The following is a 56481-nucleotide window of genomic DNA, read 5'->3' on the forward strand; positions in this document are numbered from 1 at the left end:
CGTCGGCGTAGTCCGCCGGGTCGGTCGAGTGCGGGGCCGTGCCGTGTCCCGGCAGGTCGACGGCGATGACGTCCCGTCCCGTCTCCCGCAGCAGGTCGATCCAGCCAGCGGGCCGCCAGCCGTGCTCGCTCGAGGACGCAAAGCCGTGTACCAGGACGACCGGCGCGGAATCAGCCACTCCGGCACGCTAACGCGATCCCCCCGCACCCGCTCGAACTGCCACCTGGGGCCCGAAAGGCCCTCGCTCCCCGGGGCATAGGTCAGCTCGGCACGGGTAACACTACACAGGTGTGTAGCCAACTGCTTCGACGTATAGTCCCGGTCAGGAGGGGGAGAGGACGATGCGGATGGAGCGAGCGGACGAGGATCTGACCGCCAAGGCGCGGATCCGAGACGCGGCGCTGCGGCTGTTCGCCGAGCAGGGCTTCGAGGCGACGACGATCCGGGGGATCGCCGCGGCGGCCGGGGTGTCGTCGGGCCTGGTGCGCCACCACTTCGGGTCGAAGGAGGCGCTGCGCGAAGCGTGTGACGCGCATGCGCTCGACCACACGATGGCGATCAAGGAGGAAGCCGTCCTCGCCGGCAGGCTGGCCGACTCCGCGTACATGGCCGCCGTCTACCCGTCGGTACTGCTGATGCAGCGCTACCTGGCGCGATCGCTGGTCGACGGCTCCCCGTCGGCCGCCGCGCTGTTCGACCGCATGGTCGATCTCGCCGAGCAGTGGGCGCGGGACGAGCGGCTGCCGGCGAAGCCGGAAGACCCGCGGGCGTTCGCCGCCGCGCTGGTCGCCATGCAGACCGGGCTGCTCATGCTGCACGACCAGGTCTCGCGCGCGCTCGGCGCCGACGTCCTCGACGCGAGCGGGCACATCCGCCTCGGCAGGGCAATCGTCGACCTCTACACGCACCCCCTGCTCACCGAGGACCAGGCCGCCCAGGCGCGGGCCGCCTATGACCAGCTTCAGGCACGCCCGCCGTTCTCGTCGGCCCTCGCCGGCGACGGTGGCGGGCACGGTGGCGAAGGGCCACGACCATGAGTGAGGCAATCCGGGCGGAAGGGCTGGTCAAGACGTTCGGGGTGACCCGGGCGCTCGACGGGCTGGACCTGGTCGTACGCCCCGGTGAGGTGCACGGCTTCCTGGGGCCCAACGGCGCGGGCAAGAGCACGACGCTGCGCATTCTGCTCGGGCTGATGCGGGCCGACGCCGGGATTGCGACCGTGCTGGGCGAGGACGCCTGGCGGGACGCGACGGGGTTGCACCGCCGGCTCGCGTACGTGCCCGGCGACGTGACGCTGTGGCCGAACCTGTCCGGTGGCGAGGCCATCGACCTGCTCGGCCGGCTGCGCGGCGGGCTGGACCCGCGACGGCGCGCCGAGCTGCTGGAGCGGTTCGATCTCGACCCGCGCAAGAAGGGCCGGTCCTACTCGAAAGGCAACCGGCAGAAGGTCGCGCTCGTGGCCGCGTTCGCCTCGAACGTCGAGCTGCTGCTGCTCGACGAGCCGACGAGCGGCCTCGACCCGCTGATGGAGGACCAGTTCCGTGAGCTGGTCCGCGAGGAGCAGCGCCGTGACGGGCGCACGGTGCTGCTGTCCAGTCACCTCCTCGACGAGGTCGAGGCGCTGTGCGAACGGGTCACGATCATTCGTGACGGGCGGACGGTCGAGGCCGGCACGCTCGCCGAGATGCGCCACCTCACCCGGACCGTCGTGGCGGCGGACCTCGTCGCCTCGGCCGACCCGGCGGTGACCGCCGCCGGTCTCGCCGCCCTGCCCGGCGTCCACGCCCTGGTGACCGACGGCGACCGGGTCAGCTTCGAGGCGGACGCCAACGCGCTCACCCCCGCGCTGTCGCGGCTGGCCTCGGCCGGGGTTCGCGGCCTGGTGAGCAAGCCGCCCACGCTGGAGGAGCTGTTCCTGCGTCACTACGACCGGACAGGCCGGGAGAACGCGGTGGAGTCCGGCGGCGCGACCGCGGACGCGACCAGCGGTGCGAAGCAGGCGGGTGCGGACGCCGAGGCGACCCCCGCCGCCGACGGGCGTGCGGAGGCGCGGCGATGACCAGCCTGCGGGGGACCGGCGCGCTGGCACGGCTGGTGCTGCGACGCGACCGGGTGCTGCTGCCGATCTGGGTCTACATCGTCGGGATCCTCCCGGTCAGCTTCGCCGTGGCGTTCGCCGACCTGTACCCGACGCCCGCGGACCGGGCGCGCTTCGCGGCGACCGGCGCGCACAACGGCACCTTCACGGCGCTCTACGGCCGGCTTTCCGGCTCCAGCCTGGGCGAGCTGGTCACCTGGCGCGGTGGGTTCATCCCGGTCGTCGTCGGCCTGATCAGCCTGCTCGTCGTCATCCGGCACACCAGGACAGAGGAGGAGGCTGGCCGGCGTGAGCTGATTGGTTCGACGGTCGTCGGCCGCCAGGCGGGCCTGGCGGCCGCACTCATGGTCACGTTCGCGGCGAACCTGTGCGTCGCGCTGGTGACGGCGGTCGCGCTGAGTCTGCGCGGCCTGCCCGTGGCTGGGTCGGTCGCCGTCGGCCTGGAATGGGCGGCGGCCGGCTGGATCTTCGCCGGTGTCGGGGCGGTGGCCGCGCAGCTCACGACCGGCGCCGGCGCCGCGCGCGGGATCGGCGCCGCCGCGCTCGCGGCCGCCTACGCCGCGCGGATCCTTGGCGATCGCGGCGGTTCCACCACCCCAGGCGGCTCCGGGGGCACGCTGGAATGGCTGTCGTGGGTCTCGCCGATCGGGCTGCTCCAGCGCGTCTACCCGTTCGCGGGACCGTCCGGCGCCCGGCACTGGTGGGTGTTCGCGGTGGCCGCGGCCATCGTCGCGGTTCTCGTCACGGTCGCCGTGACGCTGTCGGCGCGGCGCGATCTCGGCGCCGGGCTGCTGCCCGACCGGCTCGGCTCGGCGGCGGCTCGGCCCGCGTTCGGCTCACCGCTGGCACTGGCCTGGCGGCTGCACCGAGGGCTGCTTGCCGGCTGGGTGGCCGGGTTCGCGCTGCTCGGCGTCGTCTTCGGCGGCGTCGCGAGCGGCGTGACGGACCTGGTCAGTGACAACCCCGGCCTGCGTGACGTGTTCACCCGCCTCGGCGGCCGTGCCGAGCTCGTGAACTCCTACCTGGCCTCGATCATGTCCATCCTCGGGATGATCGCCGCCGGCTACGCCATCCAGGCGGTGCTGCGCCTGCGCGCGGAGGAGGCGAGCGGCCGGGCGGAGCCCGTCCTGGCCACGGCCGTCGGCCGGCTGCGCTGGGCCACGAGCCACCTCGTCTTCGCCGTCCTCGGCCCCACGTTCGCGATGCTGGTCGCCGGCACTGTCACGGGACTCGTCTACGGGGCCAGCTCCGGCGGCATCGGCCACGAGACGGCCAGAGGGCTCAGCTCCGCCGCGGTGCAACTGCCCGCCGTCGCGGTGCTCGCCGCCCTCGCGTTCGCCCTGTTCGGCCTGGTCCCGCGTCTGTGGCCGGTCAGCTGGGCGGCACTCGCCGCCTGCCTGCTCATCGGCCTGGTCGGCTCCGGCCTGAATCTCAGCCACTGGCTCCTCGACGTCTCGCCCTTCACCCACGCCACCCGCCCTCCCGGCGGCTCCGTCACCGCCGCGCCGCTGGCGATCCTGTGCGTCCTGGCCCTGGCCCTGGCCGCCGCTGGTCTGGCTGGCCTGCGTCGCCGCGACATCCCCATCGCCTGAACCGGCCGGTCGGCTGTCGTGGGCGTCGTCCAATCTCAACTGGGCATGCACACGGAAAGAGAGTGGACAAACTCAGGGGGTGAGCAGTCATGGTCACGTCGACGGACTTGGTCAGGTCGACATCGACGTCCATGCTGGTACGTGGCACGGTCGCGGTGATTCTGGGGATCTTCGCCATCGCGTGGCCCCACATCACCATCGCCGCGCTGGTGGTGGTGTTCGCGGTCTACGTGTTCTGCGATGCGTTCGGCCAGTTCCACCGCGCGTTCGCCAGCGACCGGGCCGGCCCGGTCGCCGGCCACGTTCTGCTCGGACTGCTGGACATCACAGCCGGCATCGTGGCGCTCGTGTGGCCCGGCATCACCGCGTTCGTGCTGGCCATCTGGATCGCGGCCTGGGCGGTGGTCACCGGGGTGGTCGAGATCGGGTCGGCCGTCGCCTCCCACGGGACCGGCGGTCTTCGCCTCAGCCTTGGGCTGCTCGGCGTCGCCAGCATCCTGTTCGGGATCGTCGTGTTCGCCCACCCCTACGCCGGTGCACTAACTCTGGCGCTGCTGTTCGGCCTGTTCCTGCTCGTCTACGGTGTGAATCTGCTGGTGACGGGCAGCCGGATGCACCGTGGCGACCTGGCCGGCGGACGTCCTGCCGTCGGCGCCGCGGGCTGGAGTGGGGCCGGCCGGCGCGCGGACGCGACGCAGCGGGCGGACCGTCCGACGTCGAGCCCGCGCTGAGAGACAACACACACGGATCGGTCGCCTGGGCGCCGCCACGACATTTCCCCTTAACGAGGAGCCGGTGCCTGGATGAAGATGGCGGGCATGGTCGCTGCCGCGCAGACCCACGCCACCCAGCCTCGTCCGCCGACGCACACCTACTCGGTCACCTGCTCGTGGTCCGGATCCACCGGCGCCGGGTACGAGCGGTACTCGCGGGCCCACGTGGGGCACGCGAGTACCGCCGCGGCGGCCCTGCGGCTGTCCTCGGACCCGGCGTTCCGCGGTGACCCGGCCCTGCTGAACCCCGAGCAGCTCCTGGTCCTGTCGGCGGCGTCCTGCCAGCTGCTGTCGTTTCTCGCGGTCGCCGCCCGTGCCCGGATCGACGTGCGCGACTACCAGGAGGCCGGTCACGCCGTCCTGACCGAGGACGGCAGGGGCGGCGGCCGGATCACCGAGATCGTGCTGCGGCCACGGATCACGGCCGTCACGGACACGACCGAGGACCGGCTGGGCCGACTCGTCCAGCTGGCGCACCGGCAGTGCTACATCGCCGCGTCGCTCGCCTGCCCGGTCACCGTCGAGCCGACGTTCGAGATCCTCACCCCGTATGCCTTCCGGGACACCGAGGCGGCGGTACGCCGGCTCGCCCTCGTCTCCGAGGTCTTCGATCCGGGGTCGCGGGCGTTCGTCGCCGCGCGGGTGCCCGCGGGGACCCGGCCGGCGCTCGCGGTCGACCTCGGCTGCGGGCCCGGCCACACGACCCGTCTGCTCGCGGCCGCCACGGGCGCGCGGCGCACCGTCGGGCTGGACGCTTCAGGGGCGTTCCTCGCCGTCGCCGGCTCCACCCACGTCGACGACCAGGCGGGTCAGGCCGGCCAGGCGGGCGTCGAGGGTGGAACCGGCGGCGGTACCGGTGAGGCGGGCGAGATCGAGTTCGTTCGGCACGACGTCCGACGTGTCCCGTTCCCAGCTCAGGCTCGCGGCGCCGACGTGGTCTATGCGCGGCTCCTGCTGGCACACCTGGCCGACGTCACGACCGCCGTCGACGGCTGGATCACCCAGCTCGCGCCGCACGGTGTGCTGCTGCTTGACGAGATCGAGTCCATCAACACCGACCAGCCTGTCCTCGCCGCCTACCTTGACCATGCCAGGCGTCTGCTCGCCGCCCGTGGTACGACGCTGCACACGGGCCGGCTGCTCAACACCGCGCTGCACGACCTGGCCGCTCGCCAGTCGACGCCGGACTTCGAGGTCGAGTACAACGCCACCGAGCGGCTCAGCCCGCCGGTCGCCGCCGCGGCGGCGATGTTCGCCATGAACCTCGGCGTCTGGCGGGTAGACCCGTTGTTCGGTGATCGTGAGGCCGAGCTCGACCGGCTCGCCACCGACCTGGCGGCACTGGCGTCCGCGCCGCCGGAGACCGGCGTCATCACCTGGACCCTGCGTCGCGTCGCGGTTCGGCGCCTCGGCACTGATGCCCACGCCGCCGCCGCCGCTGGCGCCCGCGCGGACCCGGTGCCTTAGCGGGAAAATCCTGTGGTCGTTGATCGGGACGGTGCCGACGACTCCACCGGATCATCGTTTCACCGGATCATGGCCCGGTTCATGATCTGGTGGGATCCTCGGAGCTCGGGGTCCGAGGATCCCACCAGATCACCAGTAGCCTCCCGCGCCGGTCGCCTCGACGGCGACGCGGGCGAGGGTTTGCAGCAGCGACTGCCACCATTCGGCGAAGCGCAGCTGGAAGACCGCCAGCGGGAAGCCATGCCGGGCCACGTGCTCGGGTGGCAGCCGGTCCCAGCCGAAGTGCTCCACGGTGACGCGCGTCTGGACGGGCTGGCCGGCGGCGTCGTCACGGATCTCGTCGAACCGGACGTGCAGCTCGGTTTCCTGGTCTGGGGCGAAGCTGGCGTGGCGCCAGCTGAGCACGAGCCGGCTGGGCGGCTCCCAGACGCGGATGTGGCCGACGACGAACGAGCCGCCGTCGTCATACGTCTCGACCAGCCGGCCGCCCGGGCCCGGTTCGAAGGCGAGGGTTCCCGTTCGGTCGCTGAACGAGAAGAGGCCGTTGGGCCGCCACCAGTCGGCGATCTGCGCCGTGAACACGGTGAACGCCCGCGCCGCGGGAGCCGGTACCCGCAGCGCGACCAGGACGCGTGATCCCTCGGTCATGGCTGCGACCTCTCGGCCGCGTCGCCCGCGCCGGGAGCATCGGCGGCATCAGGCGCGCCGTCCGGATCGAGCGCCCGGGGCGTGACGTCCGCGTCGTGTTCCAGGTGGGCGGCGAAGGAGCTGAGCTGCTCCGCCCAGGCCTGCTCGGCGCCGACCAGCCAGCGCCGCAGCTCCGCCATCGGCGCCGAGGTGAGCGCGTAGATCCGCACCCGGGTGTCGAACTCGGGGCTCGTCTCGGTCACCAGGCCGGACTGGCGCAGCACCCGCAGGTGCTTGCTCATCGTCGACGGCGCGGTGCCGAGCTCCTTCGCCAGCTCACCGGCCCGGCGCGGCCGCTCGGCGAGCAGCTCCACGGCGCGGCGCCGGACCGGGTCGGCCAGCGCGGCAAGCGTGCCGTCCAGCCCCGCGAGCGCGGGCTCGCTCATGCCCAGCCGGTGGCCATGATCGGCTGTCCCAGCTCGGCCTCGGCCTCCGCGCGCGTGACGTCGCGGATGTGCGCGGAGAACGTCCAGGAGTGCCCCTCGGGGTCGACGGCCCGGTAGGTCCGGTCGCCGTAGAACTGGTCCGCCGGCTCGGCCTGGATCTGGGCGCCGGCGGCCCTGGCCCGCTCGCAGTGTTCGTCGAGACCGTCGGGCAGCTGGACGTGTACCCGCTGTGTGTTGGCTCCGCCGACGCTCGCCGGACTGCGCGCCCACTCGGCCCACTCGCCGCCGATCATGATCCGCCCGCGGCCGGCGCAGCTCATCTCGTAGTGGCACATCTCCGGGGCGTCCGGCGGCCCGTCGATCGCCATCGTGACCTCGAACCCGAACGTCTCGGCCAGCCAGGACAGCGCCGCCTTCGGGTCCCGGTAGTGCAGGCTCGACGTGAACACGTTGTCATCCATGTTGGAAACAGTTTCCCAATCTGGAAACATTGTCAAGCGGCTGGCTCGACGGGCTGTCCAGAGGTCCAGCGTCGGCCGCCTGTCGGGGGCACACCTCCGAGTCGTTGGCCCGCTGCCTCCACAGCCCCGCGGCCAGGAGGACGAGTAGAAACACGGCCCCATCAGGCGCGCGGCGCCGGGGTACACCCACCCACGGCCAGCGATCGGTCCCGCCCTGCCCCGGCCCGTCATCTTCACGGACGTCGGCGCCCGCGCCGTCCGAGCCCATGGTGAACGCGGCTTCGCCACCACTTGGTACCTGGCACCCCCTGACCGCTATCGCGCCCGCCCGCCCGCGCCGCGTCAGCGCCACCGACCGGGCCATCTTCCGCTCGGCCAAGGACATCCGGGAAAACCTGGACAGGAGAACATCGCTGTCGATCACGGCGACATGCGGCCCGTCCTTGTGATGACCGCATACGACCGAACAATCCATTTTCAGGGAGGAACGCATGCAATTTGACGTCGCTCCGGTGAGCCTGACAAGCGATGAGCCTGGACCTTTCGTGGTCTGGGCTGGCGACGACGGCTACGACACCCAGGCGGGATATTTCTCCCTGCTCGCCTCCAACGGGATCAAGGGAACATTATTCCTGTCGGTTGACTGGGTGGACCAGGCCGGGACGTCTCCGGTATACGGGGACTCGTACATCACCACCGCACAGGTTGCGGCAATCGTCTCCGCCGGCCACGAGATCGCCACGCACGGCAAGAATCATGAAGATCTTGGGACCTACTACCTGACATACGGTGCGGTGGCGCTCGATCTCCTGCTAGGTGCCGCCATCGGCGACATTCAATCGAAATTCGGCTTCTCGGTCAAGACGGGTTCCTACCCAGGCGGGTCGGCGAACGACCGGGTGAAAGAAATAGTCAGCCGGCGGCACGAGTTCTTCCGCTGTAGCCGGGGTGTGGTCAGCCGAAACGCGCCGGATCCCTTCGACGTCCCGGGAATAGACATCCTCGCCCCGTCCCAGGCGACCATCGAGGGGTACATCGACGAGGCCGTGGCGAACCGCAGCATCGTCGTCCTCTTCCATCATGGATCCATTGATTCGACGCAGCTGACCAAGGTGTCGAACCTGATTTCCTACGCGGCTGGCGTGGGATGCGACCAGGGGACTTTCTACCGGGCGATGAGCCAGCGGAGCAAATGGCTGTCGACGCGTGCGCTGATCGATGCCCAGGGCAACGCCTTCCATCCGGTCGTCCACACCAACGAGCTGATCGTCGACCGCAACGACAATATCGGTGACCACTACGTTCTGGATCTGGACGAATCGACCAACGCACCATTCATGGACGCGACGAGTGGAACGCCATTTGAGTTCAGAAAGGACCTCCTCGCGCTCGGCACATTTTATGTGGGGCGCCGTCGGGTGTTCGAGGACTTCACGACGACCAACAGTTCGACGACCGTCTCGTCGGGGAGCGCGGGATTCCGGGCCGATGACGTGGGTCTCTCCATCAGCGGTGCCGGCATCCCGGGCGCCACGACGATCGCGTCCATCGTGTCCCCCACCGCGGCCACCATGTCGGCTGCTGCGACGGCCACTGCCACAAACGTGACGGTCACGGTCAACCGGCCCGTGTCGGGTGGCGTCACGTCCGCGGGAGAAATGCGTCTGTACAACGGGTTGGCCATTTACGGGACCACGTCGCAGGCGGTGTCCTTCGGGCGCCTCGAATCGACGTTGGAAGGGTCCATCAGCGCGAACCAGTGGCTCAACAACGGTACGGCCGGCTCCGGTGGGGAGATGACCGTCGACTCGGGTACCGGCGGATCATACGTGAACATCAAGGCGTTCGCGACCAGAATCCGAAGCGAGGCCAACACGATACATCTGCGTCTGGGTGCCGCCAAGGATGGAATCGATTTCGGCGCGGCCGAGGACGTGACACTCGAACGGGACGGGAGCGGAAACCTCCTCGCCAATGTGACTCTCCAGACGGGTGGCGACCTGATCGTAGGCAACGCCGGAAACGGGCTCCTGGTCAAGGAGGGGACCAACGCGCGCCTCGGTGCCGCCACGTTGTCCAGCGGCGCGGCCACGGTCACCACAAGCGCCGTCACCGCGAACAGCCGGATCTTCCTGACCCCGCAGAACCTGTCCGGGGTCGGCACACCTCAGCCGATAGGTGTGTCCGCGAGAGTCGCGGGAACGAGCTTCACGATCACGTCGGCTTCCTCGAGCGACACTTCGACCATCGGCTGGATGATCGTGGAGCCCGCCTGAAACTCCACGGTCCCGCCGGAATACTGCTCCGGATTCTTGCCATGTCCTGAGGGGACGGGGGCCCGGGGCGGAAGGAACCGAGACGGTCCTGGCGGAGAAGCCCGCGGTCGGGCTGCGTCCACGCCACACCACGGGATCATTCCGCCAATCGGGCATAACCTCATGGCCTACGCGCCGAGGACGTCTGGAGAAAAACCCGCCCCGCGCCGCCGCCGTACCTTACCTCGGGCTTGTCCGGCGGAGTCGGACTCCCGCCTTCAGCGTGTCCTCCGCGATGTCGCGATGGATATCCGCCAGACTTGACGGGCCAAGGGGAGGACGCGACACCCGCCGGTTTGGCGCGCCATGAGGCCGACTGGTTCCGCTGATATCGGCGTCTCGACGGACGATACGGACTAGGAGCAGTAATGGAACTTTCGCATGTCGATTCCGCCGAATTGGCGGGCCGTTATCTGGACCTGCTGCGAGAAACCCTCACTTTTTCACTCTGGGAGGGGCGGGACGGCAGGATCTGGCGGCCCCGCCGCGCGGCGCACCGCGTCCTTTTCCGACTTCTCGAGGCGCGCGGACTGGAACTGGTCCGATACAGCGCCGCCGGCGCGCGTGACGTGGGTGGGGACTGGCCTCGGCTTGCGCACACCATGACGGGAAGCCGTCGCCTGAAGCAGCTTCAGGAGGCGGTCGAGCAGGTACTCGCCGATGATGTTCCCGGGGACCTTATCGAGACGGGTGTCTGGCGGGGTGGGTCCGCCATCATGATGCGCGGCGTCCTGGCGGCACACGGTGTACGCGACCGTACGGTATGGGTCGCCGACTCGTTCGCCGGTCTGCCGGCGCCCAATCCTGAGCGGTGGCCGGATGATGCCGGAGATCCCCACCACAAATGGACCGAGCTCGTGGTGTCCGAGGCCGAGGTGCGGGAGAACTTCCGGCGATACGGCCTGCTCGACGACCAGGTGCGTTTCCTGCCCGGCTGGTTCCGCGACACGCTGCCGACGGCGCCGGTCGAGCGGCTCGCCGTGCTCCGGCTCGACGGTGACATGTACGAGAGCACGAGCGAGGCGCTGGACGCTCTCTACCCGCGGCTGTCAGACGGAGGCTTCTGCATCATCGACGACTACGGCGCCGTAGAGGGATGCCGGCGGGCGGTCGAGGACTACCGCAACGCGCACCAGATCGACGATCCGCTGGTCAAGATCGACTGGACCGGCGTGTACTGGCGCAAGAACACGAAGGACCCGCTGCGCTGACCATGGCCTCAGCACGTCGGGTCCGAGGGGGTGCCCCAGCCGCGGGCGTAGCCGGGGCGAGCCCCCAAGCCGGCTGACAAACCTGGTCGAGGCTGCTCGCCGTGCCGCCCGCGGTGCGGTGAGCGCTCATCCTGATGATCAGAAATCGCCGTCGCCGTCGCCGTCGCGACGTCATCGGTGCCGGACGTCGCTTCCCGCGGGGCGGGCGGACCGCGATGCGGTAGGAGTCGGCTGCGCTGGGATCGCGGGGATGGACAGTGGGGACGGCACAGGGGCTTGGCTGGCAGGGCTTCCCGCCTGCCCCGACTGCCCCGACTGTGTCGACTGCGTCGACTGCGTCGACTGCGTCGGTCGAGGGTGCGGCGTGGGTGGAGGAGTACCGAGGATGGCTCTGAACACGTTTCGGATGTGTTCCGCCGGCTCGGTGGTCATCCGCGACCACTCGGCGCAACGTTGCCGCATCTGGGTGAGCCGAGCCCGGTCTGAGAGCAGATCCACCAGCACCGCGGCGAGCGCCGCCGGGGACTCGTCGGCGGGGGTGGCGCCGGTGAGGCCGTCCACGTACGCGTCACGCGCACCGTACGCCGGTCCGACGACCGGGCATCCGGCGAGTTGCGCCTCGGTCAGGACCAGTCCGTAGCCCTCGCCGCTGCGCGGCGGCTGCACCCGGGTCCGGGTGCACAGCACGAACAGGTCCGCCGCCGCATACAGTTCGGCCAGCGTCGCGTCGTCCGGCGATTCGACCAGGTCGACGTCCTCATGCCCCGCGACCGCTCGGCGCACCGCGTCGAGAACCGGGCCCTGGCCGGCCACGACGAGACGCACGGGGCCGATGTGAGTGCGGACCGTCGGCAGCGCCGCGAGCAGTTCGCACAGTCCCTTGCCCACCCAGTCGGCGTCGTTGAGCCGGAAGACGCTGAGCAGCGTGGGGACGGCGCCCGGCGTGGACCGTCGGTCACCGGCGGCGATCAGGGCCGCGCGCCACGAGGTCGCGATGCCGGGTCGCAGCACCGGTGCCATGCCGATGCGGGCGAGCGCGCCGGAGCTGTAGGAGCTCACGGTCATGGGGCGCAGAACCGGGTGGTGGGTGAGTATCACCCGGTCCACGTCTCTCATCGCCCAGATGTCCGTTCCGTGGAACAGGACCAGGCCACGCCGCGCCCTGGCGAGGGGCGTGGCCACCGCGGCCACCGGGATGAGATTGGGGAGGCCGGCGAAGACCGTGTCGAACGGGCCGGACCGCAGGGCGGTACGCAGCGCCGCGGCCGTGAACCGCAACCGGGTCCGCAGACTGAGAGAGTTCGCCGGGCCGAGCAGGTCCACCCGATGAACGTCGGCGCCGCCGGCGCGCAGCCGTTCCTCGACGGCGCCAAGGTAGCGCTCGATGCCGCCACCGAGCCCTCCGGACGGCGCCAGCAGCAGGACGCGAGGGCGGCGGGCCCTGGTCTCGGCCTCGGTATTGATGCGATGCGTAGCGAGCACAGCGGTGACTGTAAGTGTCCAAACATCGGGATGGTGGAGCGCGGCCACGGCACGCCGACACCGCCTGACCGAATCAGGCGGAGCGGACGCAACTGACAGGTCCCACCTAGGGTTCGCCATGTGGATCTTCTGACGACCTCGTCGCCGGCCCCGGCCTCGGCCCTTCACTGTGCGTCATCGAACGGCGAGAACAGCGACAAGGAAAGGGCGCGGCGGTGACCGACCGACGGCCCGATCTGACATCGCGGCGGCCCGGCCAAGGACACGGACGGGGCCCGTTGCGCTGGCGCCTCGCCGGCCGGCTGGCCGCCAACCTTCCCGAGGTGCGTGGTCGCGACCGCGTCGTCGGGTGGGCCCAGGGGTCGACCGATGAGTACGCCGGCCCGCTTCGCGGCCGGTTCGTCAACGGCATGCTCTTCGACGTCGACAGCTCCCGGGACGGGTCGGCGCGAGAGCTGTCCGCGCTGCGTTACCGTCCGCCAGCGCTGGCCCCGGTGTTCGCCGCCGTGCTCGGGCCCGGTGACTGCTGCTACGACGTCGGCGCGAACATCGGCGTGTACACCCTGTGGGCCGCGGGTCTCGTGGGGTCGTCCGGGCAGGTGCATGCCTTCGAGCCGGTGCCGGACACGATGGCGGTCCTGGAAGCGATGGTCCGGCGCAACGGGCTGTCGCAGGTGCGGCTCGAGTCCTGCGCCGTCGGCGCGACGGTCGGCGAGATCGGCATGCGGGTCTACCGTGACGCCTCTGGCCTCGCTCATCCTGTCACCGACATCGGATCCGCCGACCGCGTCGCGTCTCTCACCACCCTCGACGCCCATACGGAGCGGCACCGGCCCCCTGATCTCGTCAAGATCGATGTCGAGGGCTTCGAGATCGACGTACTGCGTGGCGCCGAGAACCTGCTCCTCGCCCGGTCGCCGGCGCTACTGCTGGAGATGCTGCCCGGGCACCTGGCCCGCCAGGGCCGAAGCCAGGCGGAACTGGTCGCCTGGCTCGCCGAGCTCGGCTACATGATCTTCAACCTGACCCCGCAGGGCCTCGCCACGCATGGCCAGTTCACGTCGAATGTGCTGGCGCTCGCGCCTCGGTGGGAGCGGTTCGACCGTGTCGTCGCGACCCTGGAACGCATGCCGTTCCCGCGGAACCAGACGACGTGACCCGGGCCAAGCACCGCGTACCCAAAGCCCAACGACGCGGCGGATATCTGGCCTCCGTCGGAGTGACGGCAGTGACGAGTGTCGCCGTCAGTGGGCTGGGCGCGGCAGGCGGCCTGATCCTCGCTCGTTACCTGGGGCCGTCCGGGCGGGGCACCTACGCCGTCATCACGTCTTACATGCTGGCCGCCACGACGGTCGGCGAGTGCGGCCTGACCTACGCAATCTGCTACGTGGTGGCACGGAACCGCCCCGGCGCCCGGGACGCCGTCCGCACCGGCGGGGCAATGCTGTTGGGGCTGGGGATCCTCGTCGGCGCGGCGGGTATAGCGGCTGCGCCTCTGGTGGTCGATGACCCCACGGTGACAGCGTTTCGGGTGGCCTTCGCCGCCCAGCCTGTGGTGTTCGGCGCCTCCGCCTGGATATTCGCGCTGCAGGCAACCCGGATCAGCAGTTGGAACGTGACCCGTACGCTCCAACCGGTCTGCTATTCCGCCGCCGTGGTCGCGTTGGCCGTCACCGACCTGCTGACCGTCGAGCGCGCGGTGCTATGTCTCATCGGCTCGATCGGCCTGCAGGCCGTCGCGGCCGCGGTGCTGTGTCGTCAGGCGCTTCCCGGGCGGGGTCGGCTGCGTCGCTCCATGGGCGGGAGTCTGGCCGACTATGGCGGCAAGACGATGCTCTCGTCGATCTCGTATCTGCTCAACACGACTCTGGATCTGCTCCTGCTGGCGGTGATCGTCCAGCCAGCGCAGGTCGGGCACTACGCCGTCGCGGTCTCGATGGCGATGCTTCCTCAGCCCGTGTGCTCCGCTTTCGGCAACGTCGCGATGCCCCGCCTCGCGGCCGGGAGAGCGAACCTCGCGCACGGCCCGGCCTCCGGGGTCGACCGTCGGATGGTGCTGGCCACCGTGGGTGCGAGCTTCGCCGTTGGCGCGTTGTGCATCGGCGTGCTCAGCGTCGCCGCGCCCTTGGCGGTGCACGTGATGCTCGGACCCGACTACGGGCCGAGCATCTGGCTGTTCTGGCTGCTCGCGCCGGGCGCGGCGGTACTCGGCTGCAACCGGGCGATGGATGACGTGTTGCGTGGGCTTGGGCGGACGCTCGCGGTGGCCCGCTGTGAGTGGACCGGCTCGGCCCTGACGGTGGCGCTGCTCGCCACGCTGGTGCCGACGATCGGCGTCGCCGGAGCCGCGATCGCCTCCAGCATCGCCTACCTGGTCACCTTCGTCCTCCTGCTCCGGGTGGCGTTGCGCGCCGTCGACATCACGGCCAGGTCCGTGCCGGCCAGGCTGCATCGGGTCACCGGACGGGGTCGCAAGGACTGGCTCGCCGTCCCCTCCGAATCGGGAAGAGGTAACGCATGAAAGACGACGGCCCGGCTCCGGTCAGTGGCTCGGTTCGGGTGGGCGTGATCGGGCCGATCGGTGGCGACAGCTTCGCGGAGAACATCCTGCAGTGCCTGCCGGACGTCGGCGCTCACCCGGTAGCGCTCGGCCCGGCCTTCCCACAGCCCGCCAGCCGCGCCGTCGCGGCCACCCTCGAGTTCGTCCGGCGTGCCTCCGACCACGCCGTCCTCGCGTACCAGCGCGGTCTGGTGGCGGCGGCCGAGCGTGCGGGGATCAACCTGGTGGTCTCGGTCGACCTCAACCTGTTGCCGGCGACGGTGCGCGAGCTGCGCCGACGAGGGGTCCGGGTCTGCCTGTGGTTCCCGGACGCCGTGGCCAACCTCGAACGGCAGCGGATGCTGCTCGGCGACTACGACGCGCTGTTCTTCAAGGACCCGCTCCTCGCCCGCCGGCTGTCCGACCTGCTTGACCTGCCGGCGTACTACCTGCCGGAGGCGTGCAACCCGGTCCGCCACCGGCCACCGGACACCGCGCCGGAACTGCCGCAGGTGGTGTTCGTGGGCAACATGTACAGCGCCCGTGCCCGGCTGATCGGGCAGCTCCTCGACCACGGCGTCGACGTGCGGATCTACGGGCCGGCGATAACCCGCTGGCTTCGGGAGCCTCGGCTGGTCCGGCAGCACACCGGGCGCTACGTGGCCGGTGAGGAGAAAGCGGCCGTGTTCCGCGGGGCCTGTGCCGTCGTCAACGCCCTGCACCCGACGGAGATGCAGAGCGTGAACTGCAGACTGTTCGAGGCGACGGGTTGTGGAGGCACGGTTCTGTGTGAGCGGCGGGAGGCGCTGCCCGGGCTGTTCGACGAGGAGCGCGAGGTTCTCGCGTTCAGCACCTTCGGCGAGCTGCTCGATCGGATCAAATGGTGCGTGGACGACCGGGCGGCGGCGCGCGCCGTCGGCGATGCCGCGTCACGACGGAGCCACGCCGAACACACGTACCAGCATCGGCTCACCGAGTTGCTCGAGGCCGTCCTGTGACCACGGTCGACACCCGTAGGGCCGCGCTGGCTCAGCCCGTGCCTTCTGGGGCGAAGAATCCTTCCAAGCCGGGAGACAACGCGGCCCGTGTGGGTATGCCGGCGGCGTGGACCGTGCTGGCCGCGGTGGCGATCGTCTTGTGGCTGGTCGACCTCGCCATCGTGCCGGCTGTTCCCGATCGGGTGGTTCTGCGTTCCCTCGCCGTCACGGTTGAGTACCTGGCCGTCGCGGCGCTGGTCGGCGGCGGCCGCGGCCGCCGCCGCCGAGGGCGCGGTCTGCGCCAGTTCCGACTCGGACCATGGTCCCTGTTGGTCTCCGCCGTGACCACCGGGCTCGCGTCCATCGCGTGGCGGAACCCGCAGTCCGGATTTCTGGCGACCATCGACCGGTCGAGCGTCGCGCACGCGCTGGCCATCATCGGCCTGACCGCGCCGCTCTGGGCGATCGGCTATCTCGTCGGTCCCGGCCTGCTCGCGCTTCGTATGGGACAGCGGCTGGCCGCGGTCGCGACCTCGGAACGCGACGGCGACGGCGGTGGAAGGTACCGACCGAGGGCCGTGTGGGTTCTCGCGGGTGTGTCCATCGTGGCGCGGGTCGCCCAGATCGCCCTCGGGCAGTTCGGCTACCTGGCCGACCCGTCCAAGGCTGTGAGTGGCTCGTCGTGGTATGCGCAGATCCTGGTACAGGCCGGCGGCCTCGGGCTCGCCGCGCTCGCCATCGCGTCGGTCGAGCTGGCCCGGTTCGGCGGCGTCCGTCGGCGGACGGCCTTCCTGGTCCTGCTCGGGACCGAGGTCGGCTTCGGGCTGATCAGCGGGATGAAAGGACAGTTCGTCTTCACCCTGCTCGCTGTGTGCGTCAGTTTCACCGTCGCCCGCGGACGGCTGCCGCTGCGCGCACTGCTGGGCGCCGCGGCCGTCTTCGTGCTTGTCGTGGTGCCGTTCAACGCCGCTTATCGGGACCTGGTCCGGACGCACGGAAGAGAGAACATGTCGGCACCGGCGGCGGTCGCCATCGCACCGCAGGTCGTCGTCCAGACGGTGGAGGGCGGCGGCGGCGGCGACGGCGACGACGACGGTAAGGATCAGCCACCCCTGACGACCCTGGTCGGCTCGACCGTAACGGAGCGCAGTCGGTCTGTAGACAGCCTCGCCGCCGTCGTCCAGAAGACCCCGAACCTGGTGCCCTACCAGAGCATCTTCGAGCTGATCACCGACCCGGTGCTGGGTCTGGTCCCACGCGCGCTCTGGCCGGACAAGCCGGTGCGGACCGCCGGCTACACCTTCAACCAGCAGTACTACGACACGCCCGCGAACCTGTACAGCGCGGCCGCGATCTCGCCGCAGGCGGACCTGTTCCGGCACGGCGGGCTGCTCGTGGTTCTCGTCGGTTCCGCCATCATCGGCGCGGGCTACCGGCTCGTGGACGAGACTCTGCACCCGGCGCGCGACCTGCGGCTGACCGCGCTGTATGTGTCGCTGTTCACCCTGCTGCTGACCTCGGAGTGGACCGTGACAGACCTTCTGGTGTCGCTGCCCATCAAAATCGGAATCATGGTCGCGGCCTGCCGGTTCGTGTATGGCGGGCAGGCGGCGAGGGACCGGGTCCGTGTCGGTCGCGATGGTGCACCGGCCGACAATCGTGGACAAGGCGCCTGGCGTGTTTCCGGCTATCCAGGGGTTCCTGGCGCGTCCGGACGTGGCAGGGACAGCCGACCGGCTCCGCGGCGGACGCCCTTGACGACGACCGGGTCTCGGCGGGACTACTGACCGGGAATCGTGCAGCGCGTGGGCCCAGTGCCTCAACGACAGCCAGGTCACGGGCGGTAACCACGATGCCGAGGGCCTCCAGGACCGTGAAGCGTGAAGGGGGCCGTACCCGGGCCGGTTAGGCCCGGGTACGGGGCCCCCTTCATGACCTGGCCCAGTAGGCCCGGGTGCGTCTGGTCAGCGCCCTCGGAGCAGCGGCCAACGCCGAGGGCCGGGCCTCGAGCGGTACCGCCGCGAGACCTTCTTCTCTGCCTACCGCAGCAGGTCGAGGTGGTCGGTCGACGGATGCTCGCCTGGCCCGCCTGCCTCGGCGGCCGGGTGAGCCACGGGGCCGGCGCCGGTCCGCTGGTCGGGCACCACGCTCGGGCCGAGCGAGCCCGTGGCCGGTGTGGGCAGCGGCGGTAGCAGGTTGTTGCGCCGCAGCAGGGCCGTGGTCTCGGCCAGCCCGACGACGTTGTCCGCCGAGCTGTACTCACCGGCCAGTTCGCTGGCCAGCGACGGCTCGCTGATCTCGGGCAGCATCGGCGAGATCACGTAGTACTGCCCGTCGCGGCGGGTCCGGTGGCACTCCTCCTCGGAGACCATGACCTCGTGCATCTTCTCGCCGGGGCGCACCCCGACGACCTCCACCGACACGTCCCGGTCACCGATGAGCGCGTGTGCGATGTCGATGACGGTCGCGGCGGGCGTCCGCGGTACGAGGATCTCCCCGGGCCTTCCACGCTGGATTGAATGGAAGATCATGTCGACGGCTTCGTCCAGGGTGACCAGGAACCGGGTCATGCTGGTGACCGTGACCGTGACCGGCCCGCCGCGGGCGATCTGGTCGAGGAACAGCGGGATCACCGAGCCGCGCGAGGCCAGCACGTTGCCGTAACGCACGCCGACGAATCGGGAGCGCCCGGACCGCTCGCGCACGCCGACGTTCGCGGCGGTGAAGATCCGCTCCTGCAGCGCCTTGGTCATGCCCATGACGTTGACCGGTTTGCAGCACTTGTCCGTGCCGACGCCGACGACGCAGTCCACCTGGTAGCCATGCTCGGCGACCGCGCGCACGATGTTCGACGCGCCCGAACAGTTCGTCAGGATGGCCTGCTCGGGGAAGTACTCACACGCGGGCACCTGCTTGAGCGCGGCCGCGTTCACGATGACGTCCGCGTCGCGCACGCACGCGGCGACATCCCAGTAATTCCGGACGTCGCCGAGGCGGAATTCCAGGATCCGGTCGAAGTTCCGGTAGATCGTCTCGTCGGTCGTGACCCGCTGACGCAGGTAGGCCAGCCGCATCGCATGCTGTTTGGCTTCGTCCCGGGACAGCACGATCACCTTGGCCGGTATCCCAACCTCGCCGGACAGGATCCGCCGGACCAGCACCTGTCCCAGCGACCCGGTGCCACCGGTCACCAGAACGCGCCGGCCGGTAAGCATTCCGGCGCTGTCCATCGCGCTCGCTGTGCTCTCAGTCATCGCTGCGTCCTCCGTGGTCCCTCAGCATGATCCGTTCGGCGAGCTCGTCGAGCATCGAGTCCCAGCCGGGGGCGGTGTAACCGGTCGCGGCCGCGAACCGGTCGGCAAGCAGGCTGCGGTCACACGGCGGGCCGTCGATGGCCACCACCTCGGCCGCCGGACGCCCGGCCGCGCGCAATCTTTCCGACAGCCGGACGAGCAGATCGAACTTGGTGATCGGCTCCGGCGCGGCCACGTGCCATAGCCCGGTCAGGTCCTCGTGCTTGGTGAGGATCCGGTCGAGGAGTCGAGCGATCTCCATCGTCGTGAGCCCTGTGTAGACCGCCCGCTGGTAACCGGATACCTGGCCGCTGCGGCCGAGGAACCACTCGACCAGACCGCTGGCCCGGCCCGCCAGCTCCAGCCCGATGATCGAGGTCCGCAGCGTCAGGGCAGGCGCCTCCCGGACCTCGCCGAGCAGCTTGGACATCCCGTAGACGTCGACCGGATCCGGCTGGTCGTCCTCGGTGTAGCGGCCCCGCCGGCCGGAGAACACGCAGTCGGTGCTGACGTGCACCAGCCGGATGTTGGCTATCCGGCACAGCCGGGCAAGGCGGTGCGGGAAGATCGTGTTGATCTCGACGGCGGGGAGCGCCGTCTGTCCTTCGCTACGCTGCTTGACCAGACCGATGGCGTTGAGCACCGCGTCCGGCCGGAATCGGTCGAGCAGGTCGGCCACGTCATCGTGGCAGCGAGCGTCGATGCCGGTGACGATCCGGTCGCCCGGCAGCGCGCCCGGCGCCGCCGGCAGCCGGCCGGCGCCCCGCACCGTCACAGCGACGTCATGGTGGTCGGCGAGTGTGCCGGCGAGCTCGTGGCCAAGCATCCCGTCACCGCCTAGAACGAGGACTCTCATCTGGCCCTCCCGGGTGCGGCGGTCGCCGCTGGCCGATCCGGATGTGGTGGTCGTGGCTGGTCGGCCATCTCCGCGGGCCGTGCGGCCGGGATCCCCTCGGGTCCAGGCGCGCGGGCCGCGGCGGCGCGCAGGTGCCGCTCGACCCGGTCAAGCAGAGCGGTCCGCTCGTAATGCGTCACGTAGTACTCGCGGGCGGCGTTCCCCATCGCCGCGCGCTCGGCCGGCGCGAGCGCGCGCACGGACGCGATCGCGTCGGCGAGTGCCGCCGCGTCCTGTGCTGGGACCGCGAGCCCGCCGGCGGCCGCCACGACCCGGGCGGTCGTCCCGTCCGCCGCCGCCACCACCGGCCGGCCGCAGGCCAGGAACGACTGCACCCGGCTCGGGATCGTCAGCGCCCACACCGGGTCCCGGCGCAGCGTCGTGACCACCACGTCCGCGTGCGCGAGCAACGCGGGCATCCGCTCGAGCGGCGCGCGCCCCAGCAGGTGGACCCGGTCACCGAGGCCCCTTCGGCGCACCTCGTCCGCCAGCCACTCGCCGCGCTGGCCGTCGCCGAGGACCACCCAGTGCACGTCGGCGCCCGCGGGCAGGTCACGCAGCCGCTCGGCCGCATCGACCAGCGTCTCGAGGGCCTGCGCCACGCCGAGATTGCCGGCGATCATCGCGACGAACCCCGCCGGCATCCCGGCCTCCCGGCGGACCTGGGGGTCGGGAGGCAGCGGGCGGTAGCGGTCCTCGGCCCAGTTCGGCAGGTAGTCAAGCCGGTCGGCCGGCACGCCGGCCGCGCGCAGCAGCGGCAGGAAGTCCTCGGACTGGCCGAGCACCCGGGCGCAGCGCTGGTAAGCCGCGCCGACCGCCTTCTCGAGCAGGTCGAGCACCCGCTCGGAGCGCACCACACCGGTCGCGCGAAGGGTGTGCGGCCACAGATCCTGCACCCACAGCACCACCGGGGTCCCGCGGATCCGGCGCAGCAACAACGCCGGCACCACCATCGTCACCGGCGATATCTGGAAGACGAGCACGACGTCGGACGGCGGCAGCCGCGGTACGCCGAACACGCTGGCGCTCGCGGCGAACGTCAGGTAGTTCAGTGCGAGCCGCCATCGCTCGCCATCTCCGCGGGAGGCCAGCGGCACCCGCACTACCTGGACGCCCTCGTACCACTCCCAGCTGGGCCGCCGACCGCGGGGAAACACCTCGCGACGCGGATAGCTCGGCTGCCCGGTCAGGACGGTCACCTGGTGGCCGCGTTCCCGCAGCCCGACGGCCAGGTCGTTGACCCGGAACTGCTCAGGCCAGAAGTACTGACTGACGATGGTCACCCGCACCGGCGTAGTCCCCTTCCCACAAGCTCGGTCGCGGCCCTGGCGGCCGGCGCGACGTCGGCGAACACCTCGAGGTGGCGAGCGGCGGCACGCTCCCAGGTGAGCTCGGCGAGCACCAGCGCGCGCAGCCGCGCGCCGCGCTGGGCCAGTGCGTCGGGCCGGGCGAGCAGCTGGCGCAGCCCGGCGGCCAGGCCGGGCGCCGTCGCCTCCACCACCAGCCCGCCCCCGCACCGCGCCACCTCGTCGAAACCGCAGGTATCAGTGATGAGCACCGGTGTGCCGTTCACCCCGGCCTCCAGGGCGACGATCGACATCGCCTCCCGCCGCGACGGCACGACCAGCAGCGACGCCGCTCGCAGCGCCTCCGTGCGCTCGGCGCCGGCGACGACGCCGACGAACCGGACCGCGTCGGCCACCCCGAGCGCCGAGGCCCTGGCGTGTAGCTCCGCGGCGAGCCCCTCGTCCGGCCCGGCGAGCACCAGCAGCCAGCCGTCGGCGGCCGCGTCGGACGCCGCGAACGCCTCGACCAGCAGGTCGACGCCTTTGATCCGGTTGAGCCGACCGAGGAAGAGCAGGTAGCGGCGGCCGGCGAGGTCGTGCCGGCGCAGAAACGCCCCGCCCGCGTCCCGCTCGTGGTCGGCGGCGGACACCCCGTTGGGGATCACCCGCACGGCGGCCGAATCGCGGCCGTACCGCGCGAAGTCCGCCGTCTCGTCGGCGGTGACGGCGATCGCCGCCGCCGCGTCGCGCACCATCCGAGTACCGACGGCCGCGTTGTAGGCGCGCTTCGCGACGCGGCTGCGGCCAGCGACCGGCAGTGAGCCGCATGGCGAGACCACCCACGGGACGTCGTGGCGGCGGGCGGCGCGGTAACCGAGGGCGCCCAGTGCCGTCCAGTGCCCGAACAGATGCACGACGTCGGCGGCGGCGACCCGTTCGGCCACCCGATCCGGCCGCGCCGGCACGTAGAAACGGCGGTTCGGGCAGGGCACCGTGGTCAGCGCGGCGGGAGCCAGCGACCCGATCCGGGTGTCGGTCAGGTCGAGATCGAGGGTGAGCAACTCGGCGCGCAGGTCCGGCTCCCCGGCCCGCGCGTAGGCGCGGGTCAGCTGGTAGGCCCGCTCGGCCAGGCCGCCGCCACGGCGGGCGTCGGCCATCATCACCACTGTCAGCACCCGCACGGCGCGCCACCCCCAGAGGCGATGTCGGCCTCACCGCCCGCGCCGATGCCCCCGGCGCGGGCTCGGTCCGGGAACTGGCCGTCGACGATCTGGGCGATCTCGTCGGCCAGCGCGCGCGGAGCGGCGAACCCGGCAGCCCGCAGCGCCGCGGAGCTGTACCACTGCCCCGGCCGAGGGCGGCCGATCACCAGGGCAGCGCCGTCGACCGCCGCCGTAGGCAATGGCAACCGCCACAGCGCGGGCAGGCCGGCGAGCCGCCGGACGGCGTCCTGCATGGCCGCGTAGTCGACGTTCGCCCGCGCCAGCGCCGCACCCGCGCGGCCCAGATCGTCGACGACGTTGAACACCGCCCGGCGCGCGACCAGCGGGGTGTCGAGCGCGAACCGGACGGCGGCGGCGGCATTGCCCGCCGTCACGTAGGACACGGGGGTGCCCCGCCGGAGCGAGCCGAGCGCGGCCGCCCGGACCGGTCTGCGCAGCGCATCAAAGATCGGCTGGTATGAGGTCGGCCGCTGGGCGGAGATCACCGAGCCCATCCGTAGCACCACCAGCTCGCAGTCGGCGCGCAACTCTGTCAGCCACGGTTGCTCCGCGGCGAGCTTGGCTCGGGCATAGGCCGAGCGAGGCCGGCAGGCCGTGGTCTCCTCGACCAGGCCACGGTGGCGCGGTCCATACACCGAGACCGTGCTGATCAGCACCATCCGTGTGATCTGCGGGCAGGCATTGACCGCGGACAGCAGGTTGAGCGACATCGTCACCGCCTGCTCGGGGTCACCAAAGTTGTGCGCCAGGTGGCAGAGTGCCGTGCCCGCCGGTGCGTCGAGGGCCTTGAGATGGTGGGTGACCAGCGCCCCGGCGGCGAGATCCACCGAGGCCCAGCGCTCGTACGCGGCGAGCACCTCCGGTCGGCGCCGGCCGAGCAGCACCACGCCCCGGCCGGCGAGCGCCGCCCGGACGTGGCCGCCGAGGAACCCCCTGCCCCCGGTGAGCACCACCTCTGACCCGGCCAGATCTCGCCGGGGGCCGGGCACCGGTGTCGCGACCGGCAGCGCCGCACTCGTGGCGAGCGGCCGGGCGAGGTACTCCGCGGGCTTATCCACGTCACTTCTTGTATCACTTGCAACACTTAAAGTGACTGACCTGTGATGGCGAGGGCAGAGCCGAGTTCCGTACCGCCCCGGACTAGCGCGTCTGTGGTGTGGGGCGTGGCGTGGGGACGCCGGTCCGGGTAGCCCTGGCCGGGACGTCGATTTCACCACCGCCAGCGACCTGGCCGGCACGAGAGGACCGCAACGGGGCCGCCGGCACGCCGCCGACCCGGGCGCCGGCGGCCACGTCGGAGGTCACCACCGCACCTGCTCCGACGATGGCGCCGTCGCCGACGGTGACGCCGCGCAGGACGGTGGCCTTGGCCCCCAGCCACACGTCGCGGCCGACCCTCACCGGTGACGCCGCGAACCGCATCGCGGAGGCTGGGACTCCGGGTGCGACCACGTGGTCCTGGTCGCGGACCACACTCATCTCCGCCAGCAGACTGCCGGCGCCTATCACCACCTGCCGGCGGGCGACCACCACGGAGTGGGGACCGACGAAGTCCGCGCCGAGGTCCAGGAGTGCTCCGTCCTCGACCTCGAGATGGACGTCGCGGGCGAGGACGGCTCCCCGGATGATCATCGTCCCGCGTGGGGCGCAGAGAATCACGCAGCGTGGCCCGAGGAAGGAATCGAACCCTATCCGGACCCCCGGCTGTGTCATCCGCAGCAGGATGATCCTCGTCCACGAGGCGACCCGCGCCGTGCCACGCAGGCAACGCCGCACGGCATGCGCGTAGGCGGCCATCAGGCCGGTGGTCCCGACGTCGTCCGCCGTCCTGTCGGGGCCGCGGCGCGTCCCCAGCGCGTCGGTCGTGGCTCGTCCGGCAGCGGGGAGTCGGCCGGCGGCAGCGGTCCGACGCCGTCCACCAGGCCGTGCCCATACGAACGGCAGCGGGAAAGCCCGCGTCCATGTACCAGGTCGGAGACCGCGTAGCGGGGAAGCGCGAGGAATGCCAGCCAGAGCGCGACGGCGCGGGCCCGCCAGGGGTGGCCGTGGATCCGTGCGAACCAGAGGCGGTTGCGCACCGTGTAGTACGCGTATGCGTTGCTGGGGACGGTCCCACCGCCGGTGTGCCAGGCCTGGTAGGGGCTGACCATGACCCGCCAGCCGGCGGCGGCGGCGCGGTGCGCCAGGTCGGTCTCCTCGTAGTAGAGGAAGTAACGGGTGTCCATCGGTACCTGGCGGTGGCACTCGGCTCGCACGAAGAGGATCGCGCCGGGCACGAACACGACGTCCGCCGGCTCGGGGCGCCCTCGGCGACGGCGGCGCGGCACCGTGAACAGCGGAGTCAGGCGGTCCGCTCCGGGGTGAATCCCGTCCGCGTTGAGCAGGGTGGGGCCGACGATGCCGACGCCTTCGCGGGAAACGAGATCGAGGCACGCCAGGACCGTCCGCTCGGGCAGCAGCACGTCATTGTTGAGCAGCAGGTACACGTCGGTGTCCTGCCGGGCGTCAGCGCCGAACCGGAAGCCGCCGGCGAACCCGAGGTTGGCCTCGGGAACGAGCCAGTTGGCGGCAGCCGGCAGATCGCCCGGGCGGGTACTTCCATCGTTGGCGACGACGATCACGTCCGTCACCGTGGACATCTCGTCGAGCCGTCGGGCAAGTTCCACGGTCGGCTCGGTCGGTCCCCAGTGCACGATGACGGCGGTCGTCCGCGGCTCCCGGGCTGTCGGGTCCAGGGCGTCGACCGCGCGGTCAACGAGTGGCGGGTCCGTCCCGTCCGCGGTGCCAAGGGACTGTTCGCGGCCGTCGACCTTGGGTGGGGAAATCGTCCGCAGGCTCATCGCACCTTGACCTCCAGGCGGGACACGCAGATGTGTCACCGAATCTTTACTATCAGTGATCGAGCGTAGGCCAGCTGGCTGTCAATCCGAGGCTCGCTGGGAAGCGTGTCGCAGGTCGGTCGCGTGGCACGCGGCCGCGGCCAGGCGGTCTGTGGGCCGGCTGACGTCACCGACCGGGAAGTCGTGGCCGGAGGCCACCGGCCAGGGTGCCGGCGGCGGCGTGGGCTGTCGAGGATCTCAGACTTCGTGGCCTAGTGTAATTTGACAACTACTCTGTGTAGCAGGGTTGTGGGTGTGTCCGCGCTGGGAACCCGAGACGATCAGAGGAGCGGCTGGATGGCGAAGGTCGTGGTGTTCGGCGCCACCGGGTTCGTCGGGCGAGCGGTAGCCGAGGCGATCGCCGCCTCAGGCGACGAGGTGACGCCGTTGCCTGCCCATCGGCTGCGCGCCAGGCCGACCCGCGTTGTCGAACTGGCGGACTTCCTCGCGGCGACGGCCGCCGGAGACGCTGCGGCCAGGCAGACAGGCTCATCGACGGCGTCGGGTTTCGATACGACGTTCGACGGGGTGCTCAGGACTGGACTTGTCGACGCCAGCCTCGTCGACGACGTGGCCGCCTCGCTGAACGGGCATGACGTCGTCGTCAACGCGGCCGGGCTGCCGGACGCGGCGGCGCCCGCGACGCCCGAGCTGTTCGGCGCGAACGCGCTGTGGCCCCTCGTCCTTGGCCTGGCCTGCGAACGTGCCGGGGTCGCTCGGCTCGTCCACGTGAGCACCGCCGCGGTCCAGGGCAGGATCCGGGTCCTCGATGACAGGCCGCGGTATGCGCCGGTCAGCCCGTACGCGGAGGCGAAGGCGCTCGGGGAACGACTGCTCACCGGCCTCGCCGGGACCAGCCGGCTGTCGGTCATTCTGTTTCGGCCTCCGTCGGTGCACGGAGCGGGACGGGACCTCACCCGGGCATTCGCCCGGTGGTGCGACCGTTTCCCGTTGGTCGTCAGCGGACGAGGGGACCAGCCGGTTCCGGTGGCTCTGATCGGCAACGTCGCGGCGGCGCTCGCGGCGCTCGTGACAGCCGACGACCCGCCCCTGATCGTGTCGCACCCGTCCGAGGGACACACGGTCCGCTCGCTCTACGGGTCGTTCGCGCCGGGCCGGCGAATCTGGTCGCTGCCGCCGGGGGTGGTCCGTGCGGTCCTGCGCGCGCTGGAGCCCGTGGGCCGGGTCTTCCCTCCGGTGGCGGCGGCGAGCCGGCGCCCGGAGCTGCTGTTGCTCGGCCAGGCGCAGGCAACCAGTTGGCTTGAGGGCCAGCGGTTCGTGCTGCCACTCGGGCACGCCGAGTGGGCCGAGCTGGCCCGCCGCAGCCGTGCGGGCCTGGCGGCCTGATCACCTTCCGCACCGGACCGACGTATTCGGGAGAGGCGCCGATGTCGCTCGACCGCCTGAAAGTCATGATCACGGTGGGCACGAGGCCGGAGGTCATCAAGCTGAGCCGGGTGATCGCCGAGCTCGAGCGGCACCTTGATGTCTGCCTCGTCCACTCCGGTCAGAACTACGACCACGAGCTGAACCAGCTCTTCTTCGAGGAGCTGGAGGTCCGCAAGCCAGACCATTTCCTCGACGCCGTCGGCGCCACCGCCGCCGAGACGATCGGGCAGGTAATCGCGCGGGCGGACGCGGTGATGGCCGCGGAAAACCCGGATGCCCTTCTCCTCTACGGAGACACGAACACCTGTCTTTCCGTGATCCCGGCGAAGCGGCGCCACATTCCCGTTTTCCACATGGAGGCGGGTAATCGGTGTTTCGACGACCGTGTACCTGAGGAGATCAACAGGCGGCTCGTGGACCACCTCAGCGACGTGAACCTCCCGTTGACCGAGCACGCCCGCCGGCACCTGCTCGCCGAGGGCCTGCCGCCGGAACGGACGTTCGTGACCGGCTCGCCGATGAATGAGGTTCTCACCTACTACCGGCCGGGTATCGATCGCAGCGATATCCTGTCGGTGCTGGGGCTGCGCGCCGGCGAGTACATGGTGGTCAGCGCGCACCGCGAGGAGAACGTCGACCAGCCGGAACTACTGCGCGCCCTGCTGGTGACGCTCGACCGGCTCGCCGTCACGTACCAGGTTCCGGTCATCGTGACCACGCATCCGCGCACCCGCGACCGGCTGGAGGAATTGCGCCGCGACGGGGCGGCGGTCGCGCTCGACGAACGGGTGCGATTCTGCAAGCCGTTCGGCCTCTTCGACTACGTAGCGCTGCAACGCGATGCCCGTTGTGTCGTTTCGGACAGCGGGACGATCACAGAGGAGTCCTCGCTCCTCGGCTTTCCCGCCGTCATGATCCGGGCGGCGCACGAACGGCCCGAGGGTATGGACCACGGCGTGCTCGTGTCGAGCGTCCTGCACCCGGACAGGGTGCTGGCCGCGGTCGAGCTCATGACGACGCCGAACCGGTCGCACCCGCGTATCGTCACGGACTACGACGTCGACGACGTCTCGCGGCGAGTTCTGCACATCATCATGAGCTACGTCGACAACGTCCGCCGGACGGTCTGGTACGAGCGTCCTGGGATCCTGTCCTGAACCATCACCGGCGCGCGGAGACCGGCGAACGCCACGGCGTGCTCCACGGCGACTGGCGCGCGCAGGCATACCGTCAATATCGACGATCGCCGTTCGCGCACTTGTTGGACATTGGTCGACACATATTGCCATTTGGTAATTGATCGGCCGCTCGAAGCCGTACCCCATGGCATTGGTATTCGAGCCCGGAATGTGGCCATCCATTGCGTGCGGCGGGGCCTTCGGCGCGCCTCCCCCGGCTTCGACACAACGACCGTACTGTCACTCCAGGTAGTCGATTGCTCTCTTGGAGAGACCAAGGTGGCGGGTGGCCGGTGTCGGTCGCACGTGCCACCACGGAAAGGAGAAGCGAGCCTGTGGAGACGGACCCCACCGCGGACACTCGGGGCGATCTTGCCCGCAGTGGTCGGAGCCTGCTCGCGCTGCTTGCGCGGCGATGGCACCTGCTACTTGTCGTGACCATCCTGTTCGGCTCGACTGGGTTCCTGTTCGCCTCGCTCCAGTCGACGCTGTACTCGAGCAGCGCGACCATGCTTCTCAACGACCCGCGCATCTCCAGCGTGTTCAACGACAACAACCGCTTTATCGGCGACCCGTCGCGGTATGTCCGTTCCCAGGCGCGCTATCTCACCTCCACCGAGGTGCTCACGACCGCCCGTTCGCTCCTTCACAACCGGCTCACCGTCGACCAGCTGCGCGGCCGCGTGCAGGCGACCTCCTCGGACCAGCTCGACCAGGTCAGCGTGACCGCCACCGACCCGACGGCCGAGGGCGCCGCCGCCGTGGCCAATGCCGTCTGCCAGGCCTACCGCCAGACCATCCGGAACCTGACCCAGACGAACGCGAAGTCCACCACCGACGAGCTCGACCAGACGATCGCCGACCTGCGCGGACGTATCAGCGACCTGGACGAGCAGCTGAACTCGGGCGAGGGCCCGGCCGACCCGAGCCTGTCCGCCGCCAGGCAGGCCGCGGCCACCCAGCTGCTGACGCTGCAGAGCCGGGCTGACGAGATCGCGGTGGACACCGCGACGTACGGCGACGGCGTGCAGATGTTCGAGCAGGCGAACCCGCCGAGCGCGCCGGCGCAGCCCAGGCCGCTGCGCGCGGTCGTCGTAGGCGCCTTCCTGGGGTTCTTGCTCGCCGCCGCCGCGGTGTGGTGGCGCGATGAGTTCCGCCGTAAGGCGGACGAGAAGCAGGACCCGGCGGCCATTCTCGGCGTCCCGTTGCTCGGTGACGTCCCCGAGTTCGCCGTCTCCACCGGCGGGCGGGCGCTGCCCGCCGCGCGCGAACCCACGTCCCCGGCGGCCGAGGCCTACAACTTCCTCGTGGAGAGCATCGGGTTCGCGCTTGCCGCCGAGGGCGGCGGCAGCGTTGTCGCGGTGACCAGCCCACGCTCTGGTGATGGCAAGACGGTGACCGCGCTCAACCTCGCGATCGCGATGGCGCGCGACGATCGCAAGGTGGCGGTCGTCGACGGTGACGAGCGGATGCGGGGGCTGACCGGGCTCGCCGCAGTCTCCCACGAGCCGGGCCTGTCCGACCTGGGCGGCGACGTGTCGGTAAGCGCCGCCGTGCGCCACCTCGACCTCGACGGTGCCGAGGCGCTCGACGTGGTGCCCGCCGGGACGGCGCTCGACGACCCGGCCAGCTTCTTCCGGACCGGCCGGTTCCGCCGCGCGGTCGGCCGGCTGCGCAGCCACGCCGACGTCGTCATCGTCGACTCGCCGCCGCTGCTGGCGGCCAGCGAAGCGGCCGCGATCGCCTCGCAGGCCGATGCGGTGGTGCTGGTGGTCGGGCGCGGGACGCCGCTGCGGGTACTCACCGAGGCCCGCCACCGACTGGAGTTCGTCGGCACGCCGGTGCTCGGCTACGTCTTCAACAAGTCGGTCGGGTCCGGGCGGCGCTACGGCTACGGCTACGGCTACGGGCGTTCGGCGGCCCGATCCGCAACGGCACCGTCTGGCCGCCACCGGGTTCCCGACCAGCGGCTCGATGAGGACAGCTCGGTCAAGACCAGCCGATGACGATCGACCCGGCGCCGCGGCTTCCGCGGCTCGGCCGCGCCAACCCAGGCCCTCAAGGAGCCCGGGACGGCTCATCCCCGCCGCCCGCGCGGCCGGAACACGCATGGCGCCTCGAGGAAGGGCGAACCGATGCGGGTGACGATCGTCAGCCAGTACTTCTGGCCTGAGCGGTTCCGGGTCAACGACCTCGCCGTTGGTCTGCGCGAGCGAGGCCACCGGGTGACGGTGCTGACCGGGCAGCCTGGCTACCCGGACCGGGAGGCGTTCGCGGGTCGCCGGCGCTCGGCCAGGGAATGGTACGAGGGCGTCGAGGTGGTGCGGGTGCCGCTGGCCTCGCGCGGCGGCGGCGAGCCATGGCGTCTCGCGCTGAGCCACCTGTCCTTCGCGGCCAGCGCCAGCGTGCTGGGCGCGCCTCGGCTGCCACCGTCCGACGTGGTGCTCGTCTACCAGATCTCGCCGGTGACGCTGGTGCCAGCGCTGCTGCTGAGGCAGGTCCGGGGCACTCCGGTGGTGCTGTGGGTGCAGGACCTGTGGCCGTGGAGCCAGTACGCGACAGGCACGGTCCGCTCCGAACGGGTACTCACTCTGCTCGACTGGACGGCGCGCGCCGGCTACCGGCGCTGCGCCCGGGTGCTCGGGCGGTCCGAGGACTTCCTGCCGCTGCTTCGTGAGGCCGCCATCCCGGCCGACCGGCTCGACTACCTGCCGAACTGGGCGGAGAAGCACTACCGCCCCGTTCCGGCCGACCCGGAGGTCCGCCGCGCGGCCGGAATCCCCGACGGGTTCGTCGCGATGTGCGCCGGCAACCTCGGCGTCGGCCAGTCGCTGGAGACGCTGGTCGCGGCGGCCGATCGACTGCGAGGGGATCCTCATGGCGCGCGGGTGCGCTGGGTGGTCCTCGGCGACGGCCAGCGGGCTGGGTGGCTGGCGGACGAGGTGCGCAGAAGGGGCCTCGGTGACCGGGTCCACCTGCTGGGACGTGCCCCGCTCGAGCGGACGCCGGAGTTGCTGGCACACGCGGACGTGCTGGTCACGACACTGCGCCGCGACCCCGTGTGGGCGCTGACGGTTCCGAGCCGGGTGCAGTCGTTCCTCGCCTGCGGCCGGCCGATGGTGTCATCGGCCGGCGGTGCGACGGCCCGTGTGGTCTCGGCGGCTGGCGGAATCGCGGTACCGGCCGAGGACCCGGTGGCGCTCGCGGGCGCGATCGCGAAGGTGGCGGCGCTAGGGCCAGCCGAGCGGGCGGCGATGGGTGCCGCCGCGCGGCGGTACTACGTGACCCATTACCAGCGGGCCGCCTTGCTCGACCGGGTCGAGCGGCATCTGCGCGCCGCCGCGGGTCTGTCGGCCGCGCCGGAGCGGGTGCCAGTCGGTGGGCCGGCCGTCGGCGCGAGCGCTGCCGTGCCGACCCTGAGCACGTGACCGACGTGGCGGCCCGTCCCCCGCGCGCGGCGTCGACGGTCCGTTCGGTGCTGCTGCTGGGCCCGGACTATCCGACCCGGCGCGAGACGGTCATCGCCGGCATTTCGGCGTGCGTCGACGGCATCGATGGCCCTCGGGGCGACCCGGCGGCACTCGGCGCGGCGCTGTCGGCCGGCTGGATGCCGAAGGCGGTGCCGTCCGTCGAGCCCAACGAGGACGGCGTCCTGCTGGCGGCCGGCCCCGGCGGGCTGCTGCTCGCGGTGGCGGACGGCCACGGCGGCTCGGCCGCCTCGACCGCGGCCCTGCGCGGGCTGGCCGCCGCGGCGGCCGACCTGCTCGCCACTCCAGCGGAAGGGGCCGCCGGTCGCGGCGGCGGCGCCCGACTCGTGCGCGCGCTCACCGCGGCCGCCGTGGACGGCGTGGCGGACGTCGCGGAGCCTGCGCGCACCGCGCTGGGCCTCGTGCTCGCCGTCGACGAGTCGATCTTCTCGATCGGCTACGGTGACACGCTGACGGCGCTGGTGCGTCGAGGCCGCCCGCGGGTAATCAGCACGCCGTCCGAGTTCCTCGGCCCGGGTACCCGCGGGAGCGAGGATGAGGACCGGTCCGTCCAGCGCCGCCACCGGCGGCCGGGAGACGCCGTTCTGATCGTCTCCGACGGCGTGCCCGACTACCTGGGCCGTGCCTTCCCGGAAGTGGTGGGGGCCGTTCTGCGCGGCGACGGGCGGTCCGCTCCCGACGCTCCCGCGGTCGGCCGAGCCCTCGTCGGTCGGGCCGGGGCCGCCGGCGCCGGCGACAACATCACGGCGGCCGTACTGCTGCCCGCCGCGGCGCCGTCATGGCGGGCTCGCTGGCGCCGCTGACGCGGCGTTCCGCTGTCTCGGTCGGGGCCGCGAACGTAACCGCGGGAACGTGGAACTAGGTGCGACACGCGCCCTACGGTGTGTAGAGCTTCCCTGGCCGCTGCTCGCTGGCTACGGTCATTTCCGTCAGTATTTGAATGCGGTGCGTCAGCAGCAGGTCACAAGGCTGCCGCCTGCCAGACCAAGGAGCCCGCGATGCGGACGGATCGGGTCAGGGCGCCGGCATGCCGGCGGCATGCCGGGGCGCCCCGCGCCGGAAGGGCGAAGGCCACCGCGGTAGCCGCGGTCGCACTCGGGCTGGTCGCGGTCGGGTCCGGGTGCGGCTCGACGATGGCCGGCGGCAGCTCCGCGACCGTGGCCGCGGGCTCGTCGGGAGCGGGCTCGCGAGGGCCGGCGCAATCCGTCGCCCCCTCGGCGTCCGGCCGGGGCGGTCCCGGCGTGCCGGCGGCCGTGGCCGGATCCAGTGCCGCGCCCGAGGAGGTAGCGGCCGCGGCCGTCTGCGCGGCAGGCGCCCTCACCGGCAAGTTCGACGACATCGAGGGCGCGGCCGGACAGGTATACGGAAAGCTGGTGCTCACCAACGCGAGCCCGGCCGCCTGCAAGCTGAGCGGCTTCCCCGGCGTCCGGTTCGCCGACGCCGGCGGGGCCGAGTTCGGTGCGCCGGCGGACCATGACGACTCCGGGCCCATGCCAGGGCCGGTCCTGCTGGCGCCGGGCGGCACGGCGACGGCTGTACTGCGCATCACCCAGCCGGGCATCCAGGAGGGCTGCCTCAGCTCGGACGTGACCAGGGAGGCGTCCGCCCTGGAGGTGACACCTCCCGGCGGAGCGGGCACCGTATCGGTCGGACTGGCCGGTGGCGTCACAGCGTGCGTCTCCACCGACGTCCGCCAACTTCTGATCGGCCCCCTGAGCGCCTGACGCCCGCCGCCGGGCCGCGTCCGCGCGACCTCGCGCCATTGCGTGAGTGATGGCGCAGCCGGCCAGGTCCTTGACCGGCTGGCGGGCCGGGCGCGGCACTGGAGGTCCGTTCGCCGGCGTTACCGGCGTTACCGGCCTTGCCGGAGTTGCCGGGAGTGCGGCGGCGGGCCGGCGAAACGCGCGACTTCTTCCTGGCGACGCCCTCCGCTGGTTTCCTGGTAAATCCTAGGGTTGCGGGGGCGGTGTACGGAGGGAGTCGTGATGGACGAAGCGACGACAATTCCCGGAAGAAGTCCAAAGATGGCGGACGCGCTGGTGACACCGGGGTCACGGAATGCCCGGACGGCGGCTGCGTGGGTACCCACGCAGCCGAGGACCGGGCGGGCGGGTGACCAGGCGCTCGTCACCACACACCGACTGCCGCGGGTGCGCGTGGTGGACCGCGACGAGTTCCTGCTCGGCGCGGCCGCCGGGCGGGCGGTGACCCATGTCGGGTTCGCCGACGCGACCATGCGCGACGTCGCACGCCGCGACGGCCGTTGGCTGCACGCCCGGCTGGCCGGCGTCGCGCGCGACCTGGTTGGTGTCGACATCGACGTGGAGGGCGTCGCTGAGGCGAGGGCCGCGGGTTACGAGGCACATGCGATCGACTGCGGTGACCCGGCCGATGTCGCCAGGGCGGCGATCCGCCCGTCCGAGCTCGTCGTCGTCAGCGAGGTGATCGAGTACGTCGACAGCGTCGGGGCCTTCCTCGACGGCCTGCGTGCTCTGACCACACCTGACGGGACGATGGTCGTCACCACGTCGAACGCATTCCGGCTGATGAATCTCGCCGCCACACTGACCGGCCGCGAGCTGGCGCATCCAGGACACGTCTCCCGTTATTCGTGGTACACGCTCGTCAGCGTTCTGGAAAGGCATTCATGGCAGGTCGTCGCCTTCCACCCCTATGAGGATTCCGAGCGAGAGATGCCCGGCCGCGCGCGCACCGCACTGGCGGCCGAACGTGCCGCCAGGCTGTTCGCGCCCTTCCTCGCGAGCGGACTGATAGCCGTCTGCCGCCAGGCCCCCACCGGCTGACGGTGGATGGCGGGGGTCGACGGCGGGGCGGGGGCCGGCGGCGGGCCGGCGCGGTGAGCAACAGCGTCACATGTCCTGCTCGCCGCGGGTCCGCGTTCCTCTCGCGCGACCGGGGGTGTTGCCGCCGCCCCGGCGACCGGTTGGGCTCGCGGCGGTCCCGATGGCCGCGCGGCGAGGTTTCCCCGCCCGACCGGCACCGGGACCGGAGGAGTCCGCCACGCGTTCTGCCGGGCGGTGCGACCGGACGGCCTCGTGTCGGCGACCATGGAGGTGTGGGGCCCAGACACAGTGACGACCAGGACCCGGCCCGCGTCGACCCGGCCGGCCGCGGCATGCTGTCCGCGTTGGTCGCCCTCGTGCGGGACACCCGTGGCGACGAGTCGACGCCGATCCGGTACATCCAGTGCGACACGTGCGGGGGTCCTACGCCGCATCACGCCGAGGTCCAGATCTTCTCCGCGACCTTCCGGGACCCCACGTTCGTCGCGTCGCCGCCCGAGGTGGTCTGCGGCATCTGCGCCTCGGTCCACCCACGCGTCGTCGACGACGAGCCGCCGCTCGGCACCGAGCTGACCTGCGCCGCCCGTGGCCCACGCCCCTGGCCGGTGAGCCGGTTCGTCCCCGACCGCTGGCTCGCGCACCGCTGGCTCGGCGCCTGCGCCCACCGCTTCTCCGCCCCGGCGGCCGCCGCCACGGTGGTCTGCCCCCGTTGCGCCACCACCCAGCCCGGCCCCGCCGCCCGCCCCGCGCGCGACCACCTCTGATCCTCGCCAGGCTCGCTGGCCGCAACGCCGCGGTCGACAGACGGTGTCGGGGAGCGGACGACCGGGGGAAGACCGGGGACCGGAAGACCGGGCCGCGCGACGATCACGGCACCCCGCTGTTCCGGTCCTCTGGCCGGGGCAGGAAGTAGACGGTTGTGGGGCGGTCGAACAGCGTGTCCTCGCGAAGGGGCCGGAAGCCGAGGCGTTCGGCGACGCGGATCGACCGGGTGTTCGCCGGCCTGATCATCGCCGTGAAGTAACGATCAGTCAGGTTGCGGAAGCCCCAGTCGAGCCAGGCGCCGGCCGCCTCGGTCGCGTAGCCGTGGCCCCAGCGGTCGGGCCGCAGGGTCCAGGCGATCTCCACCTCGTCGAAGGACTCCCAGTACCGCAGGCCGGACACACCGATGAAGTCCCCGGTCGTCCTGAGCTCGACCGCGCAGCGTCCGTGGCCCCGCTCGGCCCACCCCTGCTCGACCGCCGTCAGCCGGTCCAGCGCCTCCGAGCGGGAGTAGGAACCGAGGAAACGGCTCACCTCGTCATGGGCGTGGAGGCCGACGTAGGCGTCCACGTCGTCGACCCGCAGCGGGCGCAGCAGTAGCCGTTCGGTCTCGATCACGTCGCGTCGGGTGGTGCCCACGCGGTGGGCGGGTCAGGCAGTCGTTCCGGCAGCTCGGCGAGCAGACGCCTGGGGGCCACGGCCCGGTAGGCGTCGAGGATGATCTCGGTCATCTCGGCCCAGTCGACCGGGGTGTCGACGTACACGCCAAGCCAGCCGCGGTGGCCGACGTAGGGCGGGCGGAAGAACCGGCCCGGATCCTCGCCGATCAGCTCGGCGGCGGTGCCGGGCGGGGCGGCGCACCAGAAGGCCAGGCGCTTGCCGTGGTGCTCGCCGACGAAGCTGACGAACGTCTTCTTGTCCCGGATGAACCAGGTCGGCGAGCTGTGGCTCGGCCGTTCCGTCACTTCGGGCAGCGCGAGGCAGACGCGGCGCAGCTCCGTCAGTGGGTCCCGATCGTCGACCATGTTTCGATTCTCGCCAGAAGCCCGACCAATCCCAAACCGCCGGGCGGCGCCGAGCCGCGGCGGCTCACCTGGCGGCGGCCAGCTGGGCCGCCGCGGCGGCGAGCCATCGCTCGGGTTCGGCGACCGCGGCGGGAACACCGCGGGCCAGCGTGGCGATCGCGACGGCGGCGTCGACGCCTGGCGGTGACGGCGCGCCCAACTGGCCGGCGACGAGCAGGACCGGCACCGGGCCGGCCTCGCCGCCGCGGGCGGCGGCGAGGCGCAGAACCCCGCCGACGACCTTGCCCGACAGCGAGGTCGCGTCGAAGCGACCCTCGCCGGTGATGACGAGGTCGGCGTCCGTCAGCACGGCGGGCAGCCCGGCGTGCTCGGCCACCGTCGCGGCGCCGGGGACGAGCCGGGCGCCCCATGCGGCGGCCAGACCGTAGCCGGTGCCGCCGGCGGCACCGGCGCCCGGCGCGTCAGGCTCGCCGCCGAGCAGCGCGGCCAGCCGGCGCAGGCCGTCGTCGAGCAGGGGTACGTCGTCGGGGCTCGCCCCCTTCTGCGGGCCGAAGACGGCCGCGGCCCCACGAGGGCCGCACAGGGGCGCGTCGACGTCGGTCAGGCAGAGCACGCCGCCGGGCGGTGCGGGGCGCAGCCCGCGCGAGTCCACGGACGCGAGCCGAGCGAGCGACCCGCCACCCGGCCGCAGGGGAACGCCCGCGTCGTCGAGAAAGCGGGCGCCGAGGGCCGTCAGGGCCCCGGTGCCGCCGTCGGTCGACGCGGAGCCCCCGAGCGTGACGATGATCTGGCGGGTCGCCGGATCGTCGAGCGCCACGGCGAGCAACTGGCCGAGGCCGACGGTGTGCGCGCCGAGCGGGTCCCGCCGGGCGCCGAGAAGTGGCAGGCCGCTGCCGCTGGCGAGCTCGACGACGGCCGTCCCGTTCGGCAGCGCGAGCCACTCGGCGTCGACCAGGCGGGTGTCCTGGGCGCCATCGGGGCCGGTGACCTTGACGGCCCGGCGGCACGCGCCGGGCACGGCTGCGGCGAACACGTCGAGGGTGCCCTCCCCGCCGTCGGCGATGGGCAGTCTGACGACCTCGTCATCGGGCCGCACCGACAGCCAGCCGTCCGCCAGCGCCGCCGCCACCCGGTTGGCCGCGAGCGACCCCTTGAACGAGTCCGGCGCGATCACGACCTTCAGCCGACCAGTCATGCTGTAATTCTGGTTCGCTCCGTGCGGGCACGGCGCTCCGGCCCCGTACTCGCTTCGCTCCCACGGGACCTCCGCGCCGTGTCCTCCTCCGCTCACGTGCGCTGCGGCGACCTCCGCTGCGGCCCAACCACTTCGCTGCGCTCGTGGCCGGGCCTCCGCGGAGGCGCGCCTCCGCGCCGCACGGTCACCCGCCGCTGTGACGTCACTAACCGAAATCACAGCGCTCGTATGGGCACTTCGCTTCGCTCGTGGGCCGGGCCTCCGCGGAGGCGCGCCTTCGTGCCAGCTCGGTGGCGTGCCGCTGTGCCGTCACCACCCGAAATCACAGCGCTCGTATGGGCACTTCGCTTCGCTCGTGGCGGTCTTCGCGCCTGTTCAGCCACCTCACGAGCGCAGCGAAGTGGCCTTACGGACGAGCCTGCTCCGGGTGCGTGACGTTCGGCGTTAGGTGACCGTGCGGCGCGGAGGCGCGCCTCCGCGGAGGCCCGGCCACGGAGCGAAGCGAACGTGGTTGGGCCGCAGCGGAGGTCGCCGGAGCGCCCGTGAGCGGAGGAGGACGGCGCGCGGAGGTCCCGTCCGCCGCGAAGCAAGGACGGGGCCGGAGCGCGCCGCCCGCACGGAGCGAACCATCAACACAGCCAGGCATCGATGCCGGCGAGGGCGCGCGCCTGGACGTCGGCGGGGGCGGCGCCGCCGGTGATCGAGCTGCGGGCACAGGTGGCGAGCTGCTCGTCGGTCAGGGCGAACGCCTCGCGACACAGCTCGTACTCCTGTAGGCAGCTCGGCCCGAAGATGAGCGGGTCGTCGGCGTTGATCGAGCAGCGCACGCCGGCGGCGAGCAACGCGGGGAGCGGGTGCTCGGCCAGCGACGGCACCACGGACAGCTGCACATTCGAGGTAGGGCAGACGTCGAGCGTCGTTCCCCGCTGCGCGAGGACCTCGACCAGCGCCGGGTCCTCGATCGCACGGATGCCGTGCTGGACCCGGTCGGCGTCCAGGATGTCGATGGCGCTGCGCACGGACGCCGGCCCGTCGAGCTCGCCGGCGTGTGGGGTGGACAGCAGCCCGGCGTCCTTCGCGTAGCGGAACGCGTCGACGTACGGCTCCGGCGGGTAGCCGTTCTCGTCGTTGTGCAGTCCGAGCGCGACGATGCCGGCGTCCCGGAAGCGAACGGCCGTCTTGGCGACCTCCACCCCGTGCTCGGGGGTGTCCAGGACCCGGTCGACGGCCGCCATCCAGCGCACCGTCACGCCGTGGCGGGCGCCGGCTTCCTCGCCGCGGGTGAGCACGGTCTCCCAGGCCGCCTCGGCGGAGGCGAAGATCTGCAGATACGGGTACGGGTAGAAGCTCGGCTCCAGGTAGACGATGCCCTCGCTAGCGGCATCCTCGACCATCTCGTCGACGAGCCGCTCGAAGTCGGCCACCTCCCGAAAAATCGGCAGGATGCCCCCGACTACCTCGCCAAAGCCGCCGAACTCCGTGAAACCGGTGGTCCGGGGTGTTGGCATGCCATTGCGCGCGGCGAGCTCGGCAAGTGTCGACGGACGCATGCCGAGCTCGAAGTGCAGATGCAGATGCCCCTTGGGCAGGTCGCGCAGTTCTCGCATCACCAGTCCTCACGCCGCGTGGGTCGGCTCGCCGTCGCGTTGACGCCGCGCGGGCCGGACCGGCGAGCCGGCGGAGCCGTGCCAGCCCGCCGTGGCGTGCCTGCGACGACGGTACGGACCGAACCGTCTATCCGGGAGATCATCGCTTGGTATTTACCGCCTGGACACAAGTGTTCGTGGGCCAGGCGCGTGCCGCGTCCGCGGGCTCGCGCTCCCGGTACCCGGCCGCGGAGATCGCGGCGTACCTCGCGGCCGAGTGGCTGTCCGGTGCGCGACGACGCGAGTCGCGCGACACGGGTTTACGGGTTCCACGAAAAAGTGCTATCACTTTGATAGACGCCGAGCGGGTGCCGCCATCGGGGTGGCTCGCTCGTCGGATCGGAGGAGAGACCGCCATGACCACGGGTAACCCGCCCCAGGCGCCGATGGGCCCAGAAGGCCCGGACGCACACCGGGACACCCTCGAGCCTGATGACGTGGTCGACATGCCCCAGCCGCGGGTGCGGGAACGGGCGATGACAGGCCTCTCGGGCGCGGTCGGCTTCCTGGGCGCGCTCCTGATCTTCGTGATCGGGGTGGCGCTGATCGTGCTCGCGGGCCTGCTGTTCGACAACGGCACAGGTGGCGGCGGCGCGGCCGCACTCGTCGTCGGCATCCTCGCCCTGATCGCCAGCTTCGTGTTCCTCGGTGGGCTGACCGCCGTCGCTCCGGGGCAGGCGCGGGTCGTGACGCTGTTCGGCCGCTATGTCGGGACGATCCGGGTCACCGGCCTGCGCTGGGTGAACCCGTTCACCAACCGGCGCAAGGTCTCGACACGGATCCGCAACCACGAGACCGGCGTCGCCAAGGTCAACGACGCCGACGGCAATCCGATCGAGATCTCGGCCGTGGTGGTGTGGCAGGTCGCCGACACCGCCCAGGCTCTGTTCGAGGTCGACGACTTCGTCGAGTTCGTCGCCATCCAGACAGAGACCGCCGTTCGGCACATCGCTACCCGATACCCGTACGACGCGCACGACACAGGGCAGATGTCGCTGCGCGAGAACGCCGACGAGGTCACCGGCAAGCTGTCGGTCGAGATCGGGGCTCGGGTGGCGTCAGCCGGTGTCCATGTCATCGAGTCGCGGATCACCCGGCTTGCCTACGCACCCGAGATCGCCCAGGCGATGTTGCGCCGTCAGCAGGCGAACGCGGTCGTCGCCGCCAGGTCCCGGATCGTCGAGGGCGCGGTCGGCATGGTGGAGACGGCGCTGGCCCGGCTGGAGAGCCAGGACGTCGTCGAACTGGATGAGGAGCGTAAGGCGACCATGGTTAGCAACCTGCTCGTGGTGCTGTGCAGTGAGCAGTCGACCCAACCGGTGGTGAACGCCGGATCGCTCTACCACTGATCCGCGGCCCGTGACGGAGCGGAAGAAGATCCTGCTACGGCTCGACCCGGCCGTCCACGACGCGCTGGCGCGGTGGGCCGGCGACGAACTGCGCAGCACGAACGCCCAGATCGAGTTCCTGCTGCGGGGGGCGCTGTCGTCCGCCGGCCGCCTGCCAGGCACCGTCGGCCGGATACCGCGCCGCGGTCGGCCGCCCAAGTCGGCCACCGGGACATCCTCACCGGCCGGTGAGGACAAGCTCACCGTCGGCGTCGCCGACGAGGCGGAGCTCACCGCCGGTGTCGCCGACGAGGCCGAGCTCGAGGCTTCCCACGACCACCCAGCCGATGACGACGACTCATGACTCCCAGCACCGCATGGACCCGAGGAGCATGCCGTGGAGCTGCCCGACTCGCTGCCAGCCCAGCTTTACCTGCTGACCTACAACCCCGAGAAAGAACGGATGGACGGCTGCGTCGCCAGCGGCTACCTCGGACCGGCGCTGCGCGCCGCGGCCCTGCTGGAACTGCGGCGGCGCGGCCGGATCCTCGACGAGGCCGGCAAGGTGGCCCCGGTCTCGGGAGCCCGTGCCACCGGCCGGATCGGCCCGCCCGGTGCCGCCCGCGGGCTGACGCTCGACGACCCGATCCTGGCGCGGGTACTGGAGCAGGTCGGGGCTTCCGGGCGCCAGCGCTCCTGGAAGCACTGGATCGGCAAGGACAACCGGCGTACGACCCGGTGTGCCCGCGACTACCTGGAGGCCGGCCGCTGGATCCGAGTGGATCGGACACGAGTTCTCGGGATCTTCCCGCGCACGGTCGTGACCGTTCGCGACCCGCGAACGGTGCGGGCGTTGATCAACGATGTGCGCCGCGCGCTTCGCGGCCCGACCTCGGTGGACCGCCTCGACGGCCGTGACCGCCAGCTCGCCGCGCTCGGCGCCCTGGCCGAGATTCGCGTCCTCGCCACCTGGCGGGAGCGGCGCGCGCACAAGGCCCGTATCGGCGAGCTCACCGCCTCCATCGCCCCGGCCGGCCACGCCCTGCACAAGGTCGTCCAGGCCCAGAAGGCCGAGCACAGCGCCGGAGCCGGAGGATGAGCCAGCCCCGACAGGGCTGACCGGGCGGTCGACCGTCACTCGGCGGGCCTTCGGGAGGAGCGGTGGGGCGAGCTCAGGCACGGCTGACGTCGGCGTCGGCGTCGGCGCCGACGCCGACGCCGGGAACGTCATCGAGGACGCCGGCCGTCATCGGCGCGTCGAGCCAGGGCTCGCGCAGCAGGGGCAGGCCGGCCGTGATCACGACCGCCAGCAGGGTGAACGCGATCGCCGGATGGTCGAGCAGGCCCTGGACGGCCAGCGAGGCGACGACGCCGCCCGCGTTGCCGGCGAGCCAGACGAGGGCGGCGAGCGTAGCCGTGTCGCCGCCCTGCCGGGTCTCGGCGACCTCGAGGAGGACCGGCAGGTCGGCGAGCAGCAGCAGGCCTATCGCGCTGACCGCGACGGCGGCTGTCAGGACGCCCGGCGCGGCCGCGAGCGCCACGCAGCCCACGACCGTCACCGCGACCGAGAGCCGTACGACGGCGGTCCGCCGCGAGCGGCGGGCCGCCCAGGACGGCAGCACCGCTGAGCCGACCGTGCCGGCGACGACCATCCCGAGCAGCAGCGCGCCGGCGGCGTCCGCGGACACCCCGGCGGGTTCGAGGAGCGCCTGCAACCAGGTCGTCAGCGCGATGAACACCCCGAAACCCAGCGTGACCAGGATGACCAGCCGGCGGACCCGGCCGTCCCCCCACAGCCGGCGCACGGCGCCCGGTCGTGCGCTGCCAGGCGCCGTGCCACCGGCCACGGTCGACTCGGCCTCGTCGGTGAAGGGTCCGGGGTGGCGGAGCACGGCCAGCACCGCCAGCGCCGCGGCGACGGCGAGCACCGCCTGGACGGTGAGCAGGGTGGTCATCCGGTCCGCGCCGACGGCCGCGCCGAGCACGAAGGCGCAGATCATGCCGACGAACAGCGATGCCGACCCGAGGGCGATGCCGGTCGCCCGGTGCCGGTGCGCCAGGTAGCCGCCGGCGAGCGTCGTCACCGCGCCCAGGACCAGTGGCTGTGCGACGGCCACCAGCAGCTGCCCGGCGATGGCCGCGCCGAACCCGCCGCCCGCGAGCCGCGCGAGGCCGCCCGCTGCGGTGAGCACCGCGCCGACGGCGAGCCAGGTGCGGAACGACCGGTCCAGCAGCTTGCCTGCTGGAATCCCGAGAACGACGTACAACAGCGGGAAGACGTTAGCCAGCGTTCCGATCGCGCCCTCGGACACGTGATAGTGCTTCGCCGCGTCCGTCGTGATGGGCGCATAGGTAAGCCAGAGCATCTGGGTACAGGCGGCGACCGCGGCGTAACCGGCCAGCGCTGCCCAGCGGCTCACGGGCTCGCCACCCGCCGCCGGCGTGCTCGCGGCGTCGGGTTCGGGTGCCGTCCGGGGGGCGCCGGGTGCGTCGTCACGGTTGGCCTGCCGCTCCACGTGCCCTCCTTGGCTCGTAGCCAGGATGGGGACACGGGTCGAATCGGTCAATCCGGGCTGATCGACCGGCCGTCCGGGTGAGGTGGAAGGCTATGAGCGTGCGTGTCGTGCTCGCCGAGGACCTGGCCCTGCTGCGTGACGGATTGATCAGGCTGTTGACGGCCTACGACTTCGAGGTGGTCGAGGCGGTCGACAATGGTCCGTCACTGGTGCGCGCGCTGACCGCGCACCGGCCCGATGTCGCCGTCGTCGACGTCCGGCTGCCGCCGACCTTCACCGACGAGGGCCTGCTCGCGGCGATCGAGGCCCGTTCGCGCATCCCCGGCCTTCCGGTACTCGTCCTCTCCCAGGACGTGCAGCCGCTGTATGCCCGCGAGCTGCTGGCCAGCCCCGGAGGCGGGGTCGGCTACCTGCTCAAGGACCGGGTCAGCGACGTCGGCCAGTTCGTCGACGCGATTCGCCGGGTCGCCGCCGGTGGATCCGCGATGGACCCGGAGGTGGTGGCCGAGCTGCTGACCAGGCGTTCCCGGGACGAGCCTCTGCGCACCCTGACGGCTCGCGAGCGCGAGGTTCTCGGGCTCATGGCCGAGGGACGCTCGAACGCGGCCATCGCCGGCCGCCTGTTCGTCACCGAGAAAGCCGTCGGCAAGCACACCAACAACATCTTCAGCAAGCTGAGCCTGCCGCCGTCCGCTGACGACAACCGCCGCGTGCTCGCCGTCCTCGCCTATCTGAACTCTTGACGCGGGCTTGGGTGAGGCGACCGGCGCCTCACCCAAGCCCGCGTCAGACCCAGCGGTTCATGCCGGTGAGGATGTAGCCGATCTTCAGCCAGCTTTCCTGGCCGACGACGCCGTCCGGGGAGATCGGGCCGTAGTACGGCGAGTTGAGCCGCTGCAGCGAGCCGACCCTGGCCACGGTCTTCGGGCCGAAGGCGCCGTCGGGCGTGAGCCGGTTCGGGTCGCCGGTCGGCGCCTCGTGGCCGAAGATGATGTTCAGTGCGTTCTGGAGGGTGACGACCGCCGGGCCGCGGTCACCCTGTCGCAGGGTCGGCATCGAGACATAGCGCTGCCGCGCCTGCGTGGTGCTGGAGTCCCCGCTCATCGCCAGCGCGGCCGCCAGGATGTCCGGCCGGCGGTTCGCGCGGATGGTGCCGGGGCAGGAGTGGTTGCCCCAGGGCACACCTCCCATGCGATGGGTGCCGAGGCCGTACCCGTCCACGCTGTCGGTTACCTCGGCCTTCCAGCCGAACTCAGCCATTCCCCACGCGTACAACTCGGCGATCCGCTGAACCTGGACGGGGGTGTAGTCCTCGGTGTCGTAGCCCTCACATTCCACCGAGATCCAGTACGGGTTGCCGTCGGCCTGCGCCCAGGCGCGTTTGTCCAGCTCGACGTACTGCTCGAGCGCGCCGCCCTTGGACACCCACAGGTGGCTGGAGACCTCCGTCGCCGGGTTGTTGAACATCCCGTACAGCGAGCCGTTGCCCACCTGGACGTGCGGGATCAAACCCCTGGTCGGCTGCAGCATCGTGCCGGAAGTGTTGCGGACCGGGCGCCAGGTGGCGGGCGCGTATCGGGTGGCGGCCACGGTCATCGCCCCCGCCGTCGCGGTGTGACGGTCGCGACCATCGCGCCGCGCGAGCCCCGTGCCGCCCTTGCCGTACTCGTCCGTGTGTCCATGAGAACCCCTGTTGCCGCCTTTGCCTGTTTCGGAAATCCTGGCGTGCCGCGCCGGCCGTGCCGTCGCCGGCCCTGACCAGAAAAGCGCAACTTGCGGCAAACATCGCCTGTGGTATCCGTCACGCCTTAGCTGCCGGCTCGACAGGCCATCGACTAATAGGACCGTTACCAGCGGAGATACGTTGCGCCGGTCTGATCCACGCGGCCCGCGCGAGTGTCCACAAGCAGTGCACTCATGACCCGAACGGTGACAGTCCGCCTATCCGCGGCTGGTCGAGGGCGGTGTAGGTCCACACACCCACGGGGCCGGTGGGTGCCTGGCAGGTGGCCTGGCCGGGGGCGGGGCGCGCGGCGCCCCGCCCCCGGCCAGGCTCAGGAAAGCGCGTCGCCGGGGACCGAGGGGTCCAGCGTCCGGGCCTCGCCCGTCGGCGGCTGGTCAGGCACCCGCGGGCCGGTGCCCTTCTTCGGGCGGTGGACCCAGCCGCGGTCATCCATCCACACCAACAGCGGCGGCAGCACGACCAGGGCGGACAGCAAGGCAACCGCGACGTTGACGGCGACCAGCAGGCCGAAGTCCCGCAGCAGCGGCAACGAGCTGAACGCCAGCACCAGGATGCCGATGACCGCCGCGGCCGCGGACACGAGGAAGGCCCGCCCCGTACGCGCCGCCGCCTCGTCGACCGCCTCCCGCGGCGAGCGCCCGCGGGCCCGCTCCTCGAGATGGCGCTGAACGATCAGCGTGGTGAACTCGGTGCACAGCGCGATGACCAGCGGACCGCTGACGACGGTCAGCGGCGAGAGCTCCAGGCCGGACAGCCAGGCGATCAGCGAGGTGAGCCCGACCGCGATCAGGACCGGCACCACCGACAGCAGTGCCTTGACCGGTCCGCGGTAGCGCAGCAGCAGCACCAGGAAGACGCCCAGCAGCGCGAAGTAGGTGAACTCGACCCGGTTCTTCCCGATGTTGTCCAGTAGCCCGGCGCCGACCACAGCGAGGCCCGACGGAGTGGCCCGCACACCCTCCGGGGGGTTCACCGTCGCCCTGATGTCCTTGACGACGACCGCGCGCTGCTCGAGCGTGCGCGGGCCGGTCTGGAAGATCAGGTTGAGTGCGCCGGCGTCGCCGTTCGCGTTCGAGAGGTTCACCGTGCTGCGCTTGATCGCCTCGGGGGCGACCTGGTAGGCCGCGCGGACGTCGTCTCCGGTCGGCGGCACCGTCTTCGCGCCCGGGACGTCGAGCAGGAAGCCGACGGTGGTGACCAGGCTCGAGGCGTTGGTCAGGTCATCGTGGTGCTTCGCGAGCTGCTGACGGGCGAAGCCGTCGACGAACGCCACCGTCTGGTCGTCGAAGACGTTGTTCGACTGGACGAAGACGCCGAGCTCGCTGGTCGTGCCCGTGTGGTCGCTCAGGTAGTCGAGGTCCTTGACCACCTGGCTGCCCTGGTTGACCCACTTCTGCGGGTCCGTCTGCACCTTCAGATTGCCCTCGGTGACCGCGCCACCGGCGAACAGCGCGACCGCGATGACGACCAGCGGAATGGCCGCGGCGCGCGGGAGCGAGCCGAGCGCGACCGTGGCGCGCCCCAGTGGCCCGCGGGTGTAGTCCCTGGCGGGCGTCGGCTTGCGTCGCTCGCGCCACGCCAGCGACGTGGACGTCAGCAGTATGGTCGCGATGACGATCACCGGCAGGCCGATGGCCAGCAGCACGCCGAAGTCGCGGATCATCGGCACCGCGCTGAACTCCAGCGCCAGGAAGGCGACGACGGCGGCGACGGTCGCGAGCGCCAGGCTCGGCACCAGTCGGCGCAGCGTCTCGGCGACCGGATGGTCGGCGCGGTCGAGCTGCGCCTCCTCCTCCACCCGGCTGTGCAGCTGGACGGCGAAGTCGATGCCCACGCCGAGCAGTACGGGTAGCCCGCTGATCGTCACGATGTTGAGTGGAAGGCCCACGTAGCCGGCGAGACCAAACGCCCAGACCTGGCCGATGACGACGACGCCGAGCGGCAGCAGCCGCCAGCGCACGGCGAACGCCACCAGCAGCAGCCCGATCATCAGCGCGGCCGCGATCGCGCCGAGGGTGAGGAACCCACTGCGCAGGTAGTCGTTGATGTCGCGCAGCAGCACCGTGGCGCCGGTGGTGACGACGTGCGCGTTGTCGAAGTGCCGCGCCGCCATCGCGTCCTCCACGAGGGAGGCCGCCCCGCCCTCGGTCTTGATGTCCGCGTTGCCGGCGAGCCGCACCACCAGCTGGGCGTTGTCGTCGTTCGGGAAGAACGGCAGCAGCGAGGTGCGGATCTTGCCGGTGTTGTCGTGGAGCAGGAAGTCGACCCAGGCCGGGTTGCTGAGGGTCTGCTGCGCGGGCGGGATCTGGTTGATCCGGGTCAGGGTCGCGATCGAGTCCTGGAGGCGCTTTGCCTGCGAGGTGGGATCGGTGTCCCGTTGCTGCGCGCTGAGGAGCATCTTTCCGGCCGGGCTGTTCACCGGGTTGCCGTCGGAGCTGGTGACCAGGTTGTGAGTGAACTGCAGGGCGGTCACCGGGGTGATCACCGCGACGATCCGCGGGTCGGCCTCGAGCTGCTTGGTCACCGCGTCGAACTCGGCGAGGTTGTGCTGGGTAAACAGGTCGGTGAGCTTCTTGCCCTTGTCGACCGTCAGGTCGGAGATCATCGCCTCGCCGCCGAACAACGACTGGTACGAGACGTTGTCCTTGGCGATCTGCGAGTCGGAGTTCAGGTAGTTGCTCTGGTCGGTGCTGAACTCCAGCTGGGTGATGCCGAAGCCGAGGCCCACGGTGAGCAGGACCGCGATGATCGCGACAATGCCGCCACGCTTCCCAGCCTGCTGTGCGACCGACGTCCAGAAGGCGTCGGAGCGATCAGCTGGCTCGGGTCCGCGCGGCTCGGCGGGACCTGGGGGTGTGGACACGAGCGGGCTCCCAGCGGATCGGTGGGGGCGATGGTGGCAGCCCCGCAGGTTACTTGTGAGTTAGACAACAGACTCCAAGCTGTATAGCCCAGATGACAGCGATATGTGGAGCCCCGACGGGCCACCCGGCACAACAACTTCACGACGGAGTCGCGGCATCACCATACGAACCGGTCAGGGCTGCGTTGGTAGCTCCTTGGTATACCGGAACTCCGCAGTGTTGGAACGGTCGCCAAGCTCTCGGACCTCACCTGTCGCTAGGTAACCGAGTCGTTCGTAAAGGCGATGGGCGTCCGCGAACCGCGTGTCGGTCCACAGCTCTACGAACGTGGCGCCCCGCCGACGCGCCTCGCGTTCGACCAGGCGCACGAGCGCCACGCCCAGGCCGCGTCGGCGCGCCCAGGCCGCCACATAGAGCGACTTCAGCTCCACCCAGCCCGGTCGGGTCTCCCGCACCGCGACGCAGGCGGCGAGCGGCTCGTCCTTGCCGGCTCCTTCACCTTGAGTGACCACCCACATCGCACCGCGGTAGCGGCCGGGAACCGCGTCGCCGATGTAGGCGGCGGCTGGCGCGCGCAGCCACGGCTCCTCGCCGTCGACGTCGAGCACACAGCCCGGGTACTCGGCCCAGATCTCGCCGATCAGTCGCTCCAGCGCCGGGCCGTCGGCATCCCTTACCGCCCGCAGACCCGGCAGGATCGAGCGGGCCATCCAGACGTGCTCGATCCCGGCGGTCAGGTCACGCGGCCCGAACGCGCGATAGCCGAGGCCGGTGTACAGCCCGGTGACGGCGGCCTGCGCGTGCAGCCGGATCACCGGGAGGCCGCGCTCGGCGGCGCGCCGCTCCAGCGCCGCCATCACGACCCGCGCGAGGCCGCGCCCCCGCATGTCCGGCCGGACCGCGACCCGCCCGATCACGCCGACCAGCCCCGCGGACAGGCCAGCGGGTACCACCTCGCCCGGGCCCGGCTCGGGACCCGTATCCAGGCCGGGGACGGCCGCCGGGTCGAGCAGCCGCCCGGTCGCGAGCGCCCGCCCGGGGTTCCCGCCCTCGGAGGTCCGGACGTCCCAGACGACCGCGTGGTCGGCATACGCGTCGGCGTCGTCGTGTTCGAGCTCGGCCGGGACCCCTTGCTCGCCCACGAACACGGCGGTCCGCAGGGCGCGCGCCGCGGCGGGCGGCGGCCCGGGCAGGACGGCGACGTCTGCGACAGCGGGGTCATCAGCATGCGGACTGGTAGAAGCCGGCACAACCATGCGCCGGAGTCTAGAAAGAGCTGACCGGGTCGGGAGGCTGCTCCGCGCCTCCCACGAGCCGGCCTGTCGGGAGCTGAGGCGCCTGCCCGCCCACCCACCCTGCCCGCCTGCTTCCCGGTTGAGAGGCATACGGCAGGGGCCCCTGATACCGGCCGGGCACGTAGCCGCGGCGCCGGCGCCGACCGGCGAATGTGAGGCGAGGCGCTGCGCGCCCGAGGGCGTGGCGCCCAGGCGCACCCAGTACCGTGTGCGGTACGGCACGGGCACGGATTACCCCGCGCTCTCGCGCGCCCTGATCCCTGGGACGGGGCGCGTTTCGAGCGCCGAAGGAGAGAGATGAGCTTCGACTTCAAGGTCGCGGACCTTGCGCTGGCCGAGTTCGGCCGCAAGGAGATCCGGCTGGCTGAGCACGAGATGCCGGGGCTGATGGCGACCCGTGCCGAGTACGCCGCGAGCCAGCCGCTCAAGGGTGCGCGGATCATGGGATCGCTGCACATGACGATCCAGACCGCCGTGCTCATCGAGACCCTCGTCGCCCTCGGTGCCGACGTCCGCTGGGTCTCCTGCAACATCTTCTCCACCCAGGACCACGCCGCCGCCGCGGTCGTCGTCGGCCCGAACGGCACCAAGGACGCTCCCGCCGGTGTCCCGGTGTTCGCCTGGAAGGGTGAGACGCTCGAGGAGTACTGGTGGTGCACCGACCAGGCGCTGGCCTGGCCGGACGGCGGCGCTCCCAACATGATCCTCGACGACGGCGGCGACGCGACGCTGCTCGTCCACAAGGGCGCCGAGTTCGAGAAGGCGGGCGCCGTCCCGGCGACCGACCCCTCGGACTCCGAGGAGTACGCGATCATCCTCGACACGCTGCGCAGCACGATCGCGGCGAAGCCCGGCCGTTGGACCGCGGCCGCCGAGGCGATCAAGGGCGTCACCGAGGAGACCACCACCGGCGTGCATCGCCTCTACGAGATGCACAAGGGCGGTTCGCTGCTCTTCCCGGCGATCAACGTCAACGACTCGGTCACCAAGAGCAAGTTCGACAACAAGTACGGCTGCCGCCACTCCGTCATCGACGGCCTCAACCGGGCGACCGACGTGCTCATCGGCGGCAAGGTCGCGCTCGTCGCCGGCTACGGCGACGTCGGCAAGGGCTGCGCGGACGCGCTGCGCGGCCAGGGCGCCCGGGTCATCGTCACCGAGATCGACCCGATCTGCGCGCTGCAGGCCGCGATGGACGGCTTCCAGGTCACCGTGCTCGAGGACGTCGTCGGGATCGCCGACATCTTCGTCTCGACCACCGGCAACTTCAACATCATCACCGCCGACCACATGGCGGCGATGAAGCACCAGGCGATCGTGTCCAACATCGGCCACTTCGACAACGAGATCGACATGGCCGGCCTGGGCAAGATCGCGGGTGTCGAGAAGATCAACATCAAGCCGCAGGTCGACGAGTGGGTCTTCCCGGACGGCCACTCGGTCATCGTGCTGGCCGAGGGCCGGCTGATGAACCTCGGCTGCGCCACCGGCCACCCGAGCTTCGTGATGTCGAACAGCTTCACCAACCAGGTGATCGCCCAGATCGAGCTGTTCACGAAGACCGACCAGTACCCGGTCGGCGTCTACACGCTGCCGAAGCACCTCGACGAGAAGGTCGCCCGCCTGCACCTGGACGCCCTCGGCGTGAAGCTCACCAAGCTCACCAAGGCCCAGGCTGAGTACATCGGCGTCGACGTCGACGGCCCCTACAAGTCCGACCACTACCGCTACTGATCGGGGCCGGCCGCCGTCGTCGACGGCGGCCGCCCAACCGCTCGACACGAAGGCCGCTCCCGCTATCGGGAGCGGCCTTCGCCGCTTGCGGGCCGCTCCGGCCGCCCGTCAGACTCCGGCGTGCTGGAAGGCGAAGACCTCCAGCACCGAGTCGGCGCCCGGGAAGAGCAGCCCCTCATGGCCGTCGTCCCAGCGGATCAGGTAGGGCGGCCCGGTCTCGCCGCGGGCCTCCAGAACGACTCCGTGTCGTTCGGGCTGGCCGATGGTGCGGCTGTGGACACATACGCGGTCGCCGACGTTCGCGTGCATCGCGATCCTCCTCGACTGTGGCGGTCGCCAGCAGGGTTTGTTCAGGCGATCATGTGAAGATAGTTACCCTTTGAGTTCTCTGAGTAACGTCGACCGGGCGGTCCGTTCGCGGCGCCCGGATCGAGGCCCGGCCGGCTCTGGATGTCTGACGCTTGGTCTGGATGACGACCGGATGTCCGATAGATGACATTCGTAGGCGCGAGTGGTCAGCCGTTCAGAAGATCTGAGGGAAATAGTTGCCTGGCGTTTGCTGTTTAGTAACGGCGAGCGATCACGGTATCGCTACCTTGCGTGACACTTCCGTTCGGTTTTGTCATCACAACCGAGTCGCGGGTCGCACCTGAAGCCTCTATGTGGCAAATTCGCGTCGAGATGACTTCACTAAGTCACGACTTCGACGTCGAATCGTTGCGGAGGGCGACTGGCCGGTTGACGCCGGAGGCGAGAGATGTGTCACCGGCTGGCTGGTTGTGCTTACCGGTCGGTTAGTAGGACGGTATAAGTCGGATCCCCGTGGGATGGGGAGGCATTCTCATGCGTAGGGGTGCGATGTGGTGAGCATTCCGTGTCCATCGGGCCCGCAGGCGGGTGATGGCATTCGGTTCCGCGGCCCGGCCGAAGCTGCCGCCTCCGACGCCTCCGAGCGCGCAGCGCCCTCCCGGGCGCGCCGCGCGCTCCTGACGTCGTCCTACTTCCTCGGCCAGATCGCCCTGCTGGGCGGGCTGTTCATGGTCTACCGGCTGGGCAGGACCCTCGCGGACGGCCGGCGGGTCGAGGCGCTGCGGCACGCGCTGGCGGTCTGGCACTTCGAGCGGCTGCTGGACCTGCCCGACGAGTCGTCGATCCAGCGGCTGGCGCTGCGCTCCACCGACCTGCTGGAGTTCGCGAACCGGTTCTACATAACCGTGCACTTCCCGGCCGCCATCGGGTTCCTGCTCTGGGTCATGTTCTTCCAGCGGGCGCACTGGCAGCGGGTACGGAACGTGATCATGATCTCGACGGGTGTCGCCCTCGTGATCCATATCCTGTACCCGCTGGCCCCGCCGCGGTTCCTGCCGGCCGTGAGCCCGAACATCCCCTTCGTCGACACCGGCGTCGTGATCGGCCCCTCGGCCTACAACGAGGTGGGCGCCGCGCAGGCGAACCAGTACGCGGCGATGCCGAGCCTGCACATCGGCTGGGCGATCCTGGAGGCCTGGGGGGTCATCACGATCCTGCGCTGGCGGGCGCGCTGGCTCGCCGTCGCGCACCCGGTCGTCACCGCGCTCGTCGTCGTGATCACCGCGAACCACTACTGGCTCGACGGCCTGATCGGCGGCGGCCTGGTCTGGGGCGCCATCGTCCTGACCCGGCAGCCTCGCTGGGACCGCGTCACCGGGGTGACGCTCGCCCCGGCGCGTCGAGTCCGCGACGCCTTCCGCCGCGGCGCGCCGGCCGGGCACCCGCCGGCGGGCCCCCCATGGCTGGAGCTGGCGTCCGTGGTGGCGAGGTCCGTACCGTCCGCCAGGCAGACGACCACCGGCTTCGCCGCCGCCGCGGCGTCCACCCAGGCCCGGATACAGAGCCAGGCCGTCACCAGGACCGCCAGGGTCGGTCCAACAGCCCAACCGGCCTCGGCCCAGGGCGCCGCCGCGGACCGGGTGCCGCGCCCCCGAGCAGCGCCCCCGGACCCACCCGCCAGCTGAGGCCGCACACACGAGCGCCGAAAACGAGAGCGTCCCAGTGAAGATCACCAGGACGCTCTAGTCGAGCCAGGTCCATGCTGCCGCGGAGGCGCGCCTCGATCGCAGCGAAGTGCCCCCGCGGCGATGGCTCTGGATCGGGCTGGTCTTGGATCGGTGACGTTCAGCGGCAGGTGACCGTGCGGCGCGGAGGCGCGCCTCCGCGGAGGCCCGGCCACGAGCGAAGCGAAGTGGTTGGGCCGCAGCGGAGGTCGCCGCAGCGCACGTGAGCGGAGGAGGACGCGGCGCGGAGGTCCCTTGGGAGCGAAGCGAGCAAGGGGCCGGAGCGCCGCGCCCGCACGGAGCGAACCAGAGACAGAGCGAACCAGTTAATCGAGCCGTTCGATGACCATCGCCATGCCCTGACCGCCACCGACGCACATGGTCTCGAGACCGATGGTCTTGTCCCTGGTGCGCAGGCCGTTGAGGAGCGTGGTCAGGATGCGGGCGCCGGTCGAGCCGAACGGGTGGCCCAGCGCGATGGCGCCGCCGTGCACGTTGAGCTTGTCGAAGTCGATGCCGAGCTCACGCGCGGACGGCACGACCTGGGCGGCGAACGCCTCGTTGATCTCGACGAGGTCGATGTCGTCGATCGTCATGCCGGCGCGGCCGAGCACCTGCCGCACCGCCTCGATCGGCCCGAGGCCCATGATCTCCGGTGACAGGCCGGTGACGCCGGTCGCCACGATCCGGGCCAGCGGGGTCAGCCCCAGCTCTCGGGCCCTGGTGTCGCTCATGACGACCACCGCCGCGGCGCCGTCGTTGAGCGGGCAGGCGTTGCCGGCGGTGACCGTGCCGTCGGGGCGGAACACCGGCTTCAGGCCGGCGAGCGCCTCGAGGGTGGTGCTCGGCCGCGGGCCGTCGTCCGCCCGGACGACCGTGCCGTCCGGCAGCGTGACCGGGATGATCTCCCGCTCGAAGAACCCGTCCGCGATGGCCTTGGCCGTGTTCTGCTGGGAGCGCAGCGCGAACTCGTCCTGCTCGGCCCGGGTGAGGCCGGTGTGCTGGACGACGTTCTCGGCCGTCTGGCCCATCGCGATGTAGATGTCGGGCAGCACCCCGTCGGCGCGCGGGTCGGTCCAGCCCGCGGAGCCGGCCTCGGCGCGGGCCTTCGTGCGGGCCTCGGCCTCGGCGTAGAGCGGGTTGTGGGTGTCAGGCAGGCCGTCCGCGTTGCCCTTCACGAACCGGCTGACCGTCTCGACACCGGCGGACACGAAGACGTCGCCCTCGCCGGCCTTGATCGCGTGGAAGGCCATCCGGGTGGTCTGCAGCGACGAGGAGCAGTAGCGGTTCACCGTGGTGCCGGGCAGGAAGTCCATGCCGAGCTGGACCGCGACCGCGCGCGCCATGTTGAAGCCCTGCTCGCCGGCGGGCTGCGCGCAGCCGAGCATCAGGTCGTCGATCGTCGTGGGATCCAGCCCGGGCAGCTTGTCGAGGACGGCGCGCACGACGGTCGCGGCCAGGTCGTCCGGCCGTAGGTCCTTCAACGATCCTTTGTAGGCGCGACCAATCGGGGACCGGCCGGTGGCGACGATGACGGCCTCGGGCACGTCGGGCTCCTTCCGCGGTGTCCGGGCGATGGAGCCTCGCGGCCCCTTCCCGTGCTCTCCCGCGCCGGTCTCGCGCGGCTCGCCCGGCGCTGGCCGGAACGGGCCGTCGCCGGGCAACGGGCACCTCGCCCAAGCTAGCGCAGTTCGTCCGTTCGAGCCCGCGATCTCGTGGGGTCGCGATCATGCGGCCCCACGACACCGCCGCCACCGCGTCCTACCCTGACGTCGATCAGCAAGACATGATCGTTTCGTCGGCCGCGTTCTGGCTGGCGCGCGCCGCGCGGGAGTGCGTGGGGTGCGCGGGCGTCGCGGGCCGCCGCACGCCGGCGGCGCTGTTCGTACGCCGGCGGTCAGGGCCGGGTGGCTGTCAGGAGGTCGGTGACGCGATGCCTTCCGGATACGCGGATGCCCTGGTGGGGCGGGCTCCGTCCGTGCTCGGGACCGCGGCCGCCGAGCTGCGCGCCGCCGCGGTCGAGCTGGGTGGGCTCGCCACGACAGCCTCCGGTCTGCTCGGCCCGGTGCTGACCCTGGACACTCCCGAGACCTGGTCGTCGCCGTGGCAGCGGCGCGCGACGGCCCGGGTCGACGGCTGGCTGCGGGCGCTGCGCGGTGGCGCCGAGGCGATGGCCGCCCGCGCTCACTGGTATGTGAGGACCGCCGAGGCGTTCGAGTTCGCTGCCGCCGCGGCGACCGGCCTGACCAGCGCGGCCGGGGAGGGCAGCACGGTCGACAGGGCCGGATCGGCGGGGACTCCGGATGCCGAGTTAGAGCCGCGCCTGCCCGAGATTCCCAGGATGCCGGCCGGTTGGGACGTCCCCGACGCGGCCCTGCTGCGTGAGCTGAGCACCGACGACGGCACCGTCCCGGCAGACCCGTTTCTCGACGGCTCGCTGGGCGCCGACGGCCGGCGGGGCGGTCGCGTCGCGCCAGCCTGCGACGTCTGGTCGGGAGACGCCTGGGCTGGCGCGGCCGCGGCCGGGCGCGGCGGGGACGGGGGCGGCCACGGTGGCGACCTGGGCGGAGGCGGTCCCGTCTCCTTCGACCCCGGCCTGCTCGGCGCGCTGGCCGGCAGACTGCGCGTCGCCGGCACCGCCGCGGCCGGGCTCGCCACGGCCGTCGGCCGGACGGACGAGACGGCCCTGGATGCGGTCGTCGTCGGCCTGAGCGCGACGGTCGCGGCGGCGGGCGGCGGCCTTGCCCAGGCACTCGGCGTCGCCGCGCCGGCCAGGCCGCCAGGCTCGTTCCGGTTGGCCGGCCTGCCCGTGCCGACCGACGTGCTCCGGCTGGGCACGCACGCCCTCGCCGTCGGCGGGCCGGATCTCGCCGCGGCGATCGAGCGTCGGACGGCGCATCTCGTGGCGGCCGAGGAAGCGGTGCGGACCGGCGGCGTGTTGATCGACCCGCGTTCCTGGTTCGACGACGCCCCACCGCCGGACCTCGGCTGGATCAGGACGGCCGCCGCCGGGTTGGTCGCGCTGGTCGGGACCGACCCCGCCGCGCTGTCCGCGGCGGACGTTCGGGATGCCGGCCGGCGGCTGGCCGCCCTGCCGCCGGCCGTCCGTGAGGCGGTGGTCAGCCGGCTGCGCGGCCAGCCACTGCGGGCGCTGACGGGGGCTCTCACCCGCCTGCTGCGGCGGGCGGGCGGCCGTTCCCGGCACGAGCTCGAGGCCCTGGCCGCGGTGCCGGACCTGCTGCTCGCGAGCGCGCCGGCCGCGCTGGTCGCCGAGCTCGTCCGCCTGCTGCCTGACCTCGAGCCCGCCCCGCCCGGCGGCGCGGCCGCCGCCAACGGGGCCGTGGCCTCCGCCGGGGCGGACGAGGCGAACCGGGCCGACCCGGTCGTCCGGGACGGCGTCAGCACCTCCGACGTCGGCCAGGGCGGCCTCGGCGACTGCTACCTCGCCGCCACGCTCATCGGCCTGGCCAGACAGCGTCCCGACCTGCTCGTCGAGGGGATCCGGGAGAACCCGAACGGCACGTTCACGGTCACCTTCTACCGCGACGGCCGACCCTTCCCGGTCACCGTGACACGTGCCCTGCCCGGCCTGCCCACGGGCGACGCCGCCGGCGGCGCGGCGGGAGGCGGTGGAGGGGGCGAAGCCGGCGGCGCGCGGCCGGTGCCCTCGATCGCCGCGTTCGACCTCACGGGGCGCCCGGAGCTGTGGGCGGCCGTCTACGAGAAGGCGTACGCCCGGCTCCACGGCGGCTACGACGCGATCAGCGGCGGTGATCCCGGCGTGGCCGCGAGCGACCTCACCGGCCGCCCGCATCACGCGGTGCCGCCGGGCTCGCTCAGCGTCGCGGACATCGCGTCCCGACTCGCCACGGGCGACGTCATCACGGTCTCCACTCGCCCGGGCGCGGCGGACGGA

The 56481-nt window shown here is 71.6% G+C and carries 48 protein-coding genes (2 of these 48 only partly in view); 26 read left to right on the top strand and 22 right to left on the bottom strand.

What is annotated here, in order from left to right:
* A protein-coding gene (locus FRCN3DRAFT_RS0206360) for an alpha/beta fold hydrolase (RefSeq protein WP_007511768.1) crosses the window boundary here: on the bottom strand, positions 1-178 show its beginning. Its footprint begins 491 nt before the window's first position; the window shows 178 of its 669 coding nt (coding positions 1-178); the start codon lies at positions 176-178; its stop codon lies beyond the left edge, outside the window.
* Between the two features lie 163 nt (positions 179-341).
* Between FRCN3DRAFT_RS0206360 and FRCN3DRAFT_RS0206365 the strand changes: the two genes are divergently transcribed.
* The 5 genes from FRCN3DRAFT_RS0206365 (at position 342) to FRCN3DRAFT_RS49230 (ending at position 5930) form a co-directional block, all read left to right on the top strand.
* Positions 342-1037 (top strand): TetR/AcrR family transcriptional regulator, encoded by a 696-nt coding sequence (locus tag FRCN3DRAFT_RS0206365; RefSeq protein WP_007511769.1) that lies wholly within the window; start codon positions 342-344, stop codon positions 1035-1037.
* On the top strand, positions 1034-2059 hold the full coding sequence (locus FRCN3DRAFT_RS0206370; protein ID WP_007511770.1) for an ABC transporter ATP-binding protein: 1026 nt from the start codon (positions 1034-1036) through the stop codon (positions 2057-2059). The genes FRCN3DRAFT_RS0206365 and FRCN3DRAFT_RS0206370 overlap by 4 nt, the downstream gene beginning before the upstream one ends.
* A complete protein-coding gene (locus tag FRCN3DRAFT_RS0206375; protein ID WP_007511771.1) occupies positions 2056-3690 on the top strand; it encodes an ABC transporter permease in 1635 nt (544 codons plus the stop codon). The genes FRCN3DRAFT_RS0206370 and FRCN3DRAFT_RS0206375 overlap by 4 nt, the downstream gene beginning before the upstream one ends.
* Positions 3691-3821: 131 nt before the next feature.
* The gene (locus FRCN3DRAFT_RS0206380) at positions 3822-4421 is read left to right on the top strand and encodes an HdeD family acid-resistance protein (protein ID WP_232793942.1); all 600 of its coding nucleotides are present in this window, start codon (positions 3822-3824) and stop codon (positions 4419-4421) included.
* Positions 4422-4493: 72 nt separating this feature from the next.
* Positions 4494-5930 carry an OsmC family protein gene (locus FRCN3DRAFT_RS49230; RefSeq protein ID WP_007511774.1) on the top strand — a complete coding sequence of 479 codons (1437 nt, stop codon included), beginning with the start codon at positions 4494-4496 and terminating at the stop codon, positions 5928-5930.
* A 129-nt stretch (positions 5931-6059) separates the two neighbouring features.
* Here FRCN3DRAFT_RS49230 and FRCN3DRAFT_RS0206390 read toward each other — a convergent pair whose 3' ends face one another.
* The 3 genes from FRCN3DRAFT_RS0206390 to FRCN3DRAFT_RS0206400 are packed head-to-tail and all read right to left on the bottom strand — an operon-like array spanning position 6060 to position 7464.
* Positions 6060-6578 (bottom strand): SRPBCC domain-containing protein, encoded by a 519-nt coding sequence (locus FRCN3DRAFT_RS0206390; RefSeq protein WP_007511775.1) that lies wholly within the window; start codon positions 6576-6578, stop codon positions 6060-6062.
* Positions 6575-7003 (bottom strand): ArsR/SmtB family transcription factor, encoded by a 429-nt coding sequence (locus FRCN3DRAFT_RS42965; RefSeq protein ID WP_007511776.1) that lies wholly within the window; start codon positions 7001-7003, stop codon positions 6575-6577. The genes FRCN3DRAFT_RS0206390 and FRCN3DRAFT_RS42965 overlap by 4 nt, the downstream gene beginning before the upstream one ends.
* Positions 7000-7464 carry a VOC family protein gene (locus FRCN3DRAFT_RS0206400; RefSeq protein ID WP_027140315.1) on the bottom strand — a complete coding sequence of 155 codons (465 nt, stop codon included), beginning with the start codon at positions 7462-7464 and terminating at the stop codon, positions 7000-7002. Before FRCN3DRAFT_RS0206400 ends, FRCN3DRAFT_RS42965 begins: the two co-directional genes overlap by 4 nt.
* 491 nt (positions 7465-7955) lie before the next feature.
* On the opposite strand from FRCN3DRAFT_RS0206400, the gene FRCN3DRAFT_RS0206405 reads away from it, so the two are divergent.
* Complete coding sequence (locus tag FRCN3DRAFT_RS0206405) at positions 7956-9740, top strand: polysaccharide deacetylase family protein (RefSeq protein WP_007511778.1); 1785 nt, start codon at positions 7956-7958, stop codon at positions 9738-9740.
* A 407-nt stretch (positions 9741-10147) separates the two neighbouring features.
* On the top strand, positions 10148-10990 hold the full coding sequence (locus FRCN3DRAFT_RS0206410; RefSeq protein WP_007511780.1) for a TylF/MycF family methyltransferase: 843 nt from the start codon (positions 10148-10150) through the stop codon (positions 10988-10990).
* 171 nt (positions 10991-11161) lie between these two features.
* Here FRCN3DRAFT_RS0206410 and FRCN3DRAFT_RS0206415 read toward each other — a convergent pair whose 3' ends face one another.
* Positions 11162-12472 carry a glycosyltransferase family 4 protein gene (locus tag FRCN3DRAFT_RS0206415; RefSeq protein WP_051466159.1) on the bottom strand — a complete coding sequence of 437 codons (1311 nt, stop codon included), beginning with the start codon at positions 12470-12472 and terminating at the stop codon, positions 11162-11164.
* Between the two features lie 323 nt (positions 12473-12795).
* Between FRCN3DRAFT_RS0206415 and FRCN3DRAFT_RS0206420 the strand changes: the two genes are divergently transcribed.
* From FRCN3DRAFT_RS0206420 to FRCN3DRAFT_RS0206435, 4 genes are all read left to right on the top strand, one after another.
* The gene (locus FRCN3DRAFT_RS0206420) at positions 12796-13629 is read left to right on the top strand and encodes an FkbM family methyltransferase (protein WP_232793943.1); all 834 of its coding nucleotides are present in this window, start codon (positions 12796-12798) and stop codon (positions 13627-13629) included.
* Positions 13626-14993 carry a lipopolysaccharide biosynthesis protein gene (locus FRCN3DRAFT_RS0206425; protein ID WP_027140316.1) on the top strand — a complete coding sequence of 456 codons (1368 nt, stop codon included), beginning with the start codon at positions 13626-13628 and terminating at the stop codon, positions 14991-14993. Before FRCN3DRAFT_RS0206420 ends, FRCN3DRAFT_RS0206425 begins: the two co-directional genes overlap by 4 nt.
* The gene (locus tag FRCN3DRAFT_RS0206430) at positions 14990-16009 is read left to right on the top strand and encodes a CgeB family protein (protein WP_007511785.1); all 1020 of its coding nucleotides are present in this window, start codon (positions 14990-14992) and stop codon (positions 16007-16009) included. The genes FRCN3DRAFT_RS0206425 and FRCN3DRAFT_RS0206430 overlap by 4 nt, the downstream gene beginning before the upstream one ends.
* 95 nt (positions 16010-16104) lie before the next feature.
* Complete coding sequence (locus tag FRCN3DRAFT_RS0206435; RefSeq protein ID WP_198535944.1) at positions 16105-17775, top strand: hypothetical protein; 1671 nt, start codon at positions 16105-16107, stop codon at positions 17773-17775.
* A 252-nt stretch (positions 17776-18027) separates the two neighbouring features.
* Here the strand turns inward: FRCN3DRAFT_RS0206435 and FRCN3DRAFT_RS0206440 are convergent, their stop codons facing one another.
* From FRCN3DRAFT_RS0206440 to FRCN3DRAFT_RS0206470, 7 genes are all read right to left on the bottom strand, one after another.
* Positions 18028-19242, bottom strand: coding sequence for a polysaccharide biosynthesis protein (locus tag FRCN3DRAFT_RS0206440; protein WP_007511788.1), 1215 nt, complete (start codon positions 19240-19242; stop codon positions 18028-18030).
* Positions 19235-20137 carry a dTDP-4-dehydrorhamnose reductase family protein gene (locus tag FRCN3DRAFT_RS0206445; RefSeq protein WP_007511790.1) on the bottom strand — a complete coding sequence of 301 codons (903 nt, stop codon included), beginning with the start codon at positions 20135-20137 and terminating at the stop codon, positions 19235-19237. Before FRCN3DRAFT_RS0206445 ends, FRCN3DRAFT_RS0206440 begins: the two co-directional genes overlap by 8 nt.
* Positions 20134-21459, bottom strand: a complete 1326-nt coding sequence (locus FRCN3DRAFT_RS0206450; protein WP_051466685.1) for a glycosyltransferase family 4 protein — start codon at positions 21457-21459, stop codon at positions 20134-20136. The genes FRCN3DRAFT_RS0206445 and FRCN3DRAFT_RS0206450 overlap by 4 nt, the downstream gene beginning before the upstream one ends.
* Positions 21456-22643, bottom strand: coding sequence for a glycosyltransferase (locus tag FRCN3DRAFT_RS0206455; RefSeq protein WP_007511793.1), 1188 nt, complete (start codon positions 22641-22643; stop codon positions 21456-21458). The genes FRCN3DRAFT_RS0206450 and FRCN3DRAFT_RS0206455 overlap by 4 nt, the downstream gene beginning before the upstream one ends.
* Positions 22631-23743: an NAD-dependent epimerase/dehydratase family protein gene (locus FRCN3DRAFT_RS0206460; RefSeq protein WP_007511794.1), complete on the bottom strand. Its 1113-nt coding sequence runs from the start codon at positions 23741-23743 to the stop codon at positions 22631-22633. Before FRCN3DRAFT_RS0206460 ends, FRCN3DRAFT_RS0206455 begins: the two co-directional genes overlap by 13 nt.
* Before the next feature lie 82 nt (positions 23744-23825).
* On the bottom strand, positions 23826-24482 hold the full coding sequence (locus FRCN3DRAFT_RS0206465; RefSeq protein ID WP_007511795.1) for an acyltransferase: 657 nt from the start codon (positions 24480-24482) through the stop codon (positions 23826-23828).
* Positions 24482-25525 (bottom strand): glycosyltransferase family 2 protein, encoded by a 1044-nt coding sequence (locus FRCN3DRAFT_RS0206470; protein ID WP_007511797.1) that lies wholly within the window; start codon positions 25523-25525, stop codon positions 24482-24484. Before FRCN3DRAFT_RS0206470 ends, FRCN3DRAFT_RS0206465 begins: the two co-directional genes overlap by 1 nt.
* 336 nt (positions 25526-25861) lie before the next feature.
* Here FRCN3DRAFT_RS0206470 and FRCN3DRAFT_RS0206475 point away from each other — a divergent pair, with 336 nt between their 5' ends.
* The 8 genes from FRCN3DRAFT_RS0206475 to FRCN3DRAFT_RS0206510 all read left to right on the top strand — a co-directional run bounded on the left by FRCN3DRAFT_RS0206475 (position 25862) and on the right by FRCN3DRAFT_RS0206510 (position 35187).
* Positions 25862-26911, top strand: a complete 1050-nt coding sequence (locus FRCN3DRAFT_RS0206475; RefSeq protein WP_007511799.1) for an NAD-dependent epimerase/dehydratase family protein — start codon at positions 25862-25864, stop codon at positions 26909-26911.
* A 41-nt stretch (positions 26912-26952) separates the two neighbouring features.
* Positions 26953-28110 carry a UDP-N-acetyl glucosamine 2-epimerase gene (locus FRCN3DRAFT_RS0206480; RefSeq protein WP_007511801.1) on the top strand — a complete coding sequence of 386 codons (1158 nt, stop codon included), beginning with the start codon at positions 26953-26955 and terminating at the stop codon, positions 28108-28110.
* 356 nt (positions 28111-28466) lie between these two features.
* Positions 28467-30137 carry a tyrosine-protein kinase domain-containing protein gene (locus tag FRCN3DRAFT_RS0206485; RefSeq protein ID WP_007511803.1) on the top strand — a complete coding sequence of 557 codons (1671 nt, stop codon included), beginning with the start codon at positions 28467-28469 and terminating at the stop codon, positions 30135-30137.
* Positions 30138-30266: 129 nt separating this feature from the next.
* Positions 30267-31559 (top strand): glycosyltransferase family 4 protein, encoded by a 1293-nt coding sequence (locus FRCN3DRAFT_RS0206490; RefSeq protein ID WP_007511805.1) that lies wholly within the window; start codon positions 30267-30269, stop codon positions 31557-31559.
* Entirely contained in the window at positions 31556-32422 is an 867-nt protein-coding gene (locus FRCN3DRAFT_RS0206495; protein ID WP_007511807.1) for a protein phosphatase 2C domain-containing protein, read from the top strand. Before FRCN3DRAFT_RS0206490 ends, FRCN3DRAFT_RS0206495 begins: the two co-directional genes overlap by 4 nt.
* Positions 32423-32617: 195 nt before the next feature.
* Entirely contained in the window at positions 32618-33343 is a 726-nt protein-coding gene (locus FRCN3DRAFT_RS49235; protein WP_007511810.1) for a DUF4232 domain-containing protein, read from the top strand.
* Positions 33344-33769: 426 nt separating this feature from the next.
* Entirely contained in the window at positions 33770-34423 is a 654-nt protein-coding gene (locus FRCN3DRAFT_RS49240) for a methyltransferase domain-containing protein (RefSeq protein WP_232793944.1), read from the top strand.
* 272 nt (positions 34424-34695) lie between these two features.
* Positions 34696-35187, top strand: coding sequence for a hypothetical protein (locus tag FRCN3DRAFT_RS0206510; protein WP_007511814.1), 492 nt, complete (start codon positions 34696-34698; stop codon positions 35185-35187).
* Between the two features lie 103 nt (positions 35188-35290).
* Here the strand turns inward: FRCN3DRAFT_RS0206510 and FRCN3DRAFT_RS0206515 are convergent, their stop codons facing one another.
* From FRCN3DRAFT_RS0206515 to add, 4 genes are all read right to left on the bottom strand, one after another.
* Positions 35291-35803 (bottom strand): GNAT family N-acetyltransferase, encoded by a 513-nt coding sequence (locus FRCN3DRAFT_RS0206515; RefSeq protein ID WP_007511816.1) that lies wholly within the window; start codon positions 35801-35803, stop codon positions 35291-35293.
* Positions 35800-36210 (bottom strand): MmcQ/YjbR family DNA-binding protein, encoded by a 411-nt coding sequence (locus FRCN3DRAFT_RS0206520; RefSeq protein WP_007511818.1) that lies wholly within the window; start codon positions 36208-36210, stop codon positions 35800-35802. The genes FRCN3DRAFT_RS0206515 and FRCN3DRAFT_RS0206520 overlap by 4 nt, the downstream gene beginning before the upstream one ends.
* Before the next feature lie 64 nt (positions 36211-36274).
* Entirely contained in the window at positions 36275-37405 is a 1131-nt protein-coding gene (locus FRCN3DRAFT_RS0206525; RefSeq protein ID WP_035924409.1) for a glycerate kinase, read from the bottom strand.
* A gap of 629 nt (positions 37406-38034) precedes the next feature.
* Positions 38035-39012, bottom strand: coding sequence for an adenosine deaminase (gene add / locus FRCN3DRAFT_RS0206530; RefSeq protein WP_007511821.1), 978 nt, complete (start codon positions 39010-39012; stop codon positions 38035-38037).
* Positions 39013-39407: 395 nt separating this feature from the next.
* Here add and FRCN3DRAFT_RS0206535 point away from each other — a divergent pair, with 395 nt between their 5' ends.
* The 3 genes from FRCN3DRAFT_RS0206535 to FRCN3DRAFT_RS0206545 are packed head-to-tail and all read left to right on the top strand — an operon-like array spanning position 39408 to position 41478.
* Positions 39408-40400: an SPFH domain-containing protein gene (locus FRCN3DRAFT_RS0206535; protein ID WP_007511823.1), complete on the top strand. Its 993-nt coding sequence runs from the start codon at positions 39408-39410 to the stop codon at positions 40398-40400.
* A gap of 10 nt (positions 40401-40410) precedes the next feature.
* Positions 40411-40743 (top strand): type II toxin-antitoxin system antitoxin, encoded by a 333-nt coding sequence (locus FRCN3DRAFT_RS55950; protein WP_007511825.1) that lies wholly within the window; start codon positions 40411-40413, stop codon positions 40741-40743.
* Positions 40744-40776: 33 nt separating this feature from the next.
* Positions 40777-41478, top strand: coding sequence for a GOLPH3/VPS74 family protein (locus FRCN3DRAFT_RS0206545; RefSeq protein WP_007511827.1), 702 nt, complete (start codon positions 40777-40779; stop codon positions 41476-41478).
* 73 nt (positions 41479-41551) lie between these two features.
* Here the strand turns inward: FRCN3DRAFT_RS0206545 and FRCN3DRAFT_RS0206550 are convergent, their stop codons facing one another.
* Complete coding sequence (locus FRCN3DRAFT_RS0206550; RefSeq protein ID WP_007511830.1) at positions 41552-42895, bottom strand: MFS transporter; 1344 nt, start codon at positions 42893-42895, stop codon at positions 41552-41554.
* 92 nt (positions 42896-42987) lie between these two features.
* Here FRCN3DRAFT_RS0206550 and FRCN3DRAFT_RS0206555 point away from each other — a divergent pair, with 92 nt between their 5' ends.
* Positions 42988-43638: a response regulator transcription factor gene (locus FRCN3DRAFT_RS0206555; protein WP_007511832.1), complete on the top strand. Its 651-nt coding sequence runs from the start codon at positions 42988-42990 to the stop codon at positions 43636-43638.
* Positions 43639-43681: 43 nt separating this feature from the next.
* On the opposite strand, the gene FRCN3DRAFT_RS0206560 is transcribed toward FRCN3DRAFT_RS0206555, so the two are convergent.
* From FRCN3DRAFT_RS0206560 to FRCN3DRAFT_RS0206570, 3 genes are all read right to left on the bottom strand, one after another.
* Positions 43682-44491, bottom strand: a complete 810-nt coding sequence (locus tag FRCN3DRAFT_RS0206560; RefSeq protein WP_007511834.1) for a peptidoglycan recognition protein family protein — start codon at positions 44489-44491, stop codon at positions 43682-43684.
* A 458-nt stretch (positions 44492-44949) separates the two neighbouring features.
* The gene (locus tag FRCN3DRAFT_RS0206565; protein WP_007511836.1) at positions 44950-47502 is read right to left on the bottom strand and encodes an efflux RND transporter permease subunit; all 2553 of its coding nucleotides are present in this window, start codon (positions 47500-47502) and stop codon (positions 44950-44952) included.
* 174 nt (positions 47503-47676) lie between these two features.
* Positions 47677-48759 carry a GNAT family N-acetyltransferase gene (locus FRCN3DRAFT_RS0206570; RefSeq protein ID WP_051466161.1) on the bottom strand — a complete coding sequence of 361 codons (1083 nt, stop codon included), beginning with the start codon at positions 48757-48759 and terminating at the stop codon, positions 47677-47679.
* Between the two features lie 336 nt (positions 48760-49095).
* Here FRCN3DRAFT_RS0206570 and ahcY point away from each other — a divergent pair, with 336 nt between their 5' ends.
* On the top strand, positions 49096-50532 hold the full coding sequence (gene ahcY, locus FRCN3DRAFT_RS0206575; protein ID WP_007511841.1) for an adenosylhomocysteinase: 1437 nt from the start codon (positions 49096-49098) through the stop codon (positions 50530-50532).
* Positions 50533-50640: 108 nt separating this feature from the next.
* Here the strand turns inward: ahcY and FRCN3DRAFT_RS0206580 are convergent, their stop codons facing one another.
* The gene (locus tag FRCN3DRAFT_RS0206580; RefSeq protein ID WP_007511843.1) at positions 50641-50841 is read right to left on the bottom strand and encodes a DUF1918 domain-containing protein; all 201 of its coding nucleotides are present in this window, start codon (positions 50839-50841) and stop codon (positions 50641-50643) included.
* Positions 50842-51395: 554 nt separating this feature from the next.
* Between FRCN3DRAFT_RS0206580 and FRCN3DRAFT_RS42985 the strand changes: the two genes are divergently transcribed.
* Positions 51396-52526 carry a phosphatase PAP2 family protein gene (locus FRCN3DRAFT_RS42985; RefSeq protein WP_232793945.1) on the top strand — a complete coding sequence of 377 codons (1131 nt, stop codon included), beginning with the start codon at positions 51396-51398 and terminating at the stop codon, positions 52524-52526.
* A gap of 365 nt (positions 52527-52891) precedes the next feature.
* On the opposite strand, the gene FRCN3DRAFT_RS0206590 is transcribed toward FRCN3DRAFT_RS42985, so the two are convergent.
* Positions 52892-54112, bottom strand: a complete 1221-nt coding sequence (locus FRCN3DRAFT_RS0206590) for an acetyl-CoA C-acetyltransferase (RefSeq protein ID WP_007511847.1) — start codon at positions 54110-54112, stop codon at positions 52892-52894.
* Positions 54113-54351: 239 nt separating this feature from the next.
* On the opposite strand from FRCN3DRAFT_RS0206590, the gene FRCN3DRAFT_RS0206595 reads away from it, so the two are divergent.
* Positions 54352-56481: the 5' portion of a C2 family cysteine protease gene (locus tag FRCN3DRAFT_RS0206595; protein WP_232793946.1), read on the top strand. The gene runs 177 nt beyond the window's last position; the window shows 2130 of its 2307 coding nt (coding positions 1-2130); the start codon lies at positions 54352-54354; its stop codon lies off the right edge, out of view.

The organism is Pseudofrankia saprophytica, assembly GCF_000235425.2.
Lineage (GTDB): Bacteria > Actinomycetota > Actinomycetes > Frankiales > Frankiaceae > Pseudofrankia > Pseudofrankia saprophytica.

What these genes read in the sequence shown, in the direction of transcription:
- FRCN3DRAFT_RS0206570 (WP_051466161.1), bottom strand. Translation starts at nt 48,759, where the DNA reads ATGGTTGTGCCGGCTTCTACCAGTCCGCATGCTGATGACCCCGCTGTC.
- FRCN3DRAFT_RS0206440 (WP_007511788.1), bottom strand. Translation starts at nt 19,242, where the DNA reads ATGACTGAGAGCACAGCGAGCGCGATGGACAGCGCCGGAATGCTTACC.
- FRCN3DRAFT_RS49230 (WP_007511774.1), top strand. Translation starts at nt 4,494, where the DNA reads ATGAAGATGGCGGGCATGGTCGCTGCCGCGCAGACCCACGCCACCCAG.
- FRCN3DRAFT_RS0206525 (WP_035924409.1), bottom strand. Translation starts at nt 37,405, where the DNA reads ATGACTGGTCGGCTGAAGGTCGTGATCGCGCCGGACTCGTTCAAGGGG.
- FRCN3DRAFT_RS0206465 (WP_007511795.1), bottom strand. Translation starts at nt 24,482, where the DNA reads ATGGCCGCCTACGCGCATGCCGTGCGGCGTTGCCTGCGTGGCACGGCG.
- FRCN3DRAFT_RS0206445 (WP_007511790.1), bottom strand. Translation starts at nt 20,137, where the DNA reads ATGAGAGTCCTCGTTCTAGGCGGTGACGGGATGCTTGGCCACGAGCTC.
- FRCN3DRAFT_RS0206400 (WP_027140315.1), bottom strand. Translation starts at nt 7,464, where the DNA reads ATGGATGACAACGTGTTCACGTCGAGCCTGCACTACCGGGACCCGAAG.
- FRCN3DRAFT_RS0206390 (WP_007511775.1), bottom strand. Translation starts at nt 6,578, where the DNA reads ATGACCGAGGGATCACGCGTCCTGGTCGCGCTGCGGGTACCGGCTCCC.
- ahcY (WP_007511841.1), top strand. Translation starts at nt 49,096, where the DNA reads ATGAGCTTCGACTTCAAGGTCGCGGACCTTGCGCTGGCCGAGTTCGGC.
- FRCN3DRAFT_RS0206490 (WP_007511805.1), top strand. Translation starts at nt 30,267, where the DNA reads ATGCGGGTGACGATCGTCAGCCAGTACTTCTGGCCTGAGCGGTTCCGG.
- FRCN3DRAFT_RS0206480 (WP_007511801.1), top strand. Translation starts at nt 26,953, where the DNA reads ATGTCGCTCGACCGCCTGAAAGTCATGATCACGGTGGGCACGAGGCCG.
- FRCN3DRAFT_RS0206470 (WP_007511797.1), bottom strand. Translation starts at nt 25,525, where the DNA reads ATGAGCCTGCGGACGATTTCCCCACCCAAGGTCGACGGCCGCGAACAG.
- FRCN3DRAFT_RS0206430 (WP_007511785.1), top strand. Translation starts at nt 14,990, where the DNA reads ATGAAAGACGACGGCCCGGCTCCGGTCAGTGGCTCGGTTCGGGTGGGC.
- FRCN3DRAFT_RS0206375 (WP_007511771.1), top strand. Translation starts at nt 2,056, where the DNA reads ATGACCAGCCTGCGGGGGACCGGCGCGCTGGCACGGCTGGTGCTGCGA.
- add (WP_007511821.1), bottom strand. Translation starts at nt 39,012, where the DNA reads ATGCGAGAACTGCGCGACCTGCCCAAGGGGCATCTGCATCTGCACTTC.
- FRCN3DRAFT_RS0206535 (WP_007511823.1), top strand. Translation starts at nt 39,408, where the DNA reads ATGACCACGGGTAACCCGCCCCAGGCGCCGATGGGCCCAGAAGGCCCG.
- FRCN3DRAFT_RS0206410 (WP_007511780.1), top strand. Translation starts at nt 10,148, where the DNA reads ATGGAACTTTCGCATGTCGATTCCGCCGAATTGGCGGGCCGTTATCTG.
- FRCN3DRAFT_RS0206475 (WP_007511799.1), top strand. Translation starts at nt 25,862, where the DNA reads ATGGCGAAGGTCGTGGTGTTCGGCGCCACCGGGTTCGTCGGGCGAGCG.
- FRCN3DRAFT_RS0206520 (WP_007511818.1), bottom strand. Translation starts at nt 36,210, where the DNA reads ATGGTCGACGATCGGGACCCACTGACGGAGCTGCGCCGCGTCTGCCTC.
- FRCN3DRAFT_RS0206365 (WP_007511769.1), top strand. Translation starts at nt 342, where the DNA reads ATGCGGATGGAGCGAGCGGACGAGGATCTGACCGCCAAGGCGCGGATC.
- FRCN3DRAFT_RS0206435 (WP_198535944.1), top strand. Translation starts at nt 16,105, where the DNA reads ATGCCGGCGGCGTGGACCGTGCTGGCCGCGGTGGCGATCGTCTTGTGG.
- FRCN3DRAFT_RS0206560 (WP_007511834.1), bottom strand. Translation starts at nt 44,491, where the DNA reads ATGACCGTGGCCGCCACCCGATACGCGCCCGCCACCTGGCGCCCGGTC.
- FRCN3DRAFT_RS0206580 (WP_007511843.1), bottom strand. Translation starts at nt 50,841, where the DNA reads ATGCACGCGAACGTCGGCGACCGCGTATGTGTCCACAGCCGCACCATC.
- FRCN3DRAFT_RS49235 (WP_007511810.1), top strand. Translation starts at nt 32,618, where the DNA reads ATGCGGACGGATCGGGTCAGGGCGCCGGCATGCCGGCGGCATGCCGGG.
- FRCN3DRAFT_RS0206380 (WP_232793942.1), top strand. Translation starts at nt 3,822, where the DNA reads ATGCTGGTACGTGGCACGGTCGCGGTGATTCTGGGGATCTTCGCCATC.
- FRCN3DRAFT_RS42965 (WP_007511776.1), bottom strand. Translation starts at nt 7,003, where the DNA reads ATGAGCGAGCCCGCGCTCGCGGGGCTGGACGGCACGCTTGCCGCGCTG.
- FRCN3DRAFT_RS0206405 (WP_007511778.1), top strand. Translation starts at nt 7,956, where the DNA reads ATGCAATTTGACGTCGCTCCGGTGAGCCTGACAAGCGATGAGCCTGGA.
- FRCN3DRAFT_RS0206555 (WP_007511832.1), top strand. Translation starts at nt 42,988, where the DNA reads ATGAGCGTGCGTGTCGTGCTCGCCGAGGACCTGGCCCTGCTGCGTGAC.
- FRCN3DRAFT_RS0206370 (WP_007511770.1), top strand. Translation starts at nt 1,034, where the DNA reads ATGAGTGAGGCAATCCGGGCGGAAGGGCTGGTCAAGACGTTCGGGGTG.